The sequence below is a fragment of the Comamonas sp. UBA7528 genome (genome assembly GCF_002479375.1).
GTDB lineage: Bacteria > Pseudomonadota > Gammaproteobacteria > Burkholderiales > Burkholderiaceae_C > Comamonas.
In genome coordinates this window covers 242,736-300,406 of the sequence record NZ_DLMU01000005.1, presented here as the reverse complement: position 1 = coordinate 300,406, position 57,671 = coordinate 242,736, and the positions used below count along the sequence as shown (strand labels likewise).

Genomic DNA, 57,671 nt, shown 5'->3' with positions numbered 1-57,671 from the left:
CCTTGCCATTGCCGTGCACGGACACGGTTTCGCCCTTGGTAGCTGCGACGACCTTGCCGCCCACCACCAGCAGCCGGTGTTCCACGCCGTCGATGAAGCGTTCGACGATCACGTCCGAACCTTCAGGCTGGGCCAAGGCGAAGGCCGCCTTGATGTCGGCTTCCTGGTACAGCTCCAGGGTCACGCCGCGGGCGTGGTTGCCGTCCGAAGGCTTGACGGTGACGGGGAAGCCGATGTCCTGTGCGACTTCCCAGGCTTCTTCGGCATTGGCCACGATCTGGCCTTCGGGCACGGGCACGCCGCAGGCGGTCAGCAGGCGCTTGGTGAAGTCCTTGTCCTGGGCGATGCCTTCGGCAATGGCGCTGGTCTGGTCGGATTCGGCCGTCCAGATGCGACGCTGCGCTGCACCATAGCCCAGTTGGACCAGGTTGCCGTCGTTCAGGCGAATATGGGGGATGCGGCGCTCGCCGGCGGCATCGACGATGCAGCCGGTGGAGGGGCCGAGGTAGCGGTCGTTGATGGCCGTCTTGATGGCGTGGATGGCCGGCTTGCGGTCAAACGGCAGATCGTTGATGGCGGCCATCAGCAGCTTGTGGCCGTACTCCAGCGCCACGCGGGCCACCGCCTCTTCGGGGCAGCGGAACACCATGCGGTAGACGCCGCGCTGGGAGATTTCACGGGTCTGACCGAATTCGGCAGGCATGCCGGCCAGGTTCAGCAACTCGATGATGACGTGCTCCAGCACATGGCCCATCCAGGTGCCACCTTCCAGGCGCTGGATGAAGCCCCCGCGCTCGCCCACGCCACAGGTGTGTTCGATCAGGTCGGGCAGCCAGGTGGTCAGTCGCTCGTTGAGGCCGGGAATCTTGTTGGACGGGTAGTCTTCCAGCTCTCCCAGATCCAGCCAGACTTCCAACACGGGACGGTAGGTCCAGACGCTGGGGCCGCGCAAGAAGGTGGTGCGCAAGAGTTGGATGTCGTTGAATGTCTTCGCCATGGATGCAGCGCTTGATGAGTGGTGGGCGGGCGGTGTGAAAGGCCACATATCGTCGCTTTTCACAGAGGTTGTCAGCCTAATAGGGGTTTGGAGCGTTAAGTCGTCAGACACCATCGCAATGGGCGCGCACATTGAGTGCATCCATATCCATCCACTGGCAGCGATCCTGCCGGAACGGATACAAACTGTTCAATATGCAACATCACCATTCTGTAGATGCCTCTGGCGTCTCCGATGGCCCTTTCGGGGCTGACTTGCGGGCACAGCTCGCACCCCAAGAAAACGTATTGTCCGCCCTTCCGGTTGACTTGACCCGGGATTTGCGCTTCGCACCAGGCCTGGTGGCGGTCACGCAAACGCATTTGTGGGCCCGTGCCGGGGACGATGCGGCCTGGACTTCCTGGGCCTTGTCGCCGGCGCTGCGCCTGCAGCTGGCGGACCATGCCGGGGTCGGAACGCTGGAGCTGCATGATGGCCAGCAGCGTCTGGCGCTGTGGCGTTTTCGCCTGGCCACGCAGAACGAGGCTTTCCGCCTGATCCAGCGCTTCGACCAGCAGCGTGAGCTGCTGGCCCAGGGCGGCATCCCGGGCCATGCCCATGAGGACGAGGAAATCCTGTGCGAGACCTGCGGCACCCCCTTGCCTCCCGACAGCGATGAATGCCCCGCCTGCGCCCGCCAGCAAGCCCCCCAGACGTCGACCTGGGTGCTGCTGCGCCTGTGGCGCTTTGCCAAGCCCTACCAGGGCCAGCTGCTGCTGGGTTTTCTGCTGACGCTGGCCACCACGGCCGCGCAACTGGTGGCACCGTACCTGACCATCCCGCTGATGGACAAGATTCTGATTCCCTTTCAGAACGGCGAGAAGATCGACCAGGGTCTGGTGGCCTTCTATCTGGGGGCGCTGCTGCTGTCGGCGCTGCTGGCATGGCTGCTGGGTTGGGCGCGCACCTTCGTGCTGGCTAAGGTGTCCGAGCGCATAGGCTCCAATCTGCGCACCACCACCTACAACCACCTGCTGAACCTGTCGGTGGATTACTACGGCAGCAAGCGGACCGGGGACCTGATGGCCCGGATCGGTGCCGAAACCGACCGCATCAACCTGTTTCTGTCGCTCAACGCGCTGGATTTTGCGACCGATGTGCTGATGATCGTGATGACATCGGTGATCCTGTTCTCCATCAATCCCTGGCTGGCGCTGGTGACCCTGGTGCCGCTGCCGTTCATCGCCTGGATGATCCACACCGTGCGCGATCGCCTGCGCACCGGCTTCGAGAAGATCGACCGTGTCTGGTCGGAAGTGACGAATGTGCTGGCCGACACCATCCCTGGTATCCGGGTGGTGAAGGCCTTTGCCCAGGAAAAGCGCGAGGCGGACCGCTTTGCCGACGCCAATCTGGTCAATCTGCAGGCCAATGACAAAGTCAACAAAACCTGGTCGGTGTTCACCCCCACGGTCACCTTGCTGACGGAAATCGGCCTGCTTATCGTCTGGGGTTTCGGCATCTATCTGGTGGCCGGTGGTTCCATCACGGTGGGTGTGCTGACAGCGTTCATTGCCTATATCGGGCGCTTTTACACGCGCCTGGATTCGATGAGCCGCATTGTCTCGGTTACGCAAAAGGCGGCCGCAGGCGCCAAGCGCATTTTTGACATCCTGGACCATGTCAGCAATGTGCCCGACCCGGTCAACCCGGTGAAGCTGCCGGGCAAGGCCCGCGGTGCGATCACCATGGAGGATGTGGGCTTCCGCTACGGCAGCCGTGCGGTCATCAAGCACCTGGACCTGCAGATCCAGCCCGGCGAGATGATCGGTCTGGTGGGGCACAGCGGTTCGGGCAAGAGCACGCTGGTCAATCTGATCTGCCGCTTCTATGACGTCAGCGAAGGCTCCATCCAGCTTGATGGCGTGGATGTGCGCCGCATGGCCGTGTCCGACTACCGCAGCAACATCGGTCTGGTGCTGCAGGAGCCCTTCCTGTTCTTCGGCACGATTGCCGAGAACATCGCCTACGGCAAGCCGGATGCGACCCGGGAAGAAATCGTGGCGGCGGCCCGTGCTGCCCATGCGCACGAGTTCATTCTGCGCCTGCCCCACGGCTATGACTCGTTGGTGGGTGAGCGTGGCCAGGGCCTGTCGGGAGGGGAGCGCCAGCGCATCTCCATCGCGCGTGCGCTGCTGATCGACCCGCGCATCCTGATCCTGGACGAGGCGACATCCGCCGTGGACACCGAGACGGAAAAAGAGATTCAGAAGGCGCTCGACAACCTGGTGCAAGGCCGCACCACGATCGCCATCGCCCACCGTCTGTCCACGCTGCGCAAGGCCGACCGCCTGGTGGTGATGGACCGTGGCGAGATCGTGGAAGTGGGGCCGCACGACGAATTGATGGCACTCAAGGGCCATTACTTCCGTCTGTACGACGCCCAGGCACGCCGTGCCGAGGAAGATGCCCAGGCAGCGGGCTTGAAGCTGCAAGTGACGACCGAGGAATAAGCCATGCTGCACACGTCCCATGCTGATCTGACAGGGATGCGCCTGACGCGCAACGCCCATGGCCGCCTGGTGCTGACCCTGGGCAGCGGCCAGGTCTTTGAATCCGTGGTGCCGGTGCGGGCCTTCCCGTTGGCGGCACCCGAGGAAGGTCTGTCCCTGGTGGGCAGCGATGGCAAGGAAGCGCTGTGGGTGGACCGCATGGCCGACCTGCCCGCCGACGCCCGTGCGCTGATCGAGGAAGATCTGGCGGTGCGGGAGTTTGTGCCCACTATCCAGTCCATTCGCAAGGTGTCGAGTTTCTCCACCCCCAGTACCTGGGATCTGGAGACCGATCGGGGCAGCGCCCAGATGGTGCTCAAGGCCGAGGAAGACATCCGCAAGCTGGCGGGGCGCACCCGGCTGCTGATCAGCGGCAGCGACGGCGTGCAATACCGGATTCCGGATACGACCCAGCTGGACAAGCATTCTCGCAAGCTGCTGGAGCGCTTTTTGTAAGCGCTTACTTACTTTTTTCCGGCGCGAAGTTTGTGTTCCAGGGGCCGTTTGTCGGCCCCTTTGTACTGCGCTGGAAATGTTTGTAAAAAAACCTAAACTTTCCCTCACGACTGCCGAAAGGATGAAGGAACAGCGGAATTCCGCGTCCACTATCCATACAACACCACCGAGGGCCACGCCATGCAAATACCACCTGTTGATCGCAATCCCATCCAATGGAATTCGCAGGCTGCCAATTTGTATTCCACCGGCGCCTCGGGGCCGGCTCCCATTCGCCCGGTCAACCAGGTGAACAACGTCGAGTCCACCGACAAGATTGGCGAGGGTGCGCAGGCCCGCACGCCTGAGAAGCCCACCGACAAGGACGACCGCAACCTGGATTGGACGCAGCGCGTGGAGCAAAAGGCCGAGGCGCAAAAGGCGGTGGAGGAAGAGCAGAAAAAAGAGCCCATCTCCAAGATGCTGATCGAACACATCCAGTCGCTGTGGCGTGCCAGTGCCATGGCGGTGGAGGCTTCGCTGGAGGCCCAGCAAAAGGAGCAGGGCCAGGAGGTGCACCAGAAAGTGCAACCCGCCCGTGCGGCCAGCGAGCGGCTGACCTACGAGGATGTCACGGTCAAGCGCACCAACGGTCTGTAATGGTCAGCGCCGGCACTGATGAAAAAAGCCATGCGGATGCATGGCTTTTTTCATGGGCATCGCCCGAGCGCTCTGCCCGGGCACACACCGCGCACTTACTTGGCTGTGGCGGCGGGACTGTTGCCGGCAGCTTCGGGGGCGGGCTGCGGCGTGGCCGCTGCCTGGGCTGCTTTGGCGGCATCGCGCCGTGCGCGGTACTTGGCGGCGAACACCCGCACCTCTTCCAGTGACAGGTAGTTGTCCTTGTTGGTGTCGGCCTCGTCAAAACCCGCATAGAGCTTGGGCACCAGCATCAGCTCCTTGCGGCTGATCTTGCCGTCCTTGTTGAAGTCCAGCATCTGGAAGTCCTTGATGGCCTTGATCTCGCCCTTGGACAGCGGCTTGCCATCCGGTCCGGTCATGGCCACGGGGTCGATCTGGCCTTCTGCCCAGGCAGGCTGCAGCGACGCTGCTGCAGCGCAGCACAGTACCAGGGGCATCAACAGGCGGCGGGACAGGGCGGACTGGGGCATGGGCTCATTTCCAAAAAACGGGACAGGGCACCAGTGTGGTGCCGTTCTGCAAACCGGGTGCGTTGCTGGGGTAAACCAGGGTAAGCCGATGTATCTCCGTCTGGCGGCTGCTGCATGGATGATGCCGATCACCGGCTGCGACACGCCGTACGACAGGCATTTCCTAGAAAGAGGTGCGTGCAAGCCGCGCGGGATCAGGGGTTGGCAATGCCACTGCGCACATGGCCCGCCGGCACATGGGCCGCAGCCGAGGTGACATGGCCGGTCTGGTCGTCAAAAAAGAAGTCGGGCTCGAATTCGCGCAGAAATTCCCCTTTGGCCAGACCGCCCAGGAACATGGCTTCGTCCACCCCGATGTTCCAGTCCATCAGCGTGCGGATGGCACGTTCGTGCGCCGGGGCGCTGCGGGCGGTGACCAGGGCGGTACGCAGTCGCATGCCGCTGGTGGTGCCGGCCTGGGCGGCCTGCTGGAGCCGGTGCAGTGCGGCCAGCAGCGGTTTGAACGGGCCGTCGGGCAGTGGCTGGGCCACATGCTCCATTTCATGGCGCTGGAAGGCATCCAGTCCCTGGGTCTGGTAGACGCGCTCGGCTTCGTCGGAGAACAGCACGGCGTCGCCGTCAAAGGCAATGCGTACTTCCTGCGGATGGGCGGCGCTGGCGCCGGCGGATTCGGTCAGCACCCGGGCGGCGGGGTAGCCCAGGCGCAGGGCTTCGGTCACATCGGCGGCGTTGGCGGACAGAAACAGATGGGCGCCCAGCGGCCGCAGGTAACCGAAAGGATCACGCCCCTGGGTGAACACGCCGCGCTGGATGCTGGAAAGCCCGTGGGCCTTGGCGCTGCGGAACACCCGCATGCCACTGACAGGGTCATTGCGCGAGAGCAGCACCACTTCCACCCGTTGCTCCTCGGGGGAGTTGAAGGCCAGCAGCTTGCGCACCAGCGGCAGCGCCACGCCGGGCGGGGCCGGCTGGTCGAGCCGGCTGCGCTGCAGTGCCACATAGCCGCCAGGGTCCCGGTCGAAGAGCTGGTTTTCCTCTTCAAAATCGAACAGGGCGCGCGAGGAGATGGCCACCACCAGTTGGTCGTGCAGGGAAACAGGCATGCAGTCTTTCAGCCAGGGCAATGGCCAAGCATAGCGTTTCCCGGCACATGCCTGCTGCCTGCCCGTGGTGAGAGCGCGGTGCTTACCAGTTGGCTTCGCGCTCGGGCGTGGCACCGATCCGGTGGATGGACAGGTCGGCGCCGTCGAATTCCTGTTCCTGGCTCAGGCGCAGGCCCATGGTCTTGCGCAGCAGCCCGTACACGGCAAAGCCGCCGGCCGTGGCCCAGGCCACGCCCATCAGCGTGCCGATCAGCTGTGCGCCCAGGTGCACGCCACCCAGGCCGCCGAGTGCCTGGGTGCCGAAGATGCCAGCCGCAATACCGCCCCAGACACCGCACAGGCCGTGCAGCGGCCAGACACCCAGCACATCGTCGATCTTCCACTTGTTCTGTGTCAGCGTGAACATGGCCACGAACAGCGCGCCGGCCACGCCGCCCACCACCAGGGCGCCGAGCGGGTGCATCAGGTCCGAGCCGGCGCAGACTGCCACCAGGCCGGCCAGCGGCCCGTTGTGCACAAAGCCGGGGTCGTTCTTGCCCAGCGCCAGCGCGGCCAGCGTGCCGCCCACCATGGCCATCAGCGAATTGACAGCCACCAGTCCAGAGATCTTGTCCAGGCTCTGGGCGCTCATCACATTGAAGCCGAACCAGCCCACGGTCAGGATCCAGGCGCCCAGCGCCAGGAATGGGATGCTGGAGGGCGGGGTGGCGGCAATCGCGCCGTCGCGGCGGTAGCGGTTGCTGCGCGGGCCCAGCAGCAGCACCGCGCCCAGGGCAATCCATCCGCCCACGGCGTGCACCACCACGCTGCCGGCGAAGTCGTGGAACTCTGCCCCGGTCAGCGACTTGATCCAGGCCTGCACGCCAAAGTGGCCGTTCCAGGCAATGCCCTCAAAGAAAGGGTAGACCAAGCCCACGATGATGGCCGTGGCAATCAGCTGAGGGCAGAACTTGGCGCGTTCGGCAATGCCGCCCGAGATGATGGCGGGGATGGCAGCGGCAAAGGTCAGCAAAAAGAAGAACTTCACCAGCGCGTAGCCGTTGTGTGCTGCCAGTTGTTCGGCGCCAACGAAGAAGCCCGTGCCATATGCCACGGCGTAGCCCACGGCGAAATAGACCACGGTGGAGACGGAAAAGTCCACCAGGATCTTGACCAGTGCATTGACCTGGTTCTTGCGCCGCACGGTGCCCAGTTCCAGAAAGGCGAAACCCGCGTGCATGGCCAGGACCATGACCGCGCCCATCAAAATGAACAGGGCATCGGCGCCCTGTTTTAGTGCTTCCATGAAGCGCTCCAGCTGATATTGGTTGTTCTTGGTGCGCGTGCACGTGAAAAGCACGGGACGCACTAAAAACAAGCAAAAACCGCGCCAGACGGCAGCAGGGGAAGCATGAATGCACTGCGGTGGGGCTGTTGCGCCGCAGCCATGCGTGGCGTAGTGGGGCGCCAAGCCGAATCGGGGACGGCCCTGAGCAGGATGGGATGCAGTCCTCCCCGTTGTGGTGCGGCGCCGTCAGGGCGCCGTGCTCACCAGATGGCTGCCTGTGCCGTGATTTCCAGGCTGCGCAGCCGCAGCGCGGGGTCGTAGACATCGGACACCAGCATCAGCTCGTCTGCCTGCGTGGCCTGGGCGATGGACCACAGGCCGGCACGCATGCGTTCAGGGCCGCCGACCACGCCCATGGCCAGAAAGTCCTGGATGGCGGCTTTTTCCTGGTGGCCCAGGCTGGCCATGTAGTGCTCCACCGGTGGCTGCAGGCGGCCGCGCTGGCCGGTGAGGATGCCCAGCACGCGCTGGTAGGTGCTGCTGGCCAGGAAGTCGGCCTCGGCGTCGGTGGGGGCGGCAATCACCGGCACGCCGACGATCACATACGGTTTGTCCAGCTGGGCCGACGGCTGGAACAGCTGGCGGTACAGCGCAATCGCCTGGTGGAGCATGCGTGGCGCAAAGTGCGAGGCAAAGGCGTAGGGCAGGCCTTTGGCAGCCGCCAGTTGGGCCGAGAACAGGCTGGAGCCCAGCAGCCAGATAGGCACATGGGTGCCGGCACCGGGCATGGCGACGATGCGCTGGTGGTCCTGCACCGGGCCCAGCAGGCGCTGCAGTTCGGTCACGTCGCGGGGGAAATCCTCTTCCGATTCCACCCGGTCACGGCGCAGCGCACGCATGGTGGGGCCGTCGGTGCCGGGCGCCCGGCCCAGGCCCAGGTCGATGCGGCCGGGATAAAGCTCGGCCAGCGTGCCAAAGGCTTCGGCCACGACCAGTGGTGCATGGTTGGGCAGCATGATGCCGCCCGAACCCACGCGGATGGTGGAGGTGCCACCGGCGATATGCCCCACCAGCACCGCAGTGGCCGAGCTGGCGATGCCCGGCATGTTGTGGTGTTCGGCCAGCCAGTAGCGGGCAAAGCCCAGCTCCTCTGCCTTGCGGGCCGTGTCCAGGGCAATGTCCAGCGCCTGTCGCACGGTGCCGCCTTCGCGCACGGCCACCAGGTCCAGCATGGACAGGCGGGGCAGGCGTGGGGGAAAGTCGGTCATGGCAGTTCTCCTGAGGGAAAAATCAAATCGTGTCGCTGCGCGCCGGAAGCCGGTTGGAATGGGTTTTGTGCTCCAGGCGCTGGGTCAGCATGCAGACTGCTGCGCGGGCGAGTGAGCCACGCGTCGCTGTGCCGCGTGGCTCACTCGCTGCGGCGGGACATTTCGTTTTTGCAGGTGATGCCGATGATCACGCACCACACCAGCGACAGAATGGCAATGCCCAGGTTCTGGCCGCCGCCGGTTTCCATGGCCAGCACGGAAAACGGCAACGCCACCAGCGCTGCCAGGCGGATGAAGCGGCGCAGGCGTGCCGTGGGCACGCTCGCCTTGAAATACAGCAGCGCTGCATAGCTGGCCACGGCCAGCACGGTCAGGTACAGAAAGGCGTCGCCGCCATAGGGGGCGGCCCAGGTTCGTAGTGATTCCAACATGGGGCCATTGTCAGGCACAGGCTAGCGGTCTTGGGGCGGGGTGGGGGATGGCCTCTGGTCTGTGGGGCTGCTGTACCGCTCGGTACATGTACAGGTGCTGTCGGCAGCGGTGGCTCACTTGCAGCGAGTCCGTTGGTTCCAGTAGGCGAAGGCCTCGTGGTGTACCTCGATGTCCAGTTCGGCCACGCGTGCCTGCAAGTTTTCCTGGGCATCGGCAACGCCCTGGTTGTAGAGCGCAGGACCGACTTCTTCCACGAAGAACTTCAGCAGCCCGCCGGCAGCGACATTGCCGATGGGCTCGTCCATGTGCTCGCGGAAATAGCGTTCGATAGAGGCAATGGCCTGCTGCTGGGCTTCGGGGGACAGGGTCAAAGGCATGGGCATGGGCATGGGCATGGACGCGAAATGAAGGCCAGGGCGGAGTGGGTTCTGTGGCGCCCACCGTGCCCTGCCGGGATCGGATGGGGGAGTGCCCAGGAGCAGTAGGACGCGCAGGAACAGGTGCTGTCTTGAGAGTGTGCCGTGCGCGGCACCAGGATCCAAGCTTGTGCTGTGAGAGGTCAAGAGCTCACGGGGGCTGCATGCCCGCCAGACCATCCCATGGCAGGGCCAGACATTGGCCATAACCCGGCGCGGGCAGGTTCCATTCGGCGCTGGTGGGCAGCCTATTGCCGTGCTGCTGCAGCCATTGCACGCAGCGGATCACGCCGGCGTGTGTGACCCAGACCACATCACGCAGTCCCTGCCCGCTGTCGTGGCCCCAGCTGTGCTGCAAAGCCTGTTGCACACGCCGCAGCATGGCGGTCAGGGATTCACCGCCGCCGGGGGCGTAAGTGGCCAGATCGGTAGCCCAGGCATCGATGTCGGGGCGGGGTATCTGCTCCCAGGGCCGCCCTTCCCAGCTGCCGAAGTCCATTTCCTGCAGGCGCGAATCGGGGTGGCGGTCAGGTGCCAAAGCGGGTATTTGTTCAACCAGTGCATCGGCCAGTTGCACACATCTGCGCAAGGGGGAGTGGCGCAGCACGCTTCCGGCAGGCAGCAGGGTTGAAAAATCGTGTGCAGCTTGCGCTGTGCGCACCGTATCGGCGGCCACATCCAGCCTGCCGTAGCAGACGCCGGCATCGACCAACGGGTGAGCATGTCGCAGCAGCCACAAGGTGCTCATGCCATGCTCACAGCAACTGGCGCAGGTAGAGGGCCGTGGCCAGCAGCAAAGCCAGCTCGGTGAACTGCTGGCAGGCGCCCAGGCAGTCCCCCGTCATGCCGCCCAGGCGGCGCCACAGCCAGCGTCGCACCCACCAGATGGTAAAGGCCATGGCTGCCAGCAGGCAGAGCACATAGCGGTAGGTGCCCAGCCAGCTCAGCAGGGCCAGGGCTGGCAGGCTCCACAGTGCGCCGGTGAGCAGGCCTTTCCAATCCAGCGGCTGTCCCGCGACATGCAGGGTCTTGCTGGCAGCGGCCAGACCCACATGGGGCAGGGTGTGCATCAGCACCAGCGGCGCAAAGCGTGACAGCACATGGGTGCAGCACACCAGAACCAATACGGGCACCGGGCCCCAGAACGGCTCCATGGTCGCCAGCAGCAGGGCGGTCAGTCCCAGCTTGGTGAGCAAGGCCATGGCCAGCGCCATCACGCCATACGCACCGATGCGGGAATCTTTCATGATTTCCAGCGCCCGCTCGGGCGGCACCAGACCGCCCAGTCCGTCGGCCACATCGGCCAGGCCGTCTTCGTGGAAACCGCCGGTCAGCCACAGCGTACCTGCCGTGCTGAGGAGGGCGGCGACCAGCGGCGTCCAGCTGGTGGTGGGCAGCAGCCACAGCGAGGCGCCCATCAGCAAGGCGGCCCACAGGCCCACCAGCCAGCCCACCCCTGGCAAATGCCCGGCGCTGGCACGCTGCAGCGCCGGGCTCCAGCCCACCCAGGCGGCCAGCTTCCCGTTGACGGGGATGCGGCTGAAGAATTGCACAGCCAATAGAAAGTGGCGCAAGGCCTGCATGGTGGGGGAGCAACTCCTGAAATATGCGTTGCGGGCGCTGATGTTGCGTGTGACAAAGCGTGGAACACGCCGCTGCGGAATACTGTATCGGATGCGGCGCAGGGAACCGGCAGCCCCATGTCTGGCGCTGCGGGCCCCGCTTGCCCACGTGCCTCCACCCTGGAAGGGGTGGAGAAGGGGTGGAGACGGCGCCAACGCGCCGTGCGGCTTATTTCAGGAACAGCTGGTAGGCAGGATTGTGGGTTTCCTCGACCCAGGGGTAGCCCAGCTGCTTGAGGAAGCTCTCGAATTTCTTGCTGTCCTTGGCTGGCACCTGCATGCCGACCAGGATGCGGCCATAGTCCGCGCCCTGGTTGCGGTAATGGAACAGCGAGATGTTCCAGGTCGGGGCCATCAGGCTGAGGAACTTGAACAGTGCACCGGGGCGTTCGGGGAAGACAAAGCGCAGCAGACGCTCGTCCTGGGCCAGTGGGGAATGGCCGCCCACCATGTGGCGCAGGTGTTCCTTGGCCATTTCATCGAAGGTCAGGTCCAGGGCTTCGAAGCCGTTTTTCTGGAAATTCTTGCAGATCTTCTCGGATTCGCCCTTGGTCGGCGTGGTCAGGCCCACGAACACATGGGCCCTGCTGTCGTGGCTGATGCGGTAATTGAACTCGGTGACGCTGCGCGGGCCGCCGGGCAGCTTGCCCACCACTTCGCAAAAGTGCTTGAAGCTGCCACGTTCTTCCGGGATGGTCACGGCAAACAGCGCTTCGCGTTCTTCGCCCACCTCGGCGCGCTCTGCCACAAAGCGCAGGCGGTCGAAGTTCATGTTGGCGCCGCTCAGGATGGCGGCGTAGGTCTCGCCCTTGGTCTTGTGCCGGGCCACGTACTGCTTGATGGCAGCCACGCCCAGGGCGCCGGAAGGCTCGACGATGGAGCGGGTGTCGGTGAAGATGTCCTTGATGGCGGCGCAGACGGCATCGGTGTCCACGGTCACAAAGTCGTCCACCAGGCCCTGGGTGATGCGGAAGGTTTCCTCGCCCACCAGCTTCACAGCCGTGCCGTCGGCAAACAGGCCGACATCGGCCAGCTCCACGCGCTGGGCGGCCTGTACCGACTGTTGCATGGCGTTGGAGTCCTTGGTGTGCACGCCAATCACCTTGACGTCAGGCCGTACGGCCTTGATGTAATTGGCCACGCCAGCAATCAGGCCGCCGCCTCCAATGGGCACAAACACGGCATCCAGGCGCTGGCTGCCCAGCTGCTGCAGCTGGCGCAACATTTCCATCGCAATGGTGCCCTGGCCGGCAATCACGTCCGGGTCGTCGAAAGGGTGGACAAAGGTCAGGCCCTGTTCTTTTTGCAGCTTGACGGCGTGCTTGTAGGCGTCGGAATAGCTTTCTCCTGCCAGCACGGCTTCGCCGCCCAGGGCGATCACGGCGTCGATCTTTACCTGGGGCGTGGTGGTGGGCATCACGATGACGGCCCGGCAACCCAGCTTCCTGGCGCTCATGGCCGTCCCCTGGGCGTGGTTGCCGGCGGAGGCGCAGATCACTCCTTTTTGCAGTTGCTCGGCCGACAGGTGGGCCATCTTGTTGTAAGCGCCGCGCAGCTTGAAGCTGAAGACGGGCTGCTGGTCTTCGCGCTTGAGCAGCACCTTGTTGTGCAGACGGCGGCTGAGGCTCTTGGCAATGTCCAGGTCCGACTCCACGGCCACGTCGTAGACGCGTGCATTCAGGATGCGGGTCAGATAGTCGGCAGGGGTGAGGGGTGTCTTCGTCATGGAATAGGTGCCAGAAGCGGTGCCGCAGCGCCGGAGGCGCGGTGCGCGAGGGCTACCATCATAGGCATTTGCTGCACGGATGCTGCAGCGCACACTACGTAGCCTGCCATCGCGCGGCATGGCGCGCAGGAAGGTATGGGCCGATGCCGGGCAATGCAGTCCTGAGGCGTGTGCCCGCAACTGCACGAAAAAAAGCCCCAAGCCGTTGCGGGCTTGGGGCTGAATCCACCGTTAGAGGAGGTGGAGGAGACAATCGGTGCGGGGACGAAGAGAAAGTCTTCTTCGTGCTGTCCATCCGACAATCGGATAACGCATGATTCGCATTGTATGCAGTTTTCTGTTGCGTCGCAACAAATACTGAATTTTCAGGAACGGCTGAAACTTTCAGCCGGACTACGCTTAGCACTAGGAGAACCTTGATATGGAATGCACCGTCAGCTGGACTGGCGCTACGGGCACGCGCTCGGGCATGGGCTTTATTGCAGAAACCGGCAGCGGCCACATCCTGGCCATGGATGGTGCGCCGGACGAGAAGAATCCCGCCAATGGGGGCCAGAACCTGGCGCCCCGTCCCATGGAAGCGCTGCTGGCCGGCACCGGCGGCTGCACGGCCTATGACGTGGTGCTGATCCTGAAGCGCGGCCGCCACGATGTACGCGGCTGCAGTGTCAAGTTATCGGCCGAACGTGCCGATACAGAGCCCAAGGTGTTCACCGCCATCAACATGCATTTCACCGTGACCGGCAAAGGTGTCCCTGCCACCGCCGTGGAACGCGCAATCGCCATGAGCCACGAGAAGTACTGCTCCGCCAGCATCATGCTGGGCAAAACGGCGCAGATCACCACCAGCTTCGACATCGTCGAGGGCTGAACGGCCGCACAGCCCCGTGCACTGTCACGGGGCGCGGGGGCGGGCGTCATTCGCATCTGTTGCTTAAGAGCAACGTAAAAGCGCGTTTTTGGCAGTCATGTAGGTGAATTGCTTTGCGCATCCCTCCCCGGTCTGGTGCAATAGGCTCAACTTCCCCACCAGGAGGTTGGCGCGGATGTCGGCCAGGTTGTCCTGTAAGAAGACGATTCCCGCTCCGCCGCCCTCTGTAAACCTTGGAGTAACTCGCAATGAAGAAATCTCTGATCGCCCTGGCTGTGCTGGCTGCTTCCGGCGCCGCAATGGCCCAATCCTCCGTGACCGTGTTCGGCGTGGTCGACGAAGCCGTGTCCTACGTCAATGGCGCTACCAACTGGAACGGCATCAACTCCGGTGGCAACGCTACCAGCCGTATCGGCTTCCGCGGCGTGGAAGACCTGGGCGGTGGCCTGAAGGCCAACTTCTGGCTGGAAGCCGGCATGCTGGCTGACTCCGGTTCCGGTCAATCCGGCGGTGCTTCGGGCTCCGGTCTGGAATTCAAGCGTCGTTCGACCGTGGGTCTGGAAGGCGGCTTCGGTGAAGTGCGTCTGGGTCGCGACCTGACCGAAGCTTACAAGGCCACCAGCCGTTACGACGTGTTCGGTCAAGTTGGTTTTGGCGTGTCCCGTCTGTGGGCTGACGCCGCAATCGGCCAGGTCTCCACGACCAACCAACGCGTGAGCAACATGGTTACTTACGTGTCGCCTAACTTCAGCGGTTTCAAGGCTGCTGTGAACTACGGCTTTGGTGAAGTCGCTGGCGAGAACAAGGCAAACCGTTACTTCGGTGGTGGTCTGACTTATGACAACGGTCCTCTGAGCCTGGGTCTGTCGGCTGAACGTCAGAACGACCGCACTGGCACTGTGACCGGTCCTTTCCCTCTGTCGGCTGATGTGACCGCATGGGCTCTGGGCGGTTCGTATGACCTGGGTGTGGCTAAGCTGTCGGCAGCTTATCGCAACTCCAAGGCCAAGGAAGACGGCGGCGAATCTCTGAAGGCTCGCGGCTACTACCTGGGCGTGTCGGCTCCTGTCGGCGCTGCTGGCGAAGTGAAGGCTTCGTACAACCGCTACGAAAACAAGGCTGAAGACGGCTTCAAGCTGAAGGCCGACCAGTTTGCTCTGGGCTATGTGCACAACTTGTCCAAGCGCACTGCTCTGTACGGTACTTACACCTACATCAAGAACAAGAACAACGACGGCGAGAACATGAACATTTCTCTGCAGTCTGGTGTTGCTGTGAAGGACAACGGCTCGCAGCACGGTCTGCAAGTCGGTATCCGTCACGCTTTCTAATTGGACGCAGGCGCAAGCCTGCTTCGGTTAGCAAGACAAAAAACCAGCCTTCGGGCTGGTTTTTTCGTTTAGGGTTTCTGCCTGTGGCAAAAAAGCACGCGAGTGCACTTTTGTCGTCCTGCCCCTTCTAGAATGAAATTGCACACAGCCAATTACACATATTCACGAAGGAGACAGCTGATGCATACAAAGACCGCGGTGAGCGTGGCAATCGCTCTGGTGGGCCTGGGGGGCTCCCTGGCCGCCCAGGCGCAGAGCAAGGTGGAGTTGTGGGGCATTGTGGACGTCGGCGTGCGCCACACCAACAACGAAGGTGCCGGCAAGGACGGCCTGACCAAGATGATCGGTGGCGGCATGTCCCAGAGCCGCTGGGGCCTGAACGTCGAAGAAGACCTGGGTGGTGGCTCCAAGGCCCTGGCGCACGTGGAACACCGTTTCAATGCGGATACCGGTGACAAGGATGCGACCGCGCCTTATTTCCAGCTGTCCTATGTGGGTCTGCAAGGCCCTTATGGCAAGCTGACCATGGGCCGCCAGTGGAATGTGCTGTTTGATGTGGTGACTTCCACCTACGCCTCCTTCCCCTACTCGCCCTATATGGACGCCTACAAGCCGGAGCTGGGGATGGCTGCCGGTGCGCGTTCCAGCAACTCGCTCAAATACACCCTGGCCACGCCCTCGCGCAATTGGGTGGGTACGCTGCAGTATTCGTTTGCAGAAGGTAATAACACGGATGCTTTGACACAGGGCGCGCAAGCGGCCGGTGCAGCAAGGCAAGCTGCTTTGCAGGGCAACCTTCCGGCAACGGCAACAGCAGCAGCAGCAGCGGGAATGTCGGTGCCGCAATATATTGCCGCGCAGGTTGGAGCGGCCGTGAACAGCTACGCCGCAGCCAATATCCCGGCTGTGGCCGGGGGCGCGTTGAAGCAGATGGGCGGTTTCCTACGTTATTCCGAGAACGGCATCTCGCTGGGCGGCGGTTATCTGCGCACTTCACTGCCTGGTGGCTCCGACCTGGACGCCTGGACACTGGGTGGTTCTTACCGCTCGGGTCCGTTGTATCTCAATCTGGGCTATGGCCAGAACAAGATCAAGATCCAACGTGCAGGGGCAACGGATATTGCCGGTCAGGTCCGCAATGCGACCGATCTGGCGATTGTGGGCAGCATGTGGTCAGGCCAGACCAATGGCGGTTTCCAGCCGGGTGGTGCGGATAAGCGCCAGATGATCAAGGTGGGTTTTGGCTACCAGATCACGCCCCAGTTGAATGCAGGCCTGCATTACTTTCATGCCAAGCAGTCGGGTGATGCCGATGGCTCGCACAACGGCAAGGCCAATTTCATGATCGCTGCCGTGGATTACGCATTCAGCAAGCGCACGGATGCCTATTTTGCGGTGGACCACACGCGCATCAGCGGCGGCGCCGGCATGGAAATCGATACAGTCAGCCATGCACGTACCCGTACGGGTATTACTGCGGGTCTGCGCCATCGCTTCTGAAGCGGCGCTGCTTGCAAAAAAACCGGCCACTGGCCGGTTTTTTTATAGTTCCGGACTGTGCCGCTTGGATTGCAGATTGGTGCGCAATTGCTGCAGCTGGTGTTGCAATTCGGGGCCCATTTGCAGGGCAACATGGGTGGCCAGTACGTCGATGATCAGCAAATGCAGCAGGCGGGAGACCATGGGGCTGTAGACGTCATAGCCTTCCGGGTGGTCGGCTGCCAGATGGATGTCGCACAGGCTGGCCAACGGAGAATGGCTGGCGGTGATGGCAATCACGGTGGCGCCTTTGGCTTTGGCAATTTCCGCCGCGTCCAGCAAATCCCGGGTGCGGCCGGAATTGGACACGATCACTGCACAGTCGCCTGGGCGCAGCATGGTGGCGCTCAGCACCTGGATATGTCCGTCGCTGCTCGACAGGCTGGTGATCCCCAGGCGGAAGAATTTGTGCTGGCCGTCCTGGGCCACGATGCCGGAATTTCCGGCGCCGTAAAACTCCAGCCGCCGGCCTTGTTTCCAGGTGCGCAAAATGGCCAGGCCGGCCTGCTCCAGCTGGATCGGGGATGCTGCATTGCGGTATTGCAAAAACGCGGCGACGGAGTTGTCGATGACCTTGACCAGAACATCGGCCGGCTTGTCGTCCGGATCGACACTGCGGTGGATGAAGGGTACGCCTTCATTGGCATGGCCGGCCAGTTTCAGCTTGAAGTCCGCCAGACCGTCATAACCCATGCTGCGGCAAAAGCGCACCACCGTGGGTTTGCTGACATGGGCGCGTTCGGCCAGTTCGCGCACCGGCAGATGGGCGAATGCCTTGGGGTCGTGCAGAACCAGTTCGCCCACACGCTGTTCGGCGGGGGCGAGGGAGGGGAGGGAAGCAGCTATCCGGTCCAGCATGACAAACACTTGCGTTATTCAAAAAAAGGCACACAGCGCAGGCGCATACACTTACGCCCCAGCGGCCGGAGCTTTTGCCGGCCGATGCAACTGTCAGGCTTTCACATCAGGATCAGAAGTATGAACCAGCTCGAAGCGCTCAAGCGCTGGACGACGGTGGTCGCAGACACCGGTGATTTTCAGCAGATGGAACAGTTCCGTCCCCAGGACGCCACCACCAATCCATCGCTGATTTTGAAAGCCGTGCAGAAACCGGAATATGCCCCATTGCTGCAGCAAGTGGTTGCGCAGGGTAAAGGGGCGGATATTTCTGCACTGATGGACCAGTTGATCGTGCGTTTCGGATGCGAGATCCTGACCAAGGTGCCGGGACGCGTGTCCACGGAGGTGGATGCCCGCCTGTCGTTCGACGCGGCCGCCACCGTGGCGCGGGCGCAGCGCATTGTGGGCCTGTACCAGGCACAGGGGGTGGATACGGAGGCGCGGGTGCTGGTCAAGGTCGCGGCCACCTGGGAAGGTATCCAGGCCGCCCGCCAGCTGGAGCGCGAAGGTATTCACACCAATCTGACGCTGCTGTTTTCCCGCTGCCAGGCGATCGCCTGCGGCGACGCAGGGGTGCAGCTGATCTCGCCATTTGTGGGGCGCATCTACGACTGGTACAAAAAGCAGGCCGGTGCGGGCTGGGACGAAGCAGCCATGGCCGGTGACAACGACCCCGGCGTGCAATCGGTGCGCAGCATCTTTGACTACTACAAGCACTTTGGCATTCGCACCGAGGTGATGGGCGCGAGCTTTCGCAATGTGGGGCAGATTCTGGCGCTGGCCGGCTGCGACCTGCTGACCATCGCGCCCGATCTGCTGGCACAGTTGCAGGCAGCCTCCGGTGACGTGCCGCACAAGCTGAATGCGGCAGCGGCCCAGGGCATGACGTTGGAGCGTGTGCACTATGACGAAGCTGGTTTCCGCTTGGCCCTGAATGCGGACGCCATGGCCACGGAAAAACTGGCGGAAGGTATTCGTGCCTTTGTGGCCGATGCGGTGAAGCTGGAGCAGCTGATGCAGGCGGCTGCGGCTTGAATCGGGTATCCGAACAACAACGAGACACAGTGAATGGGTTGTGATCAGACGTCCGCATGGCAGTCCTTGATGCTGCTGCGTAGCCAACAGGCGCAGGCCTGGGACATTAGGGGGGCATTTGCCAGCGATGCGCGGCGGCTGACGGATTTCAGCCTGCAGGCCCCCCATGTGTTTGCGGACCTGTCCAAAAATGCCTGGGATGCGCAGGTGGAGGCTGCGCTGATGGCCCTGGCGCGCGAATGCCGCCTGGAGTCCTGGCGCGCGGCCTTGTTTGCGGGGGAGGCCATCAACACCTCCGAGCACCGTGCGGCCATGCACTGGCTGCTGCGCATGCCAGCCGATGGCGGTGAACTGGCGGCAACCCTGTCCGGTCACACGGCATTGCAGCAGCCATTGCGCGATGTGCACCAGACGCTGGACGCCATGCTGGCACTGGCCGAGCAGGTTCGGGGCGACGCGTGCATCACCGATGTGGTCAACATCGGCATTGGCGGCTCCCACCTGGGGCCGGAAGTGGCGGTGAATGCCCTGGAAGACTGGGTGACCACCGGCAAGCGTTTTCACTTTGTCTCCAATGTGGACGGCCACGAACTGGGCCATGTGCTGGACAAGGTGGATGTCCGGCACACGCTGTTCATCGTGGCCTCCAAGTCTTTCACCACGGCGGAAACCATGCTCAATGCCCGTTCGGCGCGGGCATGGTTCATGGCGCAGACGGCGGCACTGTCTGCTGAAGAACAGGCCCAGGCCGTGGCACGCCACTTTGTCGCGCTGACCACCAACACGGTCGCTGCGGCAGATTTTGGTATCCACACCACCTTGCCATTCTGGGACTGGGTGGGGGGGCGCTATTCGCTGTGGTCCGCCATCGGTCTGCCGGTGGCGATTGCGGTGGGGGCGGAGCGCTTTCGCGAGATGCTGGCCGGCGCCCACGCCATGGATGCGCATTTCGTGCAGGCACCGCTGGAACAGAACCTGCCGGTGCGTCTGGCGCTGCTGGACGTCTGGTACCGCAATTTCATGGGCTATGGCAGCCGCTGCATGGCCGCCTACAGCCATGGCCTGCGCCGCCTGCCGGCCTATTTGCAGCAGCTGGAAATGGAGAGCAATGGCAAGAGCGTGGACCGTGACGGTCGGCCCGTCCGGGTGCAGACCTCGGTCGTGGTCTGGGGCGAGCCCGGTACCAACGGCCAGCACGCGTTCTTCCAGATGCTGCACCAGGGCCAGGATGTGGTGCCTGTGGAATTCATCGCCCTGCGCGACGGCGGCAAGCACCTGGGGGCCCACCACCGCAGCCTGGTGGTGAACGCGGTGGCCCAGGCCCAGGCCCTGCTGATGGGCCGCCACGATGGCCGACCCGAACAGCATTGCCCAGGCAACCGTCCCAGCACTTTTTTGCTTCTGGAGCGGCTGGATCCGGCCTCGTTCGGTGCCCTGGTGGCGCTGTATGAACACCGCGTGTTCTGCTCGGGTGTGATCTGGGGCATCAACAGCTTTGACCAGTGGGGCGTGGAGCTGGGCAAGCTGCTGGCCCAGGACCTGCAGGACCGCATTGCGCGCGAGGACTGGCACGGGGTGGATGCCTCTACCACGGCGCTGGTGCGCCAACTGTTGCTGGACTGAGCGGCCGTATCCCGGCGACAGCAGTGCCATGGGGTGCGCGCGGTCGCGCCACACCATGGTTCTCTGGTGGTGCGGCCCATGCCTGGGCTTGGACGCTTTCCCTGGGCGCCTCGGCACGACCTGCGTGTGCCCTGCGGCGCCTTTGTCACTCTTGGCTTCTTCCCTTGTGCCGCTCCGCTGGCGGCGGTGGTCCGGTGCATTCCATCGCAATCATTCCCGCCCTTTGAATTGCGGTCGCCATCAGCGTCCACATGGGCTGCATGGCGGGAGATCTCTGGCTGTATTTTTTGCGCCAATGGGCGTTCGCAAAAGTTTGCGCATACTTTACAATTATTAATGAAACTAAGAATGATTCTTGGTTATCAAAGCTGCCAGCCTACGGTCTCCGTCTTAGCCACAGCATTTCTGGTTGCCCGTGGTGGAGCGCATCGTGCTGTTCCCATGGGGTGTTCCGTGGTTTCCGCACTTTGAGTCGTTCATGTCCGCTCGCTTTCTCCCTTCCGGCCGCCATGCGGCCCCTGGCGCTGTGCGCACCTGCGCCCTCGCCGCAGCCTCGTTGTTTGTTCTTCTCGATGTCAGCTGGGCGCAAAGCGCTGCGGCCACTGCCAGCACCACGGCCCTGGGCGAAGTGACCGTCACGGAGAAGTCGGCGCCCAGTGTGTACAGCGAGGCCCAGGACTCCTATGTTCCCCAGGGCGTGGAAGTGGGCAAGGCAGCGCAATCGCTGCGGGAGATTCCACAGTCCGTCACCGTCGTCACACGCCAGCGCATGGACGACCAGGCGTTGCGCACGCTGGACGATGTGATGAACCAGACCACGGGGGTCACCCGTGAAGAGACCTGGCTGGACACCACCTATTTGTCGCGCGGCCTGGAGATCAAGAACATCCGCTATGACGGCGGCGCAGCCAACTCGACGCGATCCGGCAGCCGCAGCCTGGATATGGCGCAGTTCGACAGCGTCAGCCTGCTGCGGGGTGCTGATGGCATGTTCGGTGCCGGCGAAGCCGGAGGCGTCATCAACTTCACCTACAAGCGGCCCCGGGCACAGCGCCAGACGCAGGTGCTGCTGTCCGGCGGCACGCTGAACAACTACCGGGCAGAGCTGGATACGACAGGGGCGCTCAACGCCACTGGTAGCGTGCGCGGCCGCTTTGTGGCGGTCAACCACGATCGCCGTGAAATGGCAGATCCGTCGCGCCTGAAGCGGCAGATGCTGTATGGCGCCCTGGAAATGGACCTGAGCGCCAGCACCCTGCTGATGCTGGGTGCCAGCTACCAGAAAGACCGCAATACCGGCTTCAACGCCAGCCTGCCGCGTTACGCCGACGGCAGCGACATTGGCCTTCCCCGTGACACCAATATGGGGGCGCCCTGGAACTGGATCGAGCGCGAGAACAAGACGGTGTTTGCCAAGCTGGAGCACCAGCTCTCTTCCGATTGGCAACTGAAGGCCCAGGTGCGGCATACGCGTTTCCATGAAGGCGTGAATGGCGCGGAAATCGAAAGTGCCCCCGACCCGATCACCCTGGAAGGTGCGGATTGGTGGATCCACCAAAGCAAGACACGTTCGCGCGAAACCAGTCTGGATGTGAACGTCCAGGGCGGTTTCGATGCCTTCGGTCAACGCCACGATGTGATTGTGGGTTGGGACATGCAGCGCACCAGCGATACCGTTCGCAGCCTTTGGCCGATGATCGGCCCTGCCGACGTGTTCAACCGCATGCCGCCAGTCAACCCCGGTTATCCGCTGGGGGCATGGGACAGCGGTTCGCAAACCAGCACCCAGAAGTCCGGCCTGTATGGTTCTTTGCGCCTGCGCCCTGTCAAGGACTGGGCTGTGGTGCTGGGGGGACGCTACACCTTGCGGGACAGCAGCACCCAGTACGACATGAGCGGGGCACTCAACGCCCGCAGCCGGGAAAACGGGGTCTTCGTTCCCTATGCCGGCGTAGTCTACGACTGGTCCGCCACCACCAGCCTGTACGCCAGCACCGCAGAAATCTACCAGTCCCAGGCCGGAAAGTTCTCGGCCCCCTTGCCAGGCGCGCCGCTGGATCCGGTGCGTGGCCGGACCTACGAGTTGGGCATCAAGAGCCAATGGGGCAAGGACCTGATCGCCAGCGCGGCGCTGTTCCGTACGGAAAAAAAGGGTGAGGCGGCCTATGACCCTGCTTACCCGCAAACCAACTGGCGTGGCGGTTGCTGCTATTTCCGGGACGGCTACCTGCTCAGCCAGGGCATCGACCTGGAGCTGACGGGGCGCATCACGCCCAATCTGCAACTGGCAGTAGGCTACACCTACAACGACAATGAAAACAAGCGCCAGGATGATGCCCAGTTCAGCACGATCACGCCGCGCCATCTGTTCAAGGCCTGGGCGGACTACCGCATGACCGGCGCCATGCGCGGCTGGAGCCTGGGGGCGGGCGTGGTGGCGCAGAGCTCGACCTTCCGTTCCGGGGGCATCAGTGCCTACAACCCGGTCACGGGCCGCTATGACGGCGCATGGACGCCGTATCAGTTCACCTCGCCTGGCCAGGCTGTCTGGTCTGCGCGTCTGGGCTACGCCATCAATCCGGACTGGAGTGTGGCCATGAACGTGGGCAATCTGTTTGACAAGACCTACTACAGCACCGTGGGCTACGCTGGTTACGGCAACTTCTATGGTGAAAAGCGCACGGTGACGGTCACCCTGAAGGGCCGATTCTGATCGGGCAGGGCGCATGAGCCGGTACCTCGATCGCCATCCCAGCATGGGGCTGGTACTGCGCATTGTGGCGGCAGTGCTGGGGGGCTATGCGCTTGCCAGCACCTGGGCGGTGCTGTGTGGGGCCTGGGCCCCCACAGGGGTTGAAGGCATTCTGGCAGGAGAGCAGACCAGCTGGCTGCTCTATGTGGCGGCGGTGATCTGGGCCTTCTCCCCGGTGGCGCCGGGCAGGGTGTGGGCCGTGCTGGTGGCTGCTACGCTGGCCATGCTGGCGGCCGCCGTGTGGGTGGCGCAGCGGGGGGCTTGAAGCATGCACAAGCAGGCAAAACCTTCGGGTGCAGGGCAAGGGGGCTTCCGGCAGGCGCAGGCATGGCTGCATACCTGGAGCGGCCTGTGGTTCTCCTGGTTGCTGTTCGCGGTCTTTCTGACCGGGACCCTGGCGGTGTTCGAAGACCCCATCACCCACTGGATGACCCCGGAGCACCACGCCGAGGAAGTGGCCGCCGCGCGCGCCGTCGGCCCTGCACCATCCGGGCCGACGGGGTCTATGCACCAGCGTCTGGCTTGGGGCCTGGCCTATATGCAGCAGCAGCACCCTGGCGCCAGCATGTGGGAGCTGTGGCCTGCCGATGCACAGGGGGCCGGCGAACTGCGGGTGTACTGGCTGGATGCGCAAGGCGAGTACGCTGAAGCCCAGCTGGATCCGCGCACAGGCGAGGCGTTGCCGCAGGCGTCCCATCCGCCGCTGCGCCAGACCCTGGGGGGGCATCACTTCGTCAACTTCCACTATGAGCTGCATGCCGGCCAGATTGGGCTGTGGATCGTCGGGATCGCCGCCCTGGCCATGCTGGTGGCACTGGTCAGCGGCGTGATCACACACCGGCGCATCTTCAAGGATTTCTTCACATTCCGCCCCGGCAAGGGGCAGCGCAGTTGGCTGGATGCCCACAACGCCGTGGCAGTGCTGACCTTGCCGTTTCAGCTGATGATCGCCTACACCGGGATTGCCCTGTCCGGGCTGACCTTCATGCCGGCGGGCATTGCCGCGTACTTTGGCGCAGGCCAGGACGGCACGCGTGCTTTCCAGGCGGCACTGAACGAGCCAGGCAAGCCTGTGCGATCCGGGCAGGCCATGGACGTACCGGATCTGGAGCCCTTGGTGCTGCGCGGTCAGGCACTGATGGGACAGCCGGTGCGGGCGGTGGTGATTGACCACCCGGGTGACGCCGCGGCGCGCATCGGCGTGTACGGCTGGAACGACTCGGACAGCGTGCGCCAGCGCCTGAGTCCGACCAGCGGCATGGCCATGTTCTCTGCGGCGACCGGAAGCCTGCAGCAGGTGCGCCTGCCGGGTGCCGTGGATGGCGGTACGCCCTCGCTGGTGCAGTCGGTGCTGGGAGGGCTGCACATGGTGACCTTTGGTGGTCTGGCACTCAAGTGGGTGTACTTTGTGTGCGGCCTGGCGGGCAGCGCCATGATGGCGACGGGTGCAATCCTGTTTGTGGTCAAGCGCCGGGCCAAGCATCTGGGGGAATTCGGCAGTGCCACCGCAGCGGTCTATCGGCTGATCGAAGGGCTCAATGTGGCGGCCATTGCGGGCCTGTCTCTGGCCTGCGTCGGCTTCTTGTGGGGCAACCGCCTGGTGCCTCTGGGCCTGGCGCACCGGGGTGACTGGGAGCTGGGGGTGTTCTTCGGCATCTGGGCGCTGGCATTGCTGCATGCATGGCTGCGCCCGTCCCCCGCAGCCTGGCGTGAACAGCTGGCGGCGCTGGCGCTGCTGTGCATCTTTTTGCCGCTGCTCAACTTCCAGACCACCGGTGGTCATCTTCCGGCCTATATCCTGGAGGGAGACTGGGAAAGTGCGGCCGTCGAGCTGTTTGTGCTGGCCGCAGGCATCGCTGCGGTCTGTGTATGGTTCCGGCTGCGCCGCGCCCCACAGCCGAAGCCACGGCGCACGGCCACGGTACCCGAAGATGGGGTGAGCTCCAACGCGATGCCTTCGCGGGTCCGGCCGGAGGGCGGCGCATGAGTGTGTTGCAGGCATCCCTGCTGGCCTGGCTGTTGTCCTTGGGCGGCATGGTGGCATTGGCCTTCGCCATGGACCGCCATTACACACAATGGACCGGGCGGGACGATATCCCCCCGGCGTTGCGTGTTCTGCTGCGCGGTGTGGGCGTGCTGCTGCTGGCGGGCGTCTGGGTCCCCAGCGTATGGGGATGGAGTGCCACCGTGGGCACGGTGGCGGCCATCGGCTTCTGGTCGCTGGGCGCGTTGCTGGCGGCGGGAGGAATGTCCTGGTCCCCACGCTGGACGGCACGCGCCGGCGCGGTGGCGGCGCTGCTGGGGGGGAGCGGCTGCGTGCTCCCGCTGCTGCTGGCCATGCGGTGGTGAGGCCGGAAGGGGAATGTCTGTGGTGCAAGCTGGTTGTTGTTGTTTTTTGAAAGTACTCCTTTGATGCAGGTTGGTGGATTGAGGCGTTGGACGGTGGTGGCCCTGGCGGCCGCATGTGGAATAACCGGTGTTCTGTGGTGGGTCAGTCGGCCCCACACGGCCTACCAGACGGAGGCGGTGGCCCGGGGGGATGTGGAGGCCACGGTGACGGCTATTGGCACCTTGCAGCCGCGCCGCTATGTGGACGTGGGGGCGCAGGTCTCGGGACAGATCACGCGCTTGCTGGTGGCCCCCGGCACCACGGTGGAAAAGGGCGCATTGCTGGTCGAGATCGATCCCAGCGTGCAACGCGCCACGGTCGATGCCGGGCGTGCATCGCTGGCAGGCCTGCGCGCGCAGCTGGCCGAACAGCAGGCACAGCACCGGCTGGCCCAGCAGCAGTGGGAGCGCCAGCAGCAGATGGCCCGGGAAGGGGCCACCCGTGACGAGGATGTGCAGTCCGCCCAGGCGCAGCTGGCAGGCGCTGCAGCACGCATAGAACATCTCAAGGCGCAGATCGAGCAGACCCAGGCCACCCTCAAGGCCGATGAAGCCCGCCTGGGCTACACCCGCATCTATGCCCCCATGGCCGGCACTGTGGTGACGGTCGAGGCACGCGAAGGCCAGACGCTCAACGCCACCTACCAGACCCCCAATATCCTGCGCATCGCGGATCTGACGGCCATGACCGTCTGGACCGATGTGTCGGAGGCCGATGTGCGCCGGGTCAAGCCAGGCATGCCGGTGTACTTCACCACGCTGGGCAGTGCAGGCCAGGACAAGCCGCGCCGCTGGAACAGTGAAGTGCGCCAGGTCTTGCCGGCACCTTCCGCCAGCGTGGCGCCGGCGGGCAACGCGGCCAATGCGCCTGCAGCAGCCACCAAGGCGGTGGCCTATACGGTGTTGTTCGATGTGGACAACCTGGATGCCGAGCTGATGCCGCAGATGACGGCACAGGTGGTCTTTGTCGCGGAACGGGCTCCCCAGGCCTTGACGGTGCCCTTGGTGGCGCTGCAGCCGGATGCCAAGGGAGACGGTCAGGTGCTGCGTGTCTTGAACGCCCGCGGCCAGCCGGAATCCCGCGCCGTGCAAACCGGTGTACGCAGCCGCCACCAGGTGGCCGTGCTGCAGGGGCTGGACGAGGGCGAGAAGGTGGTCACAGGTGAAACCACCAGTGCAGGCGGGCTGCGGTGGCTGCAATGGTGAGCACGGAGTCGGCACCCTCTCCTGTGTCCGCAGACCGTTCCGTGCCCTTGATTGCGTTGCGCGGTATCTGCAAGCATTACGGCGGCAGCGGCGGCCAGCCGGAAGTCACGGTCTTGCGCGGCATTGATCTGGACATCCATGCCGGCGAATTTGTCGCGGTGGTCGGCAGCTCGGGGTCGGGCAAGTCCACGCTGATGAATATCCTGGGCTGCCTGGACCGTCCCAGCCAGGGCAGTTACCACTTCCAGGGGCAGGATGTGGGCCAGCTGGATGCGGATGCTTTGGCATGGCTGCGGCGCGAAGCCTTTGGCTTTGTGTTCCAGGGCTACCACCTGATTGCCAGCGAAACCGCCCAGGAGAACGTGGAGATGCCCGCCATCTATGCCGGTGTCTCCAAGGACGCACGGATGCAAAGGGCGCAGAGCCTGCTGAACCGCCTGGGTTTGAGTAGCCGGCTGCACAACCGGCCCCACCAGCTTTCCGGCGGACAGCAGCAGCGGGTGTCGATCGCCCGGGCGTTGATGAATGGCGGCAGTGTGATCCTGGCCGACGAGCCGACCGGCGCGCTGGACTCCCAGAGCGGGGCCGAAGTCATGGCCCTGCTGAACGAGCTGGCCGACGCCGGGCACACCATCCTGCTGATCACGCACGACCGGTCCGTAGCGGCCCAGGCGCGGCGCGTGATTGAAATCCACGATGGCCGCATCGTCAGCGACAGCCAGGGCCGTCCCCCCGCGGGCCAGGACACAGCGCCGGCGCAGCGGCGGGCCATCCCGGCGGTGAAAGATGCGCCGCACCAGATGACGGCTACGGCTTCCTGGTGGGCCGATCTGCTGGAAGCGGCCCGCAGCGCCTGGCGCGGCATGGTCGTGAACCGGGTGCGTACCAGCCTGACCTTGCTGGGCATCGTGATTGGCGTGGCATCGGTGATTGTGATGCTGGCCATCGGTGAAGGTGCGCGCCGCCAGGTGATGGAGCGCATGGGCACTATGGGAACGGCCATTCTGTACATGGGGAGCAAGCCGCCTGCCACCGGAGGGCCGGCAGGGCAGCTGACCGAGGAGGATTTGCAGGCCGTGCGTGAGCTGCCGGAAATCCGCCGCGTGCTGCCGGTCATCGGAGACCCGGTCACCGTGCGCTATGGCAGCGCGGACAAGCAGCTCTATGTGTTTGCCGCCAGCGAGGAAATGCCGGCCGTTCACCACTGGTCGGTGGCGCAGGGGCGTTTCTACACCCAGGCCGAAGACCATGACCTGGCGCCGCTGGTGGTGCTGGGGCACAAGGCATGGAAGCACTTCTTCCCCGATACCCCGAATCCGCTGGGCAAGCAGCTCATCATCGGCAACTCGGCCTTCGAGGTGATTGGCGTCATGAGCGAGCGTGGGGCAGATTCCGGTGCCCAGGACTATGACGACATGGTGTTCATCCCCTACAACGCGGGCCGCGCCCGCGTCTACCAAAGCCAGACCCAGCCGGACTATGTGGTGGTGGAGGCCATGTCCTCCACCCTGGTCCATGCGGCAGAAACTGCCATGCGCCAGTTGCTGATCGCCCGCCATGGCGGGCGGGAGGACTTTGGCATCGGCAATGCCGCAGCGCGCATCCAGGCCGAAGCCGCCACCCGCAAGAGCATGGCCATGATGCTGGGCCTGATTGCGGCGGTCTCGCTGGTGGTCGGCGGGATCGGGGTGATGAATGTGATGCTGATGACGGTCAAGGAACGCACACGGGAAATCGGCATCCGCATGGCCGTGGGCGCGCGCCAGCGCGACATCCTGCGGCAGTTCCTGACCGAAGCCAGCCTGGTGACGCTGGTCGGCGGCAGCGTGGGTCTGCTGGTGGGGCTGGCGGTGGGGGCGGTGCTGATTGCCGCAGAAGTCGCCGTGGTGTTTTCGGTGCGGGCCATGCTGGGCGCATTTGCCTGTGCCGTGATCACCGGGCTGATCTTTGGCTACAAGCCGGCCCAGACCGCAGCACGCCTGGACCCGGTTCGGGCATTGGCAGGAGAGTAGGAATGCAGGTATTCGCAACCGCCGGGGCATGTGTGGCCCTGTTGGCGCTAATGGGGTGCGCGACACCCTCGGTGCAACCAGCGGAGTGGGCACCGAACCTGCCTGCCCGGTGGCAGCAGGCCGCGCAAGGGGAACTGCAGCCGGTGAACCAGGATTGGTGGCGGAGCCTGGGCAGTGCCGAGCTGGATGCCCTGGTGGCGCAGGCCCACCAGGGCAGCTGGGACATTGCCGCGGCCACGGCACGGGTGCACCAGGCTGCGGCCAGTGCACGCCAGGCCGGCGCTGCGCTGCTGCCGGCCGTGATGGCCACTGCGGATGGCAACCGGGAAGGCCGGTTCGGTGGGCAGGCGGCCGTCAGCGGAACCCGCTATGGCGCCGCGCTGTCGGCCAGCTACGAACTGGACTTCTGGGGACGGAACCGGTCTGCACTGGAGGGCGCCCAGGCCAGCGTGCGCGCCAGCGCCTATGACCGTGATACCGTGCGACTGACCGTGACCGCAGGGGTGGCCAGTGCATGGCTGCAAGGGGTTGCCTTGCGCGAACGCGCAGAGATCGCACAGTCCAATCTGCGCAGCGCCGAACGGCTGCTGCAGCTCATCGAGTCCCGGGTGCGCGCCGGTGCGGCGTCTCCGCTGGACCTGGCGCAGCAGCGCGGGCTGGTGGCAGCGCAGCAGCGCAGCCTGGCCCTGCTGGAGCAGCAGGTGGCCCTGACCCAGACTTCCATGGAGATACTGCTGGGACAAGTACCGGTTGCGCCCATGGTGGAGCGCAGCGTGATGGCCCTGCGTGCCCCCGCGCTGGATGCAGGCCTGCCGTCGGAACTGCTGGTCCGCCGCCCGGACGTGGCGCGGGCCGAGGCACAGCTGGCCGCCGCCCATGCCGATGTGGCAGTGGCCCGTGCGGCCATGCTGCCGCGCCTGACACTGACCAGCAGCCTGGGCACCGGTGGCGACCGGCTGGGCGGCATGTTGGACAACCCCCTGTATACCTTGGCCGCTGGACTGGTCGCGCCGGTGTTCGACGCCGGCAGACTGGCCGCAGGCCACGAGCTGGCCCAGGCCCGGCAAGCAGAGCTGCTGGCGGTCTACCGGCAAACCATTGTCCAGGCCTTGGGCGATGTGCAGACGGCGCTGCACACGCTGGCTGGGGTGGACGCGCAAATCCTGGCGCACACCCAGGAGCTGGAGCAGGCGCGCCGTGCGCTGGCGCTGGCCGAGGTGCGTTACCGCGCAGGGGCAGAAAGCCTGCTGGCGCTGCTGGAGACCCAGCGCACCCTCTACGCTGCCCAGGACCAAGCGGTCCAGTTGCAGAACGATCGCCTGCAAGGGCATGTGGCCTTGTACAAGGCGCTGGGGGGAGGCTGGTCGCTGCAGACAGCGCCGGAACTGCCGGCATCCTGAGGCGGCGGCCCGCTATGTCCTGATCGCTGCCCAGGGCTGGGTTGTCCGCACGCACCTGAACGCATGCATTGTGCGGAGCCGCAATGCATGTCTGCGTATCAGGCGGCGCTGCGCTGCAGATGCGGGTGCTGCACAAACAGCTCGGCCGCCCAGTCCACAAAGGCGCGCACCTTGGCGCTCAGGTGGCGGTTGGGCGGGTAGACCACATAGACGGGCAGCGGCGGCTGGGTCCATTCGGGCAGCAGTTGCACCAACTCGCCGGACTCCAGATGGCTCTGGGCCTGGAAAGTGGTGATCTGGCCCACGCCCCGGCCCGCGACTATGGCCGCCACATAGGCATTGGCCTCGTTGACGGCCAGCTGGGCCGGGCTGCCGATCTCCAGCACTTCCCCGCCGCGGTGAAATTCCAGCGGGTAGCGGCGCATGGAAACCGGGGAGAAATAGATCACATTGAGGTGGCCGCTCTCCAGATCCAGCGGGTGCTGGGGGGTGCCGTACTGGGCCAGATAACCGGGGGCGGCCACAGTCACGAATTCGAGGTTGCCGATACGCCGTGCCACCAAAGACTGCTCGGACAGCTCGCCGCCACGGATCACGCAGTCCACGTTGTCGCCGATCAGGTCCACCGTGCGGTCGCTGACGCCCAGGTCGATCTGGATGTCGGGGTAGCGCGCCTGGAACTCGGCCAGCCGCGGAATGATGAGCAGGCGCGCCATGGATGTGCCCACGTCCACGCGCAGCCGCCCACGCGGCGCGGCGCGGGCCTGGCTGAGGCTGGCTTCCATGTCGTCGAAGTCGGCCAGCAGCCGCACGACACGGTCGTAGTAGGCCGCGCCATCGGCTGTGACCGTTACCCGGCGGGTCGTGCGGTTGAGCAGCTTGACGCGCAAGCGTGCCTCCAGGGCCTGGACGTGCTTGGTCACCGTGCCCTTGGGCAATTGCAGTGAATCGGCCGCACGCGTGAACGTGCCGGCTTCGACCACGCGCGCAAACAGGCGCATGGCCTGGATCTGGTCCATGGACTTTCCCTCTTTTGTTCTCTGCCCCGAAAGGGGCAGGAGAATTCTCACACGCGGTTCCCTGCGCCATTGTTCGGGAATTGGAAACACTGCGGTGGCAATTGCCCGGTTTATCGGGGTGCTTTGCCGCGCTACATTTGCCCTCATCCGGTTTTGTCCGGTCCTGTTTGGTCCTATCAGGTTCTGTCCGATCCCGTTCGGCCCCACCACCATGTCCACCACCTCTGCTGCCCCGTCGCCACCGTCCGTTTGCACCGATTCCACCCTCACCGTGGCCGGGCAGGAGGTGAACGTGCGTGTCTATGGCAACAAGCCGGCCGGCCAGGTGCTCCCCCTGGTGGTGCATTTCCACGGCGGGGCCTTTGTCTCGGGTGACCTGGACAACGGCTGCACCGTGGCCAGCCTGCTGGAAGGCGCTGGCGCCCGTGTGGTCTCGGTGGCCTACCCGCTCTCGCCGTTTCCCCAGCCGCTGGAAACCGGCTATGCCGTGTTGCAGTGGGCCTACAAGCAGCGCACGCGTCTGGCGGGTGCCGGTGCCCAGGTCTACCTGGCCGGTGAAGAGGCAGGCGGCAATCTGGCGGCCGGTGTGGCCCTGATGGCGCGCGACCAGTCGCATCCGCCGCTGGCAGGACAGATTCTGTTGTCGCCCATGCTGGATCCCTGTGTGGGAACGCCTTCGCTGCGCGCGGCCACAGGGACCGCCACCGCCTGCAAGTGGGCCGATGGCTGGCTCAAGTTCCTGGGCTGCACGCGCGATGCCGAGCACCCTTATGCCGTGCCCGGTGCCGCCCAGCGCCTGGCGGGCCTGCCGCCCACCTTGGTGCTGGTGGGCAGCGACGATCCCATGCACGACGAAGCCCTGGCCTATGCGGCCCGGCTGGAAGCGGCGGGCCTGTCCGTGACCCGCCATGTGTTCAACCAGGCGCAGCAATGGCCCGATGCCTTGTTGCAACCCGGCACCCGCGCCTGTCCCTGCGCGGACGAGGTGCAGGAGCAGTTCCGCCGCTTCTTTGCAGACAGCCGATGTCGGCCCTCTTCGTGACGGACGCTGACCACCGCCCCTGAATCTTTGCTTCTGACCGTTGCCTGAGCGCCAGACCGCTAGAGCGTGGGCACGGTATCCCTGACCGGCTTTCGCCGGGGCAGGTTCTCCTGTTGTTCGGTTTTTTCCGGCGTGATGTGCCGGAGGGCGCCGCTTTGCCTGGAATTTTCAGCGTCCTGCCTCGCGGCGGGCGCACCACCTTTTAGGAATCGTCATGAACGCACCGCTTTCCACTGTTTCTTCCTCCTCGCGCCGCTGGTGGACCGCCGTCGGCGTGGCCACCGTGGTCGTCGCCGCCGGGGGCGCGGCTCTGGGCCTGCAGGCATCGCATGCCGAGGCGCCTGCCCAGGCGGCAGCGCCCGCCATCCCTGTCTCCGTGGCTGCCGTGGTGCTGCAGGATGTATCCCTGTGGGACGAATTCTCGGGCCGCCTGGAAGCCGTGCAGCATGTGGACATCCGTCCGCGCGTGGCCGGAGCCGTACAGGCTGTGCATTTCCGCGAAGGGGCCCTGGTCAAGCAGGGGGATCTGCTGGTCACCGTGGACCCCGCGCCCTATGTGGCGGAAGTGGACCGCGCCGAAGCCCAGGTCGTGGCGGCCCAGGCCCGCCTGTCCTACACCCGCAGCGAGATGGAGCGTGCCGCCCGCCTGCTGCAGGAAAGCGCCATCGCCCAGCGTGAGCACGACGAACGTGTGAACGCCCAGCGTGAGGCCGATGCCAATCTGCGTGCCGCCCAGGCAGCGCTGCAGACCGCCCGGCTGAACCTCTCCTACACCCAGGTGCGCGCCCCCGTGGCCGGCCGTGTGGGCCGCATCGAAGTGACCGTGGGCAACCTGGTCAGTGCCGGTGCCAGCGCCCCCGTGCTGACCACCCTGGTCTCGGTCAGCCCGATCTACGCCAGCTTCGACACCGACGAACAGATCGTGGCGCGCGCCATCGACGGGCTGGAAGGCGGCAAGGGCACGCAGGGCGGGCGTGCACGCATCGAATCCATTCCCGTGCAGATGGGAACTGGCACGGCCGGCAGCACCCCCTTCAGCGGGCACCTGCAGCTCATTGACAACCAGGTCGATGCGCGCAGCGGCACGGTGCGTGTGCGCGCCGTGTTCGACAACGCCGATGGCAGCCTCATGCCGGGCCAGTTCGCGCGCATCCGCATGGGCCAGGCCCAGAGCACTTCGGCCGTGCTGATCAACGAGCGCGCCGTGGGCACGGACCAGAACAAGAAGTTCGTCATGGTCGTGGGCGAAGGCGACAAGGCCGAGTACCGCGAAGTGCAGCTGGGCGCACCGGTGGACGGTCTGCGTGTGGTGACCTCGGGCCTGAAGGCCGGGGAACGCATCGTCGTCAACGGCCTGCAGCGCGTGCGCCCCGGCGCGGTGATCGCACCCCAGGAAGTCCCCATGGCCGCCAAGGCCGAGCTGCAGGGTGACCGCGCACCGGCCGCCAAGGCCGCAGCCAAGCAGCCCATCGCCTGAATGCGCCCGGCAAGAAAGACCCGCACATGAATCTCTCCCGCTTTTTCATCGACCGCCCCATTTTTGCCGGGGTGCTGTCGGTGCTCATCTTCCTGGCCGGCCTGATCGCCCTGCGCGTGCTGCCGATCTCGGAATACCCGGAAGTCGCACCCCCTTCGGTGGTGGTGCGTGCCCAGTATCCCGGTGCCAACCCCAAGGTGATCGCCGAAACCGTGGCCACGCCGCTGGAAGAATCCATCAACGGTGTGGAGGGCATGCTCTACATGGGCAGCCAGGCCACCACCGACGGCGTGATGACGCTGACCGTGACCTTTGCCCTGGGCACCGACCCGGACAAGGCCCAGCAGCTGGTGCAGAACCGCGTGTCCCAGGCCGAACCGCGCCTGCCCGAGGAAGTGCGTCGACTGGGCATCACCACGGTCAAGAGCGCGCCCGACCTGACCATGGTCGTGCACATGGTCTCGCCCAATGGCCGCTATGACATCGACTATCTGCGCAACTACGCGGTGCTCAACGTCAAGGATCGCCTGGCGCGTATCACCGGCGTGGGCCAGGTGCAGATCTTCGGCGGCGGCGACTATTCCATGCGTGCCTGGCTGGACCCGCAGAAGGTTGCGCAGCGCGGCCTCTCGGCGGCCGACGTGGTGAGCGCCATCCGGGGCCAGAACGTGCAGGCTGCGGCCGGTGTGGTGGGCGCTTCGCCCGGCCTGCCGGGCGTGGACATGCAACTGTCCATCAATGCCCAGGGCCGCCTGCAGACCGAAGAGGAGTTTGGCGACATCATCGTCAAGACCGGCGCGGACGGTGCCGTGACGCGCCTGCGCGACGTGGCCCGTCTGGAGCTGGGCGCGGCCGACTATTCGCTGCGCTCCCTGCTGAACAATGACCCCGCCGTGGGCATGGGCGTGTTCCAGGCCCCGGGCTCCAACGCCCTGGACATCTCGGCCAATGTGCGCGCCACCATGGCCGAGCTGCAAAAGCACATGCCCGAAGGTGTGGAGTTCCGCATCGCCTACGACCCTACGCAGTTCGTGCGCGCCTCCATCAAGTCCGTGATCCACACCCTGCTGGAAGCCGTGGCCCTGGTGGTGGTGGTGGTGATTCTGTTCCTGCAGACCTGGCGCGCCTCCATCATCCCGCTGCTGGCCGTGCCGGTGTCGGTGGTGGGGACGTTCGCCGTGCTGCACCTGCTGGGTTTTTCGATCAACGCGCTGTCGCTTTTCGGCCTGGTGCTGGCCATCGGCATCGTGGTGGATGACGCCATCGTCGTGGTGGAGAACGTGGAGCGCAACATCGAAGCCGGCCTGTCGCCGCGCGAAGCCACCTACCGTGCCATGCAGGAGGTGAGCGGCCCCATCATTGCCATCGCCCTGGTGCTGGTGGCCGTGTTCGTGCCCCTGGCCTTCATCAGCGGCCTCACGGGCCAGTTCTACCGCCAGTTCGCTGTGACCATCGCCATCTCGACCGTGATCTCGGCCATCAACTCGCTGACCCTGTCGCCTGCGCTCAGCGCGCTGCTGCTCAAGGGCCATCACGAGCCCAAGGATGCGCTGACACGCGGCATGGATCGCGTGCTGGGTGGGTTCTTCCGCCGCTTCAATGCCCTGTTCCACCGTGGCTCCGATGCCTACAGCGGTGGCGTGCAGCGTGTCATCGGCCGCAAGGCGCTGATGCTGGTGATCTACGCCGTTCTGGTGGGGGCGACCTGGGGGTTGTTCAAGCTGGTGCCCGGCGGCTTTGTGCCGGCCCAGGACAAGCAGTATCTGGTGGGTTTTGCCCAGTTGCCCGATGGCGCCACCCTGGACCGCACGGAAGACGTGATCCGCCGGATGGGCGAGATCGTCAAGCAGAACCCGAATGTGGAAGATGCCATTGCCTTCCCGGGCCTGTCCATCAACGGCTTCACCAACAGCTCGAACTCGGGCATCGTGTTCGTCACGCTCAAGCCCTTTGCCGAGCGCACACGCGCCGACCAGAGCGGCGGCGCGGTCGCGGGCCAGCTCAACCAGGCCTTCGGCAGCATCCAGGAAGCCTTCATTGCCATGTTCCCGCCGCCACCAGTGGCCGGCCTGGGCACGACCGGGGGCTTCAAGCTGCAGATCGAGGACCGTGCATCGCTGGGCTATGACGCCATGGACCAGGCGGTGAAGGCCTTCATGGCCAAGGCCTACCAGACGCCGGAGCTGGCCGGGCTGTTCACCAGCTGGCAGGTCAACGTGCCGCAGCTCTATGCCGCCATCGACCGCACCAAGGCGCGCCAGCTGGGGGTGCCGGTGACCGACATCTTCGAGACCCTGCAGATCTATCTGGGCAGCCTGTACGCCAATGACTTCAACCAGTTCGGCCGCACCTACAGCGTGCGCGTGCAGGCGGATGCCGCCTACCGGGCGCGTGCCGAAGACGTGGGCCTGCTGAAGGTGCGTTCCACCACGGGCGAGATGGTGCCGCTGTCGGCCCTGATGAAGCTGGAGCCCAGCTTCGGGCCCGAGCGCGCCATGCGCTACAACGGCTTCCTGGCCGCCGATGTGAACGGTGGTCCTGCGCCCGGCTTCTCCTCGGGCCAGGCACAGGCCGCCATCGAGCGCATCGCTGCCGAAACCCTGCCGCCCGGCATCGGCTTCGAGTGGACCGAACTGACCTACCAGGAAATCCTGGCCGGCAATTCCGCCGTGCTGGTGTTCCCCCTGGCCATTCTGCTGGTGTTCCTGGTGCTGGCGGCCCAGTACGAAAGCCTGACCCTGCCCATCGCCATCATCCTCATCGTGCCCATGGGCCTGCTGGCCGCCATGACCGGGGTGTGGCTCAGCGGGGGCGACAACAACGTGTTCACGCAGATCGGGCTCATTGTGCTGGTCGGGCTGTCGGCCAAGAACGCCATCCTGATCGTGGAGTTTGCCCGCGAGCTGGAGTTTGTCGGCCGCACCCCGGTGCAGGCCGCCATCGAAGCCAGCCGCCTGCGTCTGCGCCCCATTCTGATGACCTCGCTGGCGTTTGTGATGGGCGTGCTGCCCCTGGTACTGTCCACCGGGGCCGGTGCCGAGATGCGCAGCGCCATGGGCGTGGCGGTGTTCGCCGGGATGATCGGTGTGACGGCCTTCGGCCTGTTCCTGACCCCCGTGTTCTACGTGGTCCTGCGTCGCCTGGCGGGCAACCGCCCGCTGCAGCAGCACGGCCACCACACGGCACCACTGGGCGAGCGCGAGCTGCACAGCGGCCCGGGCGCAGCCGCCCACCCCGTGCTCGCCGCACCGCGCGGCTCCAACGAATGAAACCGAGGAATCCGGTGATGACAACTGCTCTTTCTTTTCCCGCGGCGCGCTGGCTGCCGCTGGCGGCGGCCTTGTTCCTGGCCGGTTGCATGAGCCACCCGCTGGCTCCCGTGACCGCCGACGCGGCCTTGCCCGTGCCTGCGCATTTCTCCAACAGCGCTGAAGGCCAGACCTGGACCACGGCGGCGCCGGCCGAGGCACGGTCGCGTGGTGCCTGGTGGCTGGGTTTTTCCGACCCCGTGCTCACCGGGCTGGTAGAGCGTGCCGCGGATGGCAATACCGGCATCCAGGAGGCGGCGGCCCGGCTGGCCGAGGCGCGCTCCCTGCTGCGTACGGCCGATGCCCAGCGTGCGCCCCAGCTGGGTGTTTCCACCGGTGCGGTACGCCAGGCCGGGATCACCACCACCGGCAGTGCCGTGCCGGCCACCGTGGTCACGGCCGGCCTGAATCTGTCGTACGAGCTGGACCTGTTCGGCCGGCTGTCCAAGGCCAGCGACGCCGCGCGGCTGGACGCCCAGGCGCGCGCGGCCTTGCTGCAGAGCACACGCCTGCTGGTGCAGGCCGAAGTGGCACAGACCTATCTGCAGCTGCGGGCCGTGCAGGCCGAGCATGGTCTGGTCACGGCCAGCCTGGCCGCCTACCGTGACACCTTGCATCTGACGCAGCGGCGCTTCCAGGCTGGCGATGTGGCCGAGTTGGACGTGGCGCGGGTGCAGACCGAGGTGGCGGCCACCGAGGCCGAGGCCCTGTCCCTGGCCCAGCAGCAGGCCCAGCTCCAGCATGCCCTGGCGGTGCTGGTGGGTGAGGTGGCCAGCGGCTTTGCCGTGCCTGCGGCTGCGGCCGAAGCGGCCTTGCCAGTGGTACCCCCGGGCGTGCCGGCCACGGTGCTGGCGCGCCGCCCCGATGTGGCGGCGGCCCAGGCTTCCGTCATGGCGGCCCAGGCGCGCGTGGGCGTGGCCGAGGCGGCCTGGTTCCCCGCCATCACGCTGACCGGCAATGGCGGCCATGCCTCGCCCGAGCTGGGCGATCTGTTCAAGTGGTCGGCGCGTTCCTGGGGTATTGGCGCCCTGCTGTCGCTGCCCTTGTTCGACGGCGGCCAGCGTGCAGCCCAGGAAGAGGGCGCCCGCGCCCGGCTGGAAGCGGCCATGGCCGCCCACCGGGGCCAGGTGCTGACAGCCTTCCGTGAGGTGGAGGACCAGCTCAGCGCGCTGCGACTGCTGGAAGGCCAGGCCGAAGCCCAGGGCCGCGCCGTGCAGTCGGCACGGCGTGCGACCCAGCTGTCGGACTCGCGCTACCGCAACGGTCTGGTGAGCCAGCTGGAGCTGCTGGATGCACGCCGCAGCGAACTGCGCAGCCAGCGCCAGGCCTTGCAGGTGCGCACGGCCCAGTACACGGCCACCGTCGGTCTGATCCGCGCCCTGGGCGGTGGATGGGAGGCGGCCCCTCAAGCCGCAGCCCAGGCGCAGAACCTGGCCATGGCGGCACACTGAGTCGTGCTGCGGCAAGAGGCCCGCTCTTCCATGCATGCGGTAGATGGGTGTGCATCTGAAGGATGGCGCTCTGTGCCTTCACCAGTGAAGGCGCGCGCTTGCGCGGCGGATACCGCAGCCTGTCGGAGCCTCTGAACGGGCAGCCATCGCGACCGTCGCCGCCCCCCGCAGGGTTGCGCTGAGTCTCGTGAGGGAGACGGCTTCTTTCCGGCATTGCTGCGTCAGCCCTGGTCTGCGGGTGGCTGCGGCAGGCGTCCGGCACGTGGACGGGGAGGGCTGATCTGCCGGGGGAGCCCTCCTGAAGAACAGCGTTGCGGCTCCCTGCTGCCCGCCTGTTCTCGGGCCTGCCACGCCGGTGGCGCAGAGAGGCCGTATGTGGTGGTTGCATGCCATGAATACACAATGGGATGCTAATGATTCTTGTTTGAGTTGTATTATCGCGCCAGCAATTCAACCGGCTTCCTGCCATGCCATCCGCCTCCAGCCCTTTGCACGCTGACATCAACGCGCTGTACGTCGACCACCACAACTGGCTCCAGGGCTGGCTCCGCCGGCGGTTGGGGTCGGCGGCAGAGGCTGCCGATCTGGCCCATGACACCTTCGTGCGATTGCTCACCGGCAGGACGGAGCGTTGTTTCACCCATGCCGCCGAAGCCCGTGCCTACCTGAAAACTACGGCACAGAATCTGTGCATCAACCTGTGGCACAGGCAGGAAATCGAACGGGCCTGGCTGGAGATCCTGGCCGCCTCCCCGGAGGCCACCTATCCGTCAGCCGAGCGCCAGGCGATGGTGCTGGAGGCGCTGGAAGACATCGGCCGCATGCTCCAGTCCCTGTCGCCCAAGGCGGCCCGTGCATTCACGCTGGCCGTGGTTTGCGACATGACCGACGATGAAGTGGGGGCTGAACTGGGGGTTTCCGGCCGGATGGTCCGCAAGTATGTGGCGCAGGCCATGCTGGGTTGTCTGACGCTGGCGGCGCGCCAGACCGCTGCGGAGCTGCGGCACGAGCCCCTGCCGTGACACCCAGGCCGCCGCTACCGATGCACGCTGAACCTTCCCATACCGATCTTGCGCAGGCTGCGCAGTGGTACGCCTGCCTGCGTGATGGTTCTGCCAGTGCCGCCGACCGCGCGGCCTGGCAACGGTGGCTGGCATCCGCCGACGCACATGCCGCTGCCTGGCGCTATGTCGAAGACATCAGCCGCTCCTTCGATCCGGTCCGTACATTGCCGAATCCGCGGGCCACAGCGGACCAGCTTGCGACCGCCGACCAGCGGTTGCGCACCCGCAGACGCATCCTGGCCAGCCTGGGCATTCTGGCCAGCGGCGGGGGGGGAGGTGCCATGAGCTGGCAGCAGGCGTGGTTGCCGCCGGAAGTCATGGCATGGGGGGCCGACCATCGCACGGCCACCGGAGAGGTTCGGCAGCTCACGCTGGCGGACGGCACGCTGCTGTGGCTTAACACTGCCAGCGCGGTCGACATCCGGTTCGATGCCGGGGAGCGCCGCATTGTCCTCGTGACGGGGGAGGTCTTCGTTGAAACGGCCAGGGACAGCCGGCCGCTGCGGGTCTACAGCCCCCATGGTCAGATGCGTGCCCTGGGCACACGCTTCAACGTCCAGATGACCGCAGCGGGAACGCAGCTGGCGGTTTATCAGGGGGCCGTGGAAGTCCGTACCTTCGCCACAGGCACCACGCGCATCGTGCCCACGGGCCAGCAGACGTTGTTCACCACCCATGCCGTCGCTCCGCTGGAGTCGGGGGACGCCGCACGCGAAGCCTGGACGCAAGGCAGTTTCGTGGCCGACAACCTGCCGCTGCGTCTGTTCGTGCAGGAGCTGCGCCGCTATCGCAGGGGCCATCTGGGCCTTGCCGACTCTGTGGCAGACCTTGCGGTCTACGGCAATTTCCCGGTGCATGACACCGATCGCGTGCTGCAGATGCTGGCCGCGACCTTGCCGGTACGCATCGAGCAGCCCATCGCGTGGTGGACCACGATCGAAGCGCAACGCTGAATTCAAAAAAATAAAAATTCTTCTGAAATCTGGTTCCGGGTTTGGTCTTCTCGCTGGTTACTCCTTTTAAGAAGACATCTTTCGCCGTTGCGCTGCTACCCCAGGACGATCTGCACGTTGGCATATTGCATGCCTGCCCAGGCAATCAGATGGATGGTGATGTGTGGTCTTCGCCCAGTCGAGCACCTCTTTTCGGAACCTGCCGTCCATGCCATTACGCACCACCCAGCGTGTTTCCACGCCCCGCCACCAGAGCGCCATCCACCACCTGGGCATTCCGTTGCTCATAATCGGCGGAGCGCTCGGCGCTGCCAGCCATGCGCCTGTGGCGCTCGCTCAGCCCGCCACAGCCGCCCAGGCCGTGCGCAGCTATGACATACCGGCAGGGCCGTTGAGTCAGGCGCTCACCCGCTTCTCCCGGGAGGCGGGGGTCTATCTGGCGGGCAACAGCCGCATGGCCGAAGGCAAGCAAAGCCAGGGCCTCCATGGCAGCTACAGCGTGCAGGCGGGGTTGTCGGCTTTGCTGGCGAACACGGGGATCGAAGCCTATTTCCAGCCCGATGGCAGCTATGGGCTGCGCACCGTCCAGGCTGCGGTACAGGGCAGCGCGGACGGCTCGGCCATGCTGGGGACGGTGACCGTCACCGGCCAGGCGGTGCGTACCGGCGACACCGAAGGTTCCGGCAGTTATGCGGCGGCCGGCCCGCTGACCACCGCGACGCGTTTGCCGATGACGTTGCGCGAGACCCCCCAGTCCATCAGTGTGATGACGCGACAGCGCATGGACGATGAGGGCATCGACAGCATCGAAACCCTGCTGGATCGCACACCAGGGATTTCCGTGCAGAACATTGGCGCGAGCCGGTTCTCCATCCTGTCTCGTGGCTATGACATCGACAACTACCAGTACGACGGCATTGTCACGGCCACCGATATCGTCTCCCAGAACATCCCTCAGTCGCAGGCCGACCTCGCCATCTATGACCGGGTGGAAGTGCTGCGCGGTGCTGCCGGCCTGCTGACGGGGGCGGGCAATCCGTCCGGGACAGTCAACCTCGTGCGCAAGAAGCCGACCCGCGAGTTTCAGGGCTACGTCAGCCTGGGTGCCGGCAGCTGGGACCATGGCCGCGCAGAAGTCGACCTGGCCGGGCCCCTCAATGCAGCCGGAAGTCTGCGTGGCCGCGTGGTGGCGGCGCACGAGCAGGGTGGTACGCACATCGATTGGTACAAGCAGAAGAAAAGTGTGCTGTACGGTGTGCTTGAGGCCGACCTGACGCCGCAGACCTTGCTGACTGTGGGAATGGATTACCAGCACTCCGATCCACGGGGGCAGTCCTCCACAGGCCTGCCGCTGTTCTACAGCAACGGTGAGCAAACGGACTTCAGCGCTTCGCAGAATGCGGCGGCACGCTGGAAGCGTAATGAGATGGACGTCTACAACGCGTTCCTGAAGCTGGAGCACAACCTGGACAGCGGCTGGAAGCTGGGCCTGACGGCCAACCACATGCGCGGCAAGCGCGACTTTTCGGGGGCCGATGCCAGCTGGGGCTTCCCGAACCAGCAGACAGGCGATGGTGTGCGCCTGTATGGCGGCCTGGGTTCTGCCACCCAGCGACAAAGCGGGTTTGATGTCCAGGCGCAAGGCCCATTCGAGCTGTTCGGGCGCCGGCACGAGGCGGTTTTCGGCTTCAACTGGTCTGACTTCAAGAACTTCCACGAACCCCAGCAGGGAGCGGGTATCGAAGGCCGTTATGTCAACATCTACGATTGGAACAACCAGACGGCCGGGCCTACCATCACCGGAACCAAGCTCTACGACTATGACGGCTGGCAAAAGCAGAGTGGGGTGTACGGGGCGGTGCGTTTCAAGCCGCGCGACGATCTGACCTTCATCGCCGGCGCACGGGTCAGCAACTACCACTACCGGCTTGATCTGGCCTACACCGCAGCGGCCTCCGCACGCTTCAACCGGACGACGCGGATGGAAGAGTCCAACGTGGTCACACCCTACGCCGGCGTGGTCTACGACCTCAACCGTGTCCATTCGGTCTATGCCAGCTACACCAGCATCTTCAAGCCGCAAAGCAGCCGTGACCGCTATGGCAATGTGCTGGATCCGCGCGATGGCGACAACTACGAGATCGGGCTGAAAAGCGATTGGCTCGGTGGCAAGCTCAGCAGCACCGTCGCGTTGTACGAGATCCGGCAGAACAACCTGGCGGAAGCCGACAGTGGCCAGACCGTGCCGGGCACTTCCCCGGTCGAGGCTGCATACCGTGCGGTGCAGGGAGCCAAGACCCGGGGAATTGATCTGGAGGTCAACGGCGAGCTGGCCCGGGGCTGGCAGCTCAGTGCCAGCTACAGCTATGGCACCACGGAAGATGCCAGCGGCCAGCGCATCCGCACCACCTTCCCGCAGCAGATGGCCAAACTCTGGACCAGCTATCGCCTGCCGGGCGCCTGGAGCCAGCTGACCTTGGGCGGCGGCGTCAACTGGCAGGACCGCATCTACTACACCGCGACCTCGTCAGGGCTTGCCTTGCGTGGCCAGCAAAAAGCTTATGCGGTGGCCAATCTGATGGCGCGCTATGAGTTCAATCCCAAGCTGTCTGCCACACTGAACTTCAACAACATCTTCGACAAGAAGTACCTGCAAGGTCTGGATACCACCTTCTACACCGGTATCTATGCGCCCACGCGCAATGTCCAGCTGACCATGCGGTACGCCTTCTGAGGGCCCTGAGTGTGGAGTCCCCGCTGATGAAAGCCCATCTGCGTCAGTCCATGTCCTGGCTCCACACCTGGGTCGGACTGGTGGCAGGCTGGGTGCTGTTTTTCGTCTTTGCCACGGGCACGCCCGGTTACTTTCAGCAGGAGATCACGCGCTGGATGCAACCGGAGCGCCCCGCTGTGCGTGCTGGGTCCGTGCAGCAGGTGCCAGCCGCACAACTGCTGGACCTGGCCATGGACAGGCTCGAGAAGGTGGCACCTGCCGCCGCAAGCTGGCGCATTACGCTGCCGCACCAGTCGTTGAATCCGCGTGGTTGGCAGGACCTTGCCATCCGCTGGGAGGACATGCCCCAGGCCGGCCGTGAGCGGGGAGCCAACGGCAACGAGGTATTGGACCCCCTGACCGGGGCGGTCCAATCGCATGGGATCGAACCACGCGGCACCCACGGGGGTCTGGGCCTGTACCGCATGCACTACGAGCTGCGCTATATGCCCTTCGACTGGGCCGTGCGCATTGTGGGCCTGTGCACCATGCTGATGCTGCTGGCCATCATCAGCGGCGTCATCACGCACAAGAGAATCTTCAAGGATTTCTTCACGTTCCGGCCCAACAAGGGCCAGCGCAGCTGGCTGGATGCGCACAACGCGCTCAGCGTGATGGCGTTGCCGTTCTTTCTGATGATCACCTACAGCGGCCTGGTGTTCTTCCTGTTTCTCTACATGCCCGCAGGGCGCGACATGCTCTACGGCACCGGTCCCATGGCCAACAAGGTCTACTACGACGAATTGCTGGACCGCGTCCACGAGCGTCTCCCTGTACAGCGACCCCGTGCCGATCTGGCTGCGCTGGTGGCGCAAGCACAGACCCAGTGGGGAGGGGCTGGTGTGGGCAGCGTGACGCTGGAGCACCGGAAAGGGGAGGCGCCGGTGCTCACCATTGCGGGCATCCACCAGGGCAGTGTCGATTTCTTCAATCCCCCCCGATTGCGTTTCGACGCGAATACGGCGGAACCGCTGGCGGAGGAGCCCTTGGCAGGCGGCAGTGCCCGCAAGGTCCAGGTCATCACGCTGAATCTGCATGAGGGCCTGTTTGCGGATATCTGGGGCCGCTGGCTGTACTTTGCCGCCGGTCTGGCGGGATGCGCCATGATCGCCACAGGCATGGTGCTGTGGACCGTCAAGCGCCGCAAGCACCATCTGAGCCTGGCCGGGGAGTACCGCGAGCATATCGGGCTGCGCCTGGTGGAGACGCTCAATGTCGCCACCATCGCCGGCCTGCCCCTGGCCATCGCCGCCTACTTCTGGGCCAACCGCCTGCTGCCGACCGGCATGGCGGGCCGGGCCGACTGGGAGATCCATACATTGTTTGCCGTGTGGCTGGCCGCATTGTTCTACGCCCTTGCGCGGCCTCTGGCGCGTGCATGGATCGAGCTGCTCTGGCTGGCCAGTGCGGCTTACCTGGCCGTACCGGTGCTCAATGTCCTCACCACCGACCGCCATCTCGGGCGCAGCCTGGCTTCCGGAGACTGGGTCTTCGCAGGCTTCGATCTCACGATGCTGGCGTTGGCCGCTGCATGGGCATGGATGGCCGTGAAACTGCGACGCCGCCTGGCCTTGGCCGACCATGGACTGCCAGCGGGGCTGGCACCGAACAAGGAGGGCGCATGAACCATCCCGACGCAGTCCCGTTGCGATACCGGCTGGCCGTGGCCTCCCGGGTGCTGGCGGCCACCCTGGGCGGCTACGTCCTGACAGCCGCTTCGACCCGGCTGCTCTCGCTGGTCTGGCCTGCACCGCCTGCACAGGCCGTCATGTGGGCCAGCATGCTCAGCTTTGCCATCTGGGCCGTTGCCGTGCTCTGGGTCTTTGCCGCCCGCAGCGCATGGCGCGCGTGGTGGAGCCTGACCGCAGCGATGGCCCTGGTGGCCCTGGCGGAGTGGCTGCTGAGAGCAGGAGGTTGGGCATGAACCATGTCCTCTTGAGCGCGGTGCACCTGGGTATGGTTGGGGTGAGCGGCCTGGGTTTGGCGGGGCTGGCGCTGGCGACGGACCGGTATGGTGCATACCTGCTGGGCAAGGAGCCCACGCTGGGGCAACGCCGGTGTGCGCAGGGTATCGGCTGGCTGCTGCTGGCGATGGCTCTGGCAGGGAGTGTTGTCGTGTTGGGCACGGGTATCGGCGTCACGCTCTGGCTGGGTTGGCTGGGAATGGCGGCTCTGGGACTGGTTTTCGCGCTGCCGAAATGGCCGTGGCAGCCGGTGGTGTACCAGCGCACCGCGCGGCAGCCGGTCGACAAGAGCATCGCCCCCTTGCCCATGCAGAACACCCGCGTGCGCCGGGTGTGTGCAGGGGGCGCGCTGTGCGCCGCGGTCGCGGTCTTCATGGCACTGCTGCTGCAGGAGCTGGCCCACACCGGGGCGCAGGCGCGTGCAATGCAAGGCCAGGCGGGTCCCTGGAGCTTCACCCTGGAAGAGGCCGACCAGGCGCCTCCAGAGCTGGTGGCGATGGACATCCCGATGAAAACCTTTCGCTTGCGGTTCTGCGAAGCCTGCGATGCCGAGATCCGGCAAGCCACCTTGAAGGTGAACCGGCCGCGCAGCCCCACCAGCACGGGGATGGCGTTCATGGGGCAACGCTGGGAGCGCAAAGTGGAAATCCCTCTGCCAGACACCCTGCGGGCGGAGAGCGAGCTGTGGCTGACGGTGGTGGGCAAGGACGCCAGCGCCTATCAAACGGCGTGGCGCATGGACCAGGTGTCGCCGTCGACGGTGCAGTGGTTCGAGCAGCAAAGGAAGTCCCATGAAATGCCTTGAATCTGCCACCGCCATCCTGCGCTGGAGCTGTGCCGTTGCTGCGGTGCTGTGCACGGGGGCGCAGGCGCATGAGCCCGTGGCACGCTGTTTTCTGTTGAATGAAAGCACGGTCCGTTGCCGCGGGGTGACGAATGACGGGGATGAGATGCCGGGAGCCAGAATGGACGTCATCGCCCATGATGGACGCACCCTGCTGCAGGGCACCCTCAGCCCTCAATCCACCCTGAGCTTTGCCCGCCCAGCGCAAGCGTTCTATGTGCTGTTCGAGATCGGACCGGGGCTGCAGACCATCGTCGAGCAGGAAGAGATCCGGGCGCCGACCGCCAGACAGCGCAAAGCGCCATGGCTTCGGCCGTGAGGGTCGCACGGCTGGCCGTCGCGCGCTTCAGCCTAGCGCTGTCGGCACTCAATCCCCATTTGCTCGAGCAGCTCGTTGCGTTCGAGCTTGAACTGATCGCTGGTCGCATGCAGCCATTGGCGCAGATGCTCGTTGGTGTCTGTTGACTTCTGCCCGCTGATGAAACGGTAGCTGGCCTTGGACTTCACGGCACAGGGGAAGGGCGCCACGAGCCGCCCGCTCTTGAGTTCGTCATACACCAGGGCCAGACGGCCCATGGCGATACCTTGTCCCGTGAGCGCCGCCACCATGGCCAGCTGCGAGAGGTTGAAATACACCCCGCCGGGCTTGCTGGGCGGTGCGTCCATCGCCTCCAGCCAGGTGTTCCATTCGACGTTCTGCGTGGCGCTGTGCCAGGGGTTTTCATCGTGCAGCATCATGGCCGGCGCGACGTCGGCAATGCTGCGGATGTCCGGATGGCGGGCCATGAACTCGGGCGTGGTGACGGGGATGATCCATTCGTCGAGGAACATCTCCTCGTTCAGGTCCACGTAATGCCCGGGGTCGAAACGGATGCCTGCCTGGATGCCGCTCAGCCCCATGCCGACGCGGTCGAGCATGTGGTATTCGCCATAGATGCGCACCGTGACGCCCGACTTGCCCTGCAGCAGATCGCTCACGCGCGGCGTGAGCCAGAGCATCGCGAAGGAAGGCGAACAACTCAGGTTCAGCGGTGCGTTGGTGCTGCGCTGGTCACGCCGCAATTTGCCCACAGCCTGGTTCAGCGTCTCGAACGATTGCTCGGAGACCAGTGACAGCCGCGCCCCCTCGCGCGTCAGCGACAGCGATTTTCCCTCTCGGTAGAACAGCTGCACACCCAGATAGTCCTCCAGCTTCTTCACTTGCTGGCTGACCGAGCCCTGCGTGACATGCAGCTCCTTGGCCGCGAGCGTGAAGCTGTTGTTCCTTGCCACGGCATCGAAGCATCTGAGCCAGGTGAGCAGAGACGGCGATAGGTGGTTGATGTTCATTGGCGAGACTAATGAATGGATTGACAAGGTTGACTTGTCACATATGCATATGGTCCACAGAATGCAATTTCTGTTGCTTGGGTGTTGATCGCTTGCAAGTGCTGAATTTATATGGGGGAAACACCTATGCCGCAGCATGATAAAGAACTTTTTTGCCAAGTCTCCACGCTGTGGATCAATGCGGAATGTGTACCGAAGCCACCTGCTTCCAAAACCTCTGACATTATTATCAGTGATGTTGAAAAGGCGGAGCAGCGCTTGGCGCGCTTCGCACCCTTGCTCGCCACGCTGTTCCCCGAGCTTGCACACAGTGGCGGCATCGTGGAGTCGCCCTTGTGCGCGCTGCCGTCTGCGGTGATCGGTGCCGACCCGTCGTTGCCAGGCAGCTTCTGGGTCAAGGCGGACCACCAACTTGCGGTGGCCGGCTCGGTGAAGGCCCGTGGCGGTTTCCATGAAGTACTGGAGTTCGCCGAGCAGGTGGCTCGCGACAACGGCTTGCTGGTGGGCGAGCAGGGCTATCAGAACCTGGGCTCACCGGCTGCGCGCGAGGTGTTCTCGCACTACGAGGTGGCTGTCGGCTCCACGGGAAATCTGGGCATGAGCATCGGCATCATGTCGGCTGCGCTGGGTTTTCGCGCAACGGTGCACATGTCGGCCGAGGCCAAGGACTGGAAGAAGCGCAAGCTGCGCAGCCATGGCGTGACGGTGCACGAATATGCGGGCGACTACGGTGAGGCGGTGGCCAAGGGGCGTGAGCTGGCGAAGGCCAATCCGATGTGCCACTTCGTGGATGACGAACATTCGCTCTCGCTCTTCAGCGGTTATGCCGTGGCGGCGCTGCGCCTGGGGGCTCAGTTTGCTGCGCAAGGCATTGCCGTGGACGAGGAGCACCCCTTGTTCGTCTACATCCCCTGCGGAGTGGGCGGCGCCCCGGGCGGTGTGTGCTACGGCCTCAAGCATGTTTTTGGCGCAGCGGTGCACTGTTTTTTTGTGGAGCCTGAGGACTCGGCGTGCTTTCTGGTGCAGATGCAGAACCCGGACAAGCCAGGTATCAGCATCTACGACGCGGGTCAGCACAATCGCACGATTGCCGATGGCTTGGCTGTGCCGCGCGCGTCGGAGCTGGTGTACCCGCTGATGCGGGAGCGCCTCGCCGGTGTGGCCGTCACGTCGGACGAATGCATGCATGCCGACGTGTGGCGCATGCAGTCGCTGGCGGGATTCAAGGTGGAACCATCGGCAGCCGCTGCGGTCAGCGGGCCGCGTGCGCTGCTGCAATCCGAAGCGGGCCGGCGCTACATCGCGGAGCAGGGCTTGCAGGCACGGATGTTGCGGGCGAATCACATTGTCTGGACGACCGGCGGGGCGCTGATGCCAGGCGACGAATACGAGGCCCTGCTGCTAGAAGGCGAGCGCGCCAGCGGTCGGCTGTTTGGCGCACTGGCCGACACGGGTGGCAACTAGTGCGAAGCATTCGCAGGGCACTTCATCCCACCTCCCTCCCTTTTTTCATTTCATTCACCCGGCGTGTGTGCCATGCCTTTCATTTCCATTGAGGAAACCACGGAGATTGACGATGAGTAAAGCAATGAGTTCTTTCACACATGCGGCATTGGCAGCCTCGCTGCTCGCGTGCGGCCTGGTGGGATCCGTCCACGCTCAGGCCAAGACCACGGTCAACGCCGTGATGCATGCCCCGCTGCGCGTGCTGGACCCGATCATCACCACGGCGCACATCACGCGCAACCATGGCTACATGGTCTACGACACGCTGCTGGCCACGGACAAGGACAACCAGATCCGTCCGCAGATGCTTCAGGATTGGAAGGCTTCCGCTGACGGCCGTACCTATACCTTCAAGCTGCGCGCCGGCTTGAAGTGGCACGATGGTGGTGCTGTGACGGCGGAGGACTGCGTTGCCTCCATCAAGCGCTGGGCCACGCAGGACAAGATGGGCCAGCTGATGACCTCGGAGATGGCCGACATGAAGGTGGTGGATGTCTCGACCTTCACCATCACGATGAAGGAGGCGAGCGACCTGGCCGTGCGCGCCCTGGCCAAGCCCAGCGGTGTGGCGCCGTTCATGATGCCCAAGCGCATCGCTGAGACACCTCCCACACAGGCCATCACCACGGCGATTGGATCGGGCCCGTTCAAGTTCGTAGCCGCCGAGTTCAAGCCGGGCGTGCAGGTGGTCTACGAAAAGAACACCGACTACGTACCGCGCTCCGAGTCGGCATCGGGTCTGGCCGGTGGCAAGAAGGTGCTGGTGGACCGCGTGAAGTGGATTGCCACGCCCGATGCGATGACTTCGGTGAACGCGCTGGTCAATGGAGAGATCGACTATCTGGAGCAGCTGCCTTTCGACCTTGAGCCGATCGTGCGTGCCAACAAGGACATCGCCATCAAGGTGCTGGATCCCCAGGGCTACCAGACCGTCATGCGCATGAACCACGTGCATGCGCCGTTCAACAACAAGAAGATCCGGGAAGCGGCCATGTATGCCGTGGGCCAGGAGCCGGTGCTACAAGCCATGATCGGCAACAAGCAGTACTTCAAGCCCTGTGCTGCCCTGTTTGGCTGCGACTCGGCCTATGCCAGCCAGGAAGGTGCCGATGTCACCATCAAGGCCAACCCCAAGAAGGCCCAGGAGTTGCTGAAGGAAGCCGGTTATGACGGTACACCAGTGGTGATCCTGCAGCCCACCGACACGCCTTCGGTCAACACCCAACCCGTGGTGATCGGTCAGGCCCTGCGCGCGGCGGGTTTCAAGGTGGAAATGCAGGCCATGGACTGGCAGACCGTGGTGACGCGCCGCGCCAACCAGGCGCTTCCCAAGGAGGGCGGCTGGAATATCTTTGCCACCAACAACGTGATGGCCGAAGCGTCGGACCCCCTGCGCGCCTTCGGGGTGGCTGCCAACGGCAAGGGGGCATGGTTCGGCTGGCCCGACGTGCCCGAGATCGAGCGCCTGCGCATTGAGTTCTCGCGTACTGGCGAGGAAGCCAAGCGCAAGCAACTGGCCGGCCAGATCCAGAAGCTGGTGATTGCCGAAGGCGTGCTGCTGCCTATGGGCCAGTACTACGTGCCGGCCGCGTATCGCAACAGCATCAGTGGCGCACTGGAAGCTCCTGTTCCGGTCTTCTGGAATGTCCAGAAGAAGTAATCAGTCCGCATGAAAAAGTGAGTCTTTCGTCATGATTGCATTTGTACTCAAACGCATGGCTGCGGCATTGCCAGTGATGGTGGTGGTTGCCGCCGTCGTCTTTGCCATCCTGCGCCTCACGCCGGGGGATCCTGCGGCGATTCTGGCGGGAGACTCCGCAACGCCCGAGCAACTCGAGGCCATTCGCCAGAACCTGGGGCTCGACAAGCCGGTCTACCAACAGTTCCTCCATTGGATCGGACAACTGCTCAGTGGCGATCTGGGCACTTCGTTGCTATCGGGCACACCCGTGCTCGAGATGGTCGTGCAGCGCATGGGCCCCTCCATCGCGCTGTGCCTGAGCACCATCATCGTCGCCATTGTGGTCGCCATTCCGCTGGGGGTGCTGGCAGCATGGCGCCAAGGCAAGCTGTTGGACCGCGCGGTGATGGCCCTGTCGGTACTAGGATTCTCGATCCCCGTATTCGTCACGGCCTATGTCCTGATCCTCACGCTTTCCCTGGGGGCTGGCTGGTTCCCGGTGCAAGGCTACAAGCCGCTGTCGGAAGGCCTGTGGCCCTTTCTACGTTCCATCACCTTGCCAACGCTGGCGTTGAGCTCGGTCTATATCGCGCTCATCGCCCGCATCACACGCACCAGCGTGATTGAAGTGATGAACGAAGACTTCATCCGCACGGCGCGGGCCAAGGGTCTCAACGAGCGTGGTGTGTTGCTCGGTCACGCACTGCGCAACGCGGCGGTGCCCATCGTCACCATCATCGGTGTAGGCATCGCCATGCTGATCGGTGGCGTGGTGGTGACCGAGTCGGTGTTCAACCTCCCCGGTCTCGGCCGCCTGGTGGTGGAAGCCGTGCTGGCCCGCGATTACCCGGTCATTCAGGCGCTGATCCTGTTGTTTGCGCTGGTCTACGTGCTGATCAATCTGGTGGTGGACGTGTCCTACACCATCTTCGATCCGCGAATCCGCTATTGAGGTCCAGCATGACGCAACTCTCTTCAAGCACCCCCGCCATCGCGGTCTCCGCCGCCACGGAAGTGGCCGCACCCAAGCGCTCCCATCTGTGGGCAACGCTCAAGACATGGCCTGTGATGCTGTCCCTGATCGTGCTGACAGCCGTCATCTTCGTGGCGATTGCCGCGCCACTCCTGGCGAGCAGCGACCCCACCGAGATCAACCCCGCGCAGCGCCTGCGCCCGATTTCCGCCGAGCATTTCCTGGGGACAGACGCTTATGGCCGCGATGTGTTCAGCCGCGTCCTCTACGGTGCCCGCGTGTCGCTGGTTGTAGGGTTGGGCGTCGCGGCATTCAGCCTTGTCATCGGCCTGTTCATCGGTGTGCTCGCGGGATATTTCCGCTGGGTCGATGCCATCGTCATGCGCGTCATGGATGGCCTGATGGCCATCCCGGGCATCCTGCTGGCGATTGCGCTGGTGTCAATCTCTGGCGCGAGCCTGCTGACCGTGCTCATCGCGATCACAGTTCCCGAGGTGCCGCGGGTGGTGCGGCTGGTGCGTGGTGTGATTCTGAGCGTGCGCAACGAGCCTTATGTCGAGGCTGCGCTCACGCTGGGGACGCCGCTGCCCACGCTGATGGTGCGCCACCTGGTGCCCAACACCATGGCTCCGCTGATCGTGCAGTGCACCTACATCTTTGCCTCGGCCATCCTGACCGAAGCCATCCTGAGTTTCCTGGGCGCCGGCGTGCCGCCCGAGATTTCCTCGTGGGGAAACATCATGGCTGAGGGGCGCGCCTACTTCCAGCTCCTGCCTGGTCTGGTGCTCTACCCCGGTTTGCTGTTGTCGTTGACGGTGCTGAGCGTCAATTTGCTGGGCGATGCCCTGCGCGATGCGCTCGACCCGCGCATGGCCAAGCGCATGTGATGCGCCACTTTCCGCGTTTATTTCATTTGTGGATCCAGTGATGACACCAAACAATCCATCGAATCCCGCTGTACTGAGCATCCGGAATCTGTGCGTGCAGCTCAAGGGCGGCGACGGCAAAACGCTGGTCAGCGACCTGAGCCTGCAAGTGCATGCGGGCGAGACGCTGTGCATCGTGGGCGAATCGGGCTCGGGAAAATCGCTCACCTCGCTCGCCACCATGGGCCTGCTGCCTGCCGACAGCCTGCAGGTGTCCTCGGGCGTGATCGAGCTGGACGGCAAAGACCTACTGAGCCTGGACGCCGCGCAGATGCGTGCGCTGCGCGCTTCGCAACTCGCCATGGTCTTCCAGGAGCCCATGACCGCGCTGAACCCCGTGCACCGCGTGGGCAAGCAGATCGAGGAAGTGCTGAAGTTGCATTCCACGCTGTCGGCCCCACAACGCCGCACCAAGGTGCTGCAGATGCTGGAGGCCGTGCATCTGCCCGACATCGAGCGCATCTACCACTCGTATCCGCACCAGCTCTCGGGAGGCCAGCGCCAGCGCATCGTGATTGCGATGGCGCTGATCCTCAAGCCGCGCCTGCTGATTGCGGACGAGCCCACCACGGCACTCGACGTGACCACGCAAAAGCAGATTCTTTCGCTGATGCGTGAGCTGCAGGAAAAACATGGCACGTCGGTGGTCTTCATCACCCACGACTTCGGCGTGGTGGCCGAAATTGCCGATCGTATCCTGGTGATGAACCGCGGCAAGGTGGTGGAGTCCGGCACGCGTGAGGAGATCCTGGCCCGCCCGCTGCAGGAGTACACACGCATGCTCGTGTCCTCCGTTCCCAGTCTGGTGCCGCATGCACGTGCGCAGCCTGAGGGCGAGACGATTCTGCAGGTGCGCAGCCTGAACAAGACTTATCCGAAGTCCAAGGGTTTTCTGCACAAGCCTGAGATGGTGCTGGCTGCCAGTGAGGTGTCGCTCACGCTCAAGCGCGGCGAGATTCTGGGCATCGTGGGGGAATCTGGCTCCGGAAAATCAACCGTGGCGCGCTGCATCGTGCGACTGCTCGTCCCGAGCGGCGGCGAGATCCGACTGAAGCAGGACGACATCACCCACCTGAGCCGCAGCGCGCTGTTGCCGCTGCGCAAGCGCATCCAGATCGTTTTCCAGGACCCATACCGCAGCCTGAATCCGCGCCGCCGCATTGGCGATTCGGTCATCGAAGGGCTGCTGAACTACGGTATGCCGCGCGACGAGGCCATGGCCAAGGCGACGGAGGCGATGGATCTGGTGGGGCTGCCGCGCCAGGCGCTGGATCGCTTTCCGCACCAGTTCTCGGGTGGTCAACGCCAGCGCATCTGCATTGCGCGCGCGCTGGTCATGGAGCCCGATGTGCTAGTGGCGGACGAGGCCGTTTCCGCGCTCGACGTCTCGGTGCAGGCGCAGGTGCTGGAGCTGCTCGAAGAAGTGCGCCAGCGCGTGGGCATTGGCGTGCTGTTCATCACCCACGACCTGCGCGTGGCCGCGCAGATCTGCGACAGCATCATGGTCATGAAGAGCGGCCAGGTGGTGGAGGCCGGCACGGTGCAGCAGGTGCTGGGCGCGCCGCAGCAGGCCTACACGCAGGCGCTGATCGATGCGGCGCCGGGACGCCACTGGGACTTCCAGAACTTTCGTCCGGTAACCCAGGCACTTGCGGCCTGATCGGTCCTGATTCCCTTCGCTGCCCCCAGTCCGGGGGCACCCATTCAACAGAGAGAGATAGAAATGGCCAAAATTGTGTATGGCGGGTTTCAGCATGAGACCAATACGTTCGCGCCCGATCTGGCGGACTGGGCTGCATTCCAGGCTGGCGGTGGCTGGCCGGGTCTGGTTTCGGGCGAGAAGCTGTGGCCTACGATCCGTGGCTCCAACATTCCGGCGGCGGGCTTTGTGCAGGCGGCACTTGATGCTGGCGACGAAGTGGTGCCCACCACCTGGTGTGCGGCAAGCCCTTCGGCGCATGTGGAGCGGGAAACCTACGAGCGCATCGCCGCCCTGATCCTCGATGGCATCCAGCAAGCATTGCCGGTGGATGCCGTCTACCTCGATTTGCATGGCGCCATGGTGGCGCAGCATTTTGATGATGGCGAAGGCGAGTTGCTGCGTCGCGTGCGCGCCCTGGTCGGCAGTGGGGTGCCCGTGATCGCGACCCTGGATCTGCATGCTAACGTCACGACGCGCATGCTGAGCGAGGCAGACATGCTGGTGGCTTACCGCACCTATCCGCATGTGGACATGGCCGAAACGGGCGTGCGCGCATACAGCCAGCTCCTGCGCCGCCTGCAGACGGGCAAGCGCCCCGCCATGGCAGTGCAGCGTCTGCCCTATCTGGTGCCCATCTGCTGGCAGTGCACGGACATCGAACCGGCGAAAACGCTGTATCAGCAGTTGGAGGCAGGCGAGACCCCCGACACGCACATCTCATTTGCCACCGGTTTTCCGGCCGCTGACTTTGAAGAGTGCTCTCCCGTGCTCTGGGCCTATGCAGACACACAGGCACATGCTGACGCACTGCTGGCACCGCTTGCGCAGGCCGCACTCGCGGCAGAGTCGCACTTTGCGGGCAAGCTCTATGCACCGGCAGAAGCCGTGCACTACGCCATGGCGCATGCAGGCAGTGGCAAGCCCACCATCATCGCCGACGCGCAGGACAATCCCGGTGCAGGCAGCAACTCTGACTCCACCGGCATGCTGCACGCACTGGTGGCGAGCAAGGCGCAGAACGCGGCGATTGGACTGATCGTCGATGCGGCTTCTGCGGCCAAGGCACATGAGGTCGGCGAAGGCGCACGTGTGCGCCTGTCGTTGGGAGGAAAGTCGGGTGTGCGAGGCGATGTGCCGTTCGAAGCCGAATTCCTGGTCGAGAAAACCTCCGACGGCAAGGTCGATGCGACGGGCCCGTACTACCGGGGCTTCAAGCTGGATCTGGGAGCCTGTGCGTGCCTGCGCATTGATGGGGTGCGCATCGTCGTCGCATCGCAAAAGGTGCAGATGGCCGACCAGGCCATGTTCCGTGTGGTTGGCATTGAGCCCACTGCTCAGGACATTCTTGTGGTGAAAAGTGCGGTCCATTTTCGCGCCGACTACACGCCGATCGCGCGCGAAATCATTGTGGCAACCGCGCCTGGATCGATGCCTATGGTGCTGGAAAACCTGCCCTGGTCCAAGCTCAAGCCGGGCATCCGCATCGATCCTTGCGGCAAGACCTTCGAGCCGGTGGCGGCCTGAGCGGAGCTGCTTCACCAACCCTGCTCCACACAGGGCGTGAGCCTGCAGAAATATCGCAAGCAAAGTGACGTGCCACGCCAGCGAGAGTGCCTTGGCGGTACGGGACACCACGGGACAGTCGTTTTGCGTTGCGCCTAAGTGTTTGTTTTAAATGGATCGCTTAGGTTTGGGCGGCATCTTGGGCGTAGAGGCGGGCGGCGCCGCCCGCCAAAGCCATGGCCTGGGTCGCACGGTACTGTCTGGATCCAGGACACGCAGCACTGTGGGCGATGGGCGGAAGAGAGAGCGGGCACACGGGCATGCGTTACCAAGTAACGACTGGCTTGCGCCGTCACCAGACGGTAGAACAGCGCACGGTGTCTGGATCGGTGGTCAGGCTGCTGCAGCAGTTGCTGGCGCTGACGCCGAAGCACATATTCAGAGGTTGGAAGGCCTTGCCCAGGCCCCGGGCAGGGTGGTGCAAAGCGAAAGTCGAGGGACACCGGAAAGAAAGTCAAATGACGTTCTGCCGCAGCAGCGTTCCACAGTAACCCTGCTTTTCGAGCAACCTTGGCACTTGAAAGCTGGCGATTTCGCCTTATTATTAGCACTCGTAGGGGTTGAGTGCTAACAAGCACGGTCCCTCGCCTGTTTAGCCACGCTGACCTAGCGCAGCGTGGAACGGATAAATCCACTTTGTTGATTTCTAGGAGAAGTGAATGAACCTGCGTCCTCTGCACGACCGCGTGATCGTCAAGCGCCTTGAGAACGAAACCAAGACGGCTTCGGGCATTTATATCCCTGACAACGCCGCCGAAAAGCCTGACCAAGGCGAAGTGCTGGCAGTGGGCCCTGGCAAGCGCAACGACAAGGGCGAACAAATCGCTCTGAACGTGAAGGTCGGTGACCGCGTGCTGTTTGGCAAGTACTCCGGCCAGACCGTCAAGGTTGACGGCAATGAGCTGCTGGTGATGAAGGAAGACGATCTGTTCGCAGTCGTTGAGCAGTAAATCACGCAGTGATTTACCGGTGTCGCAGGCCCCTTGCTCCGTAAGGTAAAGGGCACAGGCCCGAAGCCAAGACACCAGCCCCCAGCATCCAAACTTTCAAATTCATAGCGGTTTCAGCACATTGGATGGGCTGAAACAGCCAAATTGAACCCATTTGTAGGAGCCAAACATGGCAGCAAAAGACGTAGTTTTCGGTGGTGAAGCACGTGCACGCATGGTCGAAGGCGTGAACATTCTGGCCAATGCCGTCAAAGTGACCCTGGGCCCCAAGGGCCGCAATGTGGTGCTAGAGCGCTCCTTCGGCGCCCCCACCGTGACCAAGGACGGCGTGTCCGTGGCCAAGGAAATCGAACTGAAGGACAAGCTGCAGAACATGGGCGCCCAGCTCGTGAAGGAAGTGGCTTCCAAGACCAACGACATCGCCGGTGACGGCACCACCACCGCCACCGTGCTGGCCCAGGCCATCGTGCGTGAAGGCTCCAAGTACGTGGCCGCCGGTCTGAACCCCATGGACCTGAAGCGCGGTATCGACAAGGCTGTCGCCGCCCTGGTGGAAGAGCTGAAGAAGCAATCCAAGGCCACCACCACTTCCAAGGAAATCGCCCAAGTCGGCACCATTTCCGCCAACTCCGACTCCGACGTGGGCGAAATCATTGCCCAAGCCATGGACAAGGTCGGCAAGGAAGGCGTGATCACCGTGGAAGAAGGCAAGTCCCTGGCCAACGAACTGGATGTCGTGGAAGGCATGCAATTCGACCGCGGCTACCTGTCGCCCTACTTCATCAACAACCCCGAAAAGCAAGCCGCGATTCTGGACAACCCCTTCGTGCTGCTGTTCGACAAGAAGATCAGCAACATCCGTGACCTGCTGCCCACCCTGGAGCAAGTTGCCAAGGCTGGCCGTCCCCTGCTGATCATTGCCGAAGACGTCGAAGGCGAAGCCCTGGCGACCCTGGTGGTGAACACCATCCGCGGCATCCTGAAGGTCGTGGCTGTCAAGGCTCCTGGCTTCGGCGACCGTCGCAAGGCCATGCTGGAAGACATCGCCATCCTGACGGGCGGCAAGGTGATCGCCGAGGAAGTCGGCCTGACCCTGGACAAGGTGACCCTGGAAGACCTG

General features: G+C 64.5%; 47 protein-coding genes (2 of these 47 cut by a window edge). 34 read left to right on the top strand and 13 right to left on the bottom strand.

Annotated features, from left to right (window positions below; genetic code table 11):
* Positions 1-997, bottom strand: the 5' end (the start) of a protein-coding gene (locus B3349_RS07250) for a cyanophycin synthetase (RefSeq protein WP_291587665.1). The gene continues 1,175 nt to the left of window position 1, outside the view; 997 of the gene's 2,172 nt are visible here — the first part of the coding sequence; it begins with the start codon at positions 995-997; the stop codon falls past the left edge of the window.
* A gap of 194 nt (positions 998-1,191) precedes the next feature.
* On the opposite strand from B3349_RS07250, the gene B3349_RS07245 reads away from it, so the two are divergent.
* The 3 genes from B3349_RS07245 to B3349_RS07235 all read left to right on the top strand — a co-directional run bounded on the left by B3349_RS07245 (position 1,192) and on the right by B3349_RS07235 (position 4,623).
* Positions 1,192-3,489 (top strand): cyanophycin metabolism-associated ABC transporter, encoded by a 2,298-nt coding sequence (locus tag B3349_RS07245; protein ID WP_291587663.1) that lies wholly within the window; start codon positions 1,192-1,194, stop codon positions 3,487-3,489.
* Between the two features lie 3 nt (positions 3,490-3,492).
* Positions 3,493-3,984, top strand: coding sequence for a cyanophycin metabolism-associated DUF1854 family protein (locus B3349_RS07240; protein ID WP_291587661.1), 492 nt, complete (start codon positions 3,493-3,495; stop codon positions 3,982-3,984).
* Positions 3,985-4,164: 180 nt separating this feature from the next.
* Positions 4,165-4,623, top strand: coding sequence for a hypothetical protein (locus B3349_RS07235; RefSeq protein ID WP_066540240.1), 459 nt, complete (start codon positions 4,165-4,167; stop codon positions 4,621-4,623).
* Between the two features lie 95 nt (positions 4,624-4,718).
* Here the strand turns inward: B3349_RS07235 and B3349_RS07230 are convergent, their stop codons facing one another.
* The 9 genes from B3349_RS07230 to ilvA form a co-directional block, all read right to left on the bottom strand.
* Positions 4,719-5,135 (bottom strand): EF-hand domain-containing protein, encoded by a 417-nt coding sequence (locus B3349_RS07230; protein ID WP_291587658.1) that lies wholly within the window; start codon positions 5,133-5,135, stop codon positions 4,719-4,721.
* A gap of 194 nt (positions 5,136-5,329) precedes the next feature.
* A complete protein-coding gene (locus B3349_RS07225) occupies positions 5,330-6,238 on the bottom strand; it encodes a 5'-nucleotidase (protein ID WP_291587656.1) in 909 nt (302 codons plus the stop codon).
* Positions 6,239-6,320: 82 nt separating this feature from the next.
* Positions 6,321-7,523, bottom strand: a complete 1,203-nt coding sequence (locus tag B3349_RS07220) for an ammonium transporter (protein WP_291587654.1) — start codon at positions 7,521-7,523, stop codon at positions 6,321-6,323.
* Positions 7,524-7,765: 242 nt separating this feature from the next.
* On the bottom strand, positions 7,766-8,773 hold the full coding sequence (locus B3349_RS07215) for an LLM class flavin-dependent oxidoreductase (RefSeq protein ID WP_280012579.1): 1,008 nt from the start codon (positions 8,771-8,773) through the stop codon (positions 7,766-7,768).
* A 140-nt stretch (positions 8,774-8,913) separates the two neighbouring features.
* Positions 8,914-9,204, bottom strand: a complete 291-nt coding sequence (locus B3349_RS07210) for a hypothetical protein (RefSeq protein WP_291587652.1) — start codon at positions 9,202-9,204, stop codon at positions 8,914-8,916.
* 114 nt (positions 9,205-9,318) lie between these two features.
* Complete coding sequence (locus B3349_RS07205; RefSeq protein ID WP_291587964.1) at positions 9,319-9,582, bottom strand: DUF2164 domain-containing protein; 264 nt, start codon at positions 9,580-9,582, stop codon at positions 9,319-9,321.
* Positions 9,583-9,772: 190 nt separating this feature from the next.
* Positions 9,773-10,369, bottom strand: coding sequence for a histidine phosphatase family protein (locus tag B3349_RS07200; RefSeq protein WP_291587650.1), 597 nt, complete (start codon positions 10,367-10,369; stop codon positions 9,773-9,775).
* 7 nt (positions 10,370-10,376) lie between these two features.
* The gene (locus B3349_RS07195; protein WP_291587648.1) at positions 10,377-11,204 is read right to left on the bottom strand and encodes an adenosylcobinamide-GDP ribazoletransferase; all 828 of its coding nucleotides are present in this window, start codon (positions 11,202-11,204) and stop codon (positions 10,377-10,379) included.
* Between the two features lie 208 nt (positions 11,205-11,412).
* The gene (gene ilvA, locus B3349_RS07190) at positions 11,413-12,969 is read right to left on the bottom strand and encodes a threonine ammonia-lyase, biosynthetic (protein ID WP_291587646.1); all 1,557 of its coding nucleotides are present in this window, start codon (positions 12,967-12,969) and stop codon (positions 11,413-11,415) included.
* Positions 12,970-13,390: 421 nt separating this feature from the next.
* Here ilvA and B3349_RS07185 point away from each other — a divergent pair, with 421 nt between their 5' ends.
* From B3349_RS07185 to B3349_RS07175, 3 genes are all read left to right on the top strand, one after another.
* A complete protein-coding gene (locus tag B3349_RS07185; RefSeq protein WP_218333033.1) occupies positions 13,391-13,840 on the top strand; it encodes an OsmC family protein in 450 nt (149 codons plus the stop codon).
* A gap of 248 nt (positions 13,841-14,088) precedes the next feature.
* The gene (locus B3349_RS07180) at positions 14,089-15,171 is read left to right on the top strand and encodes a porin (RefSeq protein ID WP_291587642.1); all 1,083 of its coding nucleotides are present in this window, start codon (positions 14,089-14,091) and stop codon (positions 15,169-15,171) included.
* A gap of 180 nt (positions 15,172-15,351) precedes the next feature.
* Entirely contained in the window at positions 15,352-16,671 is a 1,320-nt protein-coding gene (locus B3349_RS07175; protein ID WP_291587640.1) for a porin, read from the top strand.
* A gap of 42 nt (positions 16,672-16,713) precedes the next feature.
* On the opposite strand, the gene B3349_RS07170 is transcribed toward B3349_RS07175, so the two are convergent.
* Positions 16,714-17,568 (bottom strand): MurR/RpiR family transcriptional regulator, encoded by an 855-nt coding sequence (locus B3349_RS07170; RefSeq protein WP_291587638.1) that lies wholly within the window; start codon positions 17,566-17,568, stop codon positions 16,714-16,716.
* A gap of 120 nt (positions 17,569-17,688) precedes the next feature.
* Here B3349_RS07170 and tal point away from each other — a divergent pair, with 120 nt between their 5' ends.
* From tal to B3349_RS07125, 9 genes are all read left to right on the top strand, one after another.
* The gene (gene tal, locus B3349_RS07165) at positions 17,689-18,645 is read left to right on the top strand and encodes a transaldolase (RefSeq protein ID WP_291587636.1); all 957 of its coding nucleotides are present in this window, start codon (positions 17,689-17,691) and stop codon (positions 18,643-18,645) included.
* A gap of 33 nt (positions 18,646-18,678) precedes the next feature.
* Positions 18,679-20,268, top strand: a complete 1,590-nt coding sequence (pgi, locus tag B3349_RS07160; RefSeq protein ID WP_291587634.1) for a glucose-6-phosphate isomerase — start codon at positions 18,679-18,681, stop codon at positions 20,266-20,268.
* A gap of 478 nt (positions 20,269-20,746) precedes the next feature.
* Positions 20,747-22,981: a TonB-dependent siderophore receptor gene (locus B3349_RS07155; RefSeq protein ID WP_291587633.1), complete on the top strand. Its 2,235-nt coding sequence runs from the start codon at positions 20,747-20,749 to the stop codon at positions 22,979-22,981.
* Positions 22,982-22,994: 13 nt separating this feature from the next.
* Positions 22,995-23,285 (top strand): hypothetical protein, encoded by a 291-nt coding sequence (locus B3349_RS07150; protein ID WP_291587631.1) that lies wholly within the window; start codon positions 22,995-22,997, stop codon positions 23,283-23,285.
* Positions 23,286-23,288: 3 nt separating this feature from the next.
* A complete protein-coding gene (locus B3349_RS07145) occupies positions 23,289-25,007 on the top strand; it encodes a PepSY-associated TM helix domain-containing protein (RefSeq protein ID WP_291587629.1) in 1,719 nt (572 codons plus the stop codon).
* Positions 25,004-25,369, top strand: coding sequence for a DUF3325 domain-containing protein (locus tag B3349_RS07140; protein ID WP_291587627.1), 366 nt, complete (start codon positions 25,004-25,006; stop codon positions 25,367-25,369). Before B3349_RS07145 ends, B3349_RS07140 begins: the two co-directional genes overlap by 4 nt.
* Before the next feature lie 63 nt (positions 25,370-25,432).
* Entirely contained in the window at positions 25,433-26,614 is a 1,182-nt protein-coding gene (locus B3349_RS07135) for an efflux RND transporter periplasmic adaptor subunit (RefSeq protein WP_291587956.1), read from the top strand.
* The gene (locus B3349_RS07130) at positions 26,608-28,626 is read left to right on the top strand and encodes an ABC transporter permease (RefSeq protein ID WP_291587949.1); all 2,019 of its coding nucleotides are present in this window, start codon (positions 26,608-26,610) and stop codon (positions 28,624-28,626) included. Before B3349_RS07135 ends, B3349_RS07130 begins: the two co-directional genes overlap by 7 nt.
* 2 nt (positions 28,627-28,628) lie before the next feature.
* The gene (locus tag B3349_RS07125; protein WP_291587625.1) at positions 28,629-30,026 is read left to right on the top strand and encodes an efflux transporter outer membrane subunit; all 1,398 of its coding nucleotides are present in this window, start codon (positions 28,629-28,631) and stop codon (positions 30,024-30,026) included.
* Between the two features lie 98 nt (positions 30,027-30,124).
* Here the strand turns inward: B3349_RS07125 and B3349_RS07120 are convergent, their stop codons facing one another.
* On the bottom strand, positions 30,125-31,045 hold the full coding sequence (locus B3349_RS07120) for a LysR family transcriptional regulator (protein WP_291587622.1): 921 nt from the start codon (positions 31,043-31,045) through the stop codon (positions 30,125-30,127).
* A gap of 211 nt (positions 31,046-31,256) precedes the next feature.
* Between B3349_RS07120 and B3349_RS07115 the strand changes: the two genes are divergently transcribed.
* The 11 genes from B3349_RS07115 to B3349_RS07065 all read left to right on the top strand — a co-directional run bounded on the left by B3349_RS07115 (position 31,257) and on the right by B3349_RS07065 (position 46,240).
* The gene (locus B3349_RS07115) at positions 31,257-32,087 is read left to right on the top strand and encodes an alpha/beta hydrolase (RefSeq protein WP_291587620.1); all 831 of its coding nucleotides are present in this window, start codon (positions 31,257-31,259) and stop codon (positions 32,085-32,087) included.
* A 214-nt stretch (positions 32,088-32,301) separates the two neighbouring features.
* Positions 32,302-33,564 (top strand): efflux RND transporter periplasmic adaptor subunit, encoded by a 1,263-nt coding sequence (locus B3349_RS07110; protein ID WP_291587618.1) that lies wholly within the window; start codon positions 32,302-32,304, stop codon positions 33,562-33,564.
* Between the two features lie 26 nt (positions 33,565-33,590).
* A complete protein-coding gene (locus B3349_RS07105) occupies positions 33,591-36,833 on the top strand; it encodes an efflux RND transporter permease subunit (RefSeq protein WP_291587616.1) in 3,243 nt (1,080 codons plus the stop codon).
* Between the two features lie 17 nt (positions 36,834-36,850).
* On the top strand, positions 36,851-38,323 hold the full coding sequence (locus tag B3349_RS07100; protein WP_291587614.1) for an efflux transporter outer membrane subunit: 1,473 nt from the start codon (positions 36,851-36,853) through the stop codon (positions 38,321-38,323).
* Between the two features lie 467 nt (positions 38,324-38,790).
* The gene (locus B3349_RS07095) at positions 38,791-39,345 is read left to right on the top strand and encodes a sigma-70 family RNA polymerase sigma factor (RefSeq protein WP_291587612.1); all 555 of its coding nucleotides are present in this window, start codon (positions 38,791-38,793) and stop codon (positions 39,343-39,345) included.
* Positions 39,346-39,365: 20 nt separating this feature from the next.
* A complete protein-coding gene (locus B3349_RS07090; protein WP_291587610.1) occupies positions 39,366-40,340 on the top strand; it encodes a FecR domain-containing protein in 975 nt (324 codons plus the stop codon).
* A gap of 208 nt (positions 40,341-40,548) precedes the next feature.
* Complete coding sequence (locus B3349_RS07085; RefSeq protein WP_291587608.1) at positions 40,549-43,074, top strand: TonB-dependent siderophore receptor; 2,526 nt, start codon at positions 40,549-40,551, stop codon at positions 43,072-43,074.
* A 26-nt stretch (positions 43,075-43,100) separates the two neighbouring features.
* Positions 43,101-44,738 carry a PepSY-associated TM helix domain-containing protein gene (locus B3349_RS07080; RefSeq protein ID WP_291587606.1) on the top strand — a complete coding sequence of 546 codons (1,638 nt, stop codon included), beginning with the start codon at positions 43,101-43,103 and terminating at the stop codon, positions 44,736-44,738.
* Positions 44,735-45,037 (top strand): DUF3649 domain-containing protein, encoded by a 303-nt coding sequence (locus B3349_RS07075; protein WP_291587603.1) that lies wholly within the window; start codon positions 44,735-44,737, stop codon positions 45,035-45,037. The genes B3349_RS07080 and B3349_RS07075 overlap by 4 nt, the downstream gene beginning before the upstream one ends.
* Positions 45,034-45,882, top strand: a complete 849-nt coding sequence (locus B3349_RS07070) for a DUF3325 domain-containing protein (RefSeq protein WP_291587941.1) — start codon at positions 45,034-45,036, stop codon at positions 45,880-45,882. The genes B3349_RS07075 and B3349_RS07070 overlap by 4 nt, the downstream gene beginning before the upstream one ends.
* Positions 45,869-46,240, top strand: a complete 372-nt coding sequence (locus B3349_RS07065) for a hypothetical protein (protein WP_291587601.1) — start codon at positions 45,869-45,871, stop codon at positions 46,238-46,240. The genes B3349_RS07070 and B3349_RS07065 overlap by 14 nt, the downstream gene beginning before the upstream one ends.
* Positions 46,241-46,272: 32 nt before the next feature.
* Here B3349_RS07065 and B3349_RS07060 read toward each other — a convergent pair whose 3' ends face one another.
* Positions 46,273-47,250 carry a LysR family transcriptional regulator gene (locus tag B3349_RS07060; protein WP_291587600.1) on the bottom strand — a complete coding sequence of 326 codons (978 nt, stop codon included), beginning with the start codon at positions 47,248-47,250 and terminating at the stop codon, positions 46,273-46,275.
* Between the two features lie 126 nt (positions 47,251-47,376).
* On the opposite strand from B3349_RS07060, the gene dsdA reads away from it, so the two are divergent.
* The 8 genes from dsdA to groL all read left to right on the top strand — a co-directional run.
* Positions 47,377-48,714 carry a D-serine ammonia-lyase gene (gene dsdA, locus B3349_RS07055; protein ID WP_291587599.1) on the top strand — a complete coding sequence of 446 codons (1,338 nt, stop codon included), beginning with the start codon at positions 47,377-47,379 and terminating at the stop codon, positions 48,712-48,714.
* 124 nt (positions 48,715-48,838) lie between these two features.
* Complete coding sequence (locus B3349_RS07050; protein ID WP_414646857.1) at positions 48,839-50,416, top strand: ABC transporter substrate-binding protein; 1,578 nt, start codon at positions 48,839-48,841, stop codon at positions 50,414-50,416.
* A gap of 31 nt (positions 50,417-50,447) precedes the next feature.
* Entirely contained in the window at positions 50,448-51,389 is a 942-nt protein-coding gene (locus B3349_RS07045; protein WP_291587597.1) for an ABC transporter permease, read from the top strand.
* A gap of 8 nt (positions 51,390-51,397) precedes the next feature.
* Positions 51,398-52,297, top strand: coding sequence for an ABC transporter permease (locus B3349_RS07040; RefSeq protein ID WP_291587595.1), 900 nt, complete (start codon positions 51,398-51,400; stop codon positions 52,295-52,297).
* A 40-nt stretch (positions 52,298-52,337) separates the two neighbouring features.
* Entirely contained in the window at positions 52,338-53,996 is a 1,659-nt protein-coding gene (locus B3349_RS07035; RefSeq protein WP_291587593.1) for an ABC transporter ATP-binding protein, read from the top strand.
* 63 nt (positions 53,997-54,059) lie between these two features.
* Positions 54,060-55,562 (top strand): M81 family metallopeptidase, encoded by a 1,503-nt coding sequence (locus B3349_RS07030; protein WP_291587591.1) that lies wholly within the window; start codon positions 54,060-54,062, stop codon positions 55,560-55,562.
* A 698-nt stretch (positions 55,563-56,260) separates the two neighbouring features.
* Complete coding sequence (gene groES, locus B3349_RS07025) at positions 56,261-56,551, top strand: co-chaperone GroES (protein WP_291587588.1); 291 nt, start codon at positions 56,261-56,263, stop codon at positions 56,549-56,551.
* Positions 56,552-56,720: 169 nt separating this feature from the next.
* On the top strand, positions 56,721-57,671 hold the 5' portion of the coding sequence (gene groL / locus B3349_RS07020) for a chaperonin GroEL (RefSeq protein WP_291587586.1). The gene runs 699 nt beyond the window's last position; the window shows 951 of its 1,650 coding nt (coding positions 1-951); the start codon lies at positions 56,721-56,723; the stop codon falls past the right edge of the window.

Bases quoted from the DNA above. Each gene is read 5' to 3' on its own strand.
- B3349_RS07060 (WP_291587600.1), bottom strand. From the start codon at position 47,250: ATGAACATCAACCACCTATCGCCGTCTCTGCTCACCTGGCTCAGATGC.
- B3349_RS07220 (WP_291587654.1), bottom strand. From the start codon at position 7,523: ATGGAAGCACTAAAACAGGGCGCCGATGCCCTGTTCATTTTGATGGGC.
- B3349_RS07175 (WP_291587640.1), top strand. From the start codon at position 15,352: ATGCATACAAAGACCGCGGTGAGCGTGGCAATCGCTCTGGTGGGCCTG.
- tal (WP_291587636.1), top strand. From the start codon at position 17,689: ATGAACCAGCTCGAAGCGCTCAAGCGCTGGACGACGGTGGTCGCAGAC.
- pgi (WP_291587634.1), top strand. From the start codon at position 18,679: ATGGGTTGTGATCAGACGTCCGCATGGCAGTCCTTGATGCTGCTGCGT.
- B3349_RS07245 (WP_291587663.1), top strand. From the start codon at position 1,192: ATGCAACATCACCATTCTGTAGATGCCTCTGGCGTCTCCGATGGCCCT.
- B3349_RS07210 (WP_291587652.1), bottom strand. From the start codon at position 9,204: ATGTTGGAATCACTACGAACCTGGGCCGCCCCCTATGGCGGCGACGCC.
- B3349_RS07085 (WP_291587608.1), top strand. From the start codon at position 40,549: ATGCCATTACGCACCACCCAGCGTGTTTCCACGCCCCGCCACCAGAGC.
- B3349_RS07140 (WP_291587627.1), top strand. From the start codon at position 25,004: ATGAGTGTGTTGCAGGCATCCCTGCTGGCCTGGCTGTTGTCCTTGGGC.
- B3349_RS07125 (WP_291587625.1), top strand. From the start codon at position 28,629: ATGCAGGTATTCGCAACCGCCGGGGCATGTGTGGCCCTGTTGGCGCTA.
- B3349_RS07045 (WP_291587597.1), top strand. From the start codon at position 50,448: ATGATTGCATTTGTACTCAAACGCATGGCTGCGGCATTGCCAGTGATG.
- B3349_RS07150 (WP_291587631.1), top strand. From the start codon at position 22,995: ATGAGCCGGTACCTCGATCGCCATCCCAGCATGGGGCTGGTACTGCGC.
- B3349_RS07185 (WP_218333033.1), top strand. From the start codon at position 13,391: ATGGAATGCACCGTCAGCTGGACTGGCGCTACGGGCACGCGCTCGGGC.
- B3349_RS07070 (WP_291587941.1), top strand. From the start codon at position 45,034: ATGAACCATGTCCTCTTGAGCGCGGTGCACCTGGGTATGGTTGGGGTG.
- B3349_RS07205 (WP_291587964.1), bottom strand. From the start codon at position 9,582: ATGCCTTTGACCCTGTCCCCCGAAGCCCAGCAGCAGGCCATTGCCTCT.
- B3349_RS07155 (WP_291587633.1), top strand. From the start codon at position 20,747: ATGTCCGCTCGCTTTCTCCCTTCCGGCCGCCATGCGGCCCCTGGCGCT.
- B3349_RS07215 (WP_280012579.1), bottom strand. From the start codon at position 8,773: ATGACCGACTTTCCCCCACGCCTGCCCCGCCTGTCCATGCTGGACCTG.
- B3349_RS07145 (WP_291587629.1), top strand. From the start codon at position 23,289: ATGCACAAGCAGGCAAAACCTTCGGGTGCAGGGCAAGGGGGCTTCCGG.
- B3349_RS07225 (WP_291587656.1), bottom strand. From the start codon at position 6,238: ATGCCTGTTTCCCTGCACGACCAACTGGTGGTGGCCATCTCCTCGCGC.
- B3349_RS07120 (WP_291587622.1), bottom strand. From the start codon at position 31,045: ATGGACCAGATCCAGGCCATGCGCCTGTTTGCGCGCGTGGTCGAAGCC.
- B3349_RS07035 (WP_291587593.1), top strand. From the start codon at position 52,338: ATGACACCAAACAATCCATCGAATCCCGCTGTACTGAGCATCCGGAAT.
- B3349_RS07200 (WP_291587650.1), bottom strand. From the start codon at position 10,369: ATGAGCACCTTGTGGCTGCTGCGACATGCTCACCCGTTGGTCGATGCC.
- B3349_RS07030 (WP_291587591.1), top strand. From the start codon at position 54,060: ATGGCCAAAATTGTGTATGGCGGGTTTCAGCATGAGACCAATACGTTC.
- B3349_RS07040 (WP_291587595.1), top strand. From the start codon at position 51,398: ATGACGCAACTCTCTTCAAGCACCCCCGCCATCGCGGTCTCCGCCGCC.
- B3349_RS07180 (WP_291587642.1), top strand. From the start codon at position 14,089: ATGAAGAAATCTCTGATCGCCCTGGCTGTGCTGGCTGCTTCCGGCGCC.
- B3349_RS07110 (WP_291587618.1), top strand. From the start codon at position 32,302: ATGAACGCACCGCTTTCCACTGTTTCTTCCTCCTCGCGCCGCTGGTGG.
- groES (WP_291587588.1), top strand. From the start codon at position 56,261: ATGAACCTGCGTCCTCTGCACGACCGCGTGATCGTCAAGCGCCTTGAG.
- B3349_RS07235 (WP_066540240.1), top strand. From the start codon at position 4,165: ATGCAAATACCACCTGTTGATCGCAATCCCATCCAATGGAATTCGCAG.
- B3349_RS07230 (WP_291587658.1), bottom strand. From the start codon at position 5,135: ATGCCCCAGTCCGCCCTGTCCCGCCGCCTGTTGATGCCCCTGGTACTG.
- B3349_RS07090 (WP_291587610.1), top strand. From the start codon at position 39,366: ATGCACGCTGAACCTTCCCATACCGATCTTGCGCAGGCTGCGCAGTGG.
- B3349_RS07170 (WP_291587638.1), bottom strand. From the start codon at position 17,568: ATGCTGGACCGGATAGCTGCTTCCCTCCCCTCCCTCGCCCCCGCCGAA.
- B3349_RS07050 (WP_414646857.1), top strand. From the start codon at position 48,839: ATGAGTTCTTTCACACATGCGGCATTGGCAGCCTCGCTGCTCGCGTGC.
- B3349_RS07130 (WP_291587949.1), top strand. From the start codon at position 26,608: ATGGTGAGCACGGAGTCGGCACCCTCTCCTGTGTCCGCAGACCGTTCC.
- B3349_RS07065 (WP_291587601.1), top strand. From the start codon at position 45,869: ATGAAATGCCTTGAATCTGCCACCGCCATCCTGCGCTGGAGCTGTGCC.
- B3349_RS07080 (WP_291587606.1), top strand. From the start codon at position 43,101: ATGAAAGCCCATCTGCGTCAGTCCATGTCCTGGCTCCACACCTGGGTC.
- B3349_RS07075 (WP_291587603.1), top strand. From the start codon at position 44,735: ATGAACCATCCCGACGCAGTCCCGTTGCGATACCGGCTGGCCGTGGCC.
- dsdA (WP_291587599.1), top strand. From the start codon at position 47,377: ATGCCGCAGCATGATAAAGAACTTTTTTGCCAAGTCTCCACGCTGTGG.
- B3349_RS07105 (WP_291587616.1), top strand. From the start codon at position 33,591: ATGAATCTCTCCCGCTTTTTCATCGACCGCCCCATTTTTGCCGGGGTG.
- B3349_RS07095 (WP_291587612.1), top strand. From the start codon at position 38,791: ATGCCATCCGCCTCCAGCCCTTTGCACGCTGACATCAACGCGCTGTAC.
- ilvA (WP_291587646.1), bottom strand. From the start codon at position 12,969: ATGACGAAGACACCCCTCACCCCTGCCGACTATCTGACCCGCATCCTG.
- B3349_RS07195 (WP_291587648.1), bottom strand. From the start codon at position 11,204: ATGCAGGCCTTGCGCCACTTTCTATTGGCTGTGCAATTCTTCAGCCGC.
- B3349_RS07240 (WP_291587661.1), top strand. From the start codon at position 3,493: ATGCTGCACACGTCCCATGCTGATCTGACAGGGATGCGCCTGACGCGC.
- B3349_RS07115 (WP_291587620.1), top strand. From the start codon at position 31,257: ATGTCCACCACCTCTGCTGCCCCGTCGCCACCGTCCGTTTGCACCGAT.
- B3349_RS07100 (WP_291587614.1), top strand. From the start codon at position 36,851: ATGACAACTGCTCTTTCTTTTCCCGCGGCGCGCTGGCTGCCGCTGGCG.
- B3349_RS07135 (WP_291587956.1), top strand. From the start codon at position 25,433: ATGCAGGTTGGTGGATTGAGGCGTTGGACGGTGGTGGCCCTGGCGGCC.